At 54.2% G+C, this 57,671-nt stretch carries 45 protein-coding genes, 7 tRNA genes and 1 pseudogene (1 of these 53 running past the window's edge); 35 read left to right on the top strand and 18 right to left on the bottom strand.

Going from position 1 to position 57,671, the window contains the following annotated elements:
* The 7 genes and pseudogenes from D467_RS19035 to nadA form a co-directional block, all read left to right on the top strand.
* Window positions 1–1,641 (top strand): annotated as a pseudogene (locus tag D467_RS19035) (hypothetical protein); the annotation flags it as partial.
* A gap of 1,304 nt (window positions 1,642–2,945) precedes the next feature.
* Window positions 2,946–4,226, top strand: coding sequence for a TolC family outer membrane protein (locus D467_RS0104285; protein WP_244147799.1), 1,281 nt, complete (start codon window positions 2,946–2,948; stop codon window positions 4,224–4,226).
* Entirely contained in the window at window positions 4,223–6,463 is a 2,241-nt protein-coding gene (locus tag D467_RS0104290; protein ID WP_018916279.1) for a type I secretion system permease/ATPase, read from the top strand. The genes D467_RS0104285 and D467_RS0104290 overlap by 4 nt, the downstream gene beginning before the upstream one ends.
* A 70-nt stretch (window positions 6,464–6,533) precedes the next feature.
* Window positions 6,534–7,772 carry an HlyD family type I secretion periplasmic adaptor subunit gene (locus tag D467_RS0104295; RefSeq protein ID WP_018916280.1) on the top strand — a complete coding sequence of 413 codons (1,239 nt, stop codon included), beginning with the start codon at window positions 6,534–6,536 and terminating at the stop codon, window positions 7,770–7,772.
* Between the two features lie 53 nt (window positions 7,773–7,825).
* Window positions 7,826–7,901: transfer RNA gene (locus tag D467_RS0104300), tRNA-Lys, on the top strand.
* A gap of 77 nt (window positions 7,902–7,978) precedes the next feature.
* A tRNA-Lys gene (locus D467_RS0104305) sits at window positions 7,979–8,054 on the top strand.
* Between the two features lie 363 nt (window positions 8,055–8,417).
* The gene (nadA, locus tag D467_RS0104310) at window positions 8,418–9,446 is read left to right on the top strand and encodes a quinolinate synthase NadA (RefSeq protein ID WP_026285605.1); all 1,029 of its coding nucleotides are present in this window, start codon (window positions 8,418–8,420) and stop codon (window positions 9,444–9,446) included.
* A 93-nt stretch (window positions 9,447–9,539) separates the two neighbouring features.
* Here nadA and D467_RS0104315 read toward each other — a convergent pair whose 3' ends face one another.
* Window positions 9,540–11,000: a M48 family metalloprotease gene (locus tag D467_RS0104315; protein ID WP_018916282.1), complete on the bottom strand. Its 1,461-nt coding sequence runs from the start codon at window positions 10,998–11,000 to the stop codon at window positions 9,540–9,542.
* Window positions 11,001–11,154: 154 nt separating this feature from the next.
* Here D467_RS0104315 and D467_RS0104325 point away from each other — a divergent pair, with 154 nt between their 5' ends.
* The gene (locus D467_RS0104325) at window positions 11,155–11,418 is read left to right on the top strand and encodes a sulfurtransferase TusA family protein (RefSeq protein ID WP_018916284.1); all 264 of its coding nucleotides are present in this window, start codon (window positions 11,155–11,157) and stop codon (window positions 11,416–11,418) included.
* Window positions 11,415–12,512, top strand: a complete 1,098-nt coding sequence (locus D467_RS0104330; RefSeq protein ID WP_018916285.1) for an AI-2E family transporter — start codon at window positions 11,415–11,417, stop codon at window positions 12,510–12,512. Before D467_RS0104325 ends, D467_RS0104330 begins: the two co-directional genes overlap by 4 nt.
* A gap of 149 nt (window positions 12,513–12,661) precedes the next feature.
* On the opposite strand, the gene D467_RS0104335 is transcribed toward D467_RS0104330, so the two are convergent.
* Entirely contained in the window at window positions 12,662–13,138 is a 477-nt protein-coding gene (locus D467_RS0104335) for a peroxiredoxin (protein WP_018916286.1), read from the bottom strand.
* Window positions 13,139–13,388: 250 nt separating this feature from the next.
* Here D467_RS0104335 and dapA point away from each other — a divergent pair, with 250 nt between their 5' ends.
* The 3 genes from dapA to purC all read left to right on the top strand — a co-directional run bounded on the left by dapA (window position 13,389) and on the right by purC (window position 16,097).
* Entirely contained in the window at window positions 13,389–14,273 is an 885-nt protein-coding gene (gene dapA / locus D467_RS0104340) for a 4-hydroxy-tetrahydrodipicolinate synthase (RefSeq protein WP_018916287.1), read from the top strand.
* 93 nt (window positions 14,274–14,366) lie between these two features.
* Window positions 14,367–15,350: an NlpB/DapX family lipoprotein gene (locus tag D467_RS0104345; protein WP_018916288.1), complete on the top strand. Its 984-nt coding sequence runs from the start codon at window positions 14,367–14,369 to the stop codon at window positions 15,348–15,350.
* Window positions 15,351–15,380: 30 nt separating this feature from the next.
* The gene (gene purC, locus D467_RS0104350) at window positions 15,381–16,097 is read left to right on the top strand and encodes a phosphoribosylaminoimidazolesuccinocarboxamide synthase (RefSeq protein WP_018916289.1); all 717 of its coding nucleotides are present in this window, start codon (window positions 15,381–15,383) and stop codon (window positions 16,095–16,097) included.
* A gap of 15 nt (window positions 16,098–16,112) precedes the next feature.
* Here the strand turns inward: purC and tsaA are convergent, their stop codons facing one another.
* Window positions 16,113–16,838, bottom strand: coding sequence for a tRNA (N6-threonylcarbamoyladenosine(37)-N6)-methyltransferase TrmO (gene tsaA, locus D467_RS0104355; RefSeq protein WP_018916290.1), 726 nt, complete (start codon window positions 16,836–16,838; stop codon window positions 16,113–16,115).
* Window positions 16,839–16,985: 147 nt separating this feature from the next.
* Between tsaA and D467_RS0104360 the strand changes: the two genes are divergently transcribed.
* Entirely contained in the window at window positions 16,986–17,516 is a 531-nt protein-coding gene (locus D467_RS0104360; RefSeq protein ID WP_018916291.1) for a GNAT family N-acetyltransferase, read from the top strand.
* 6 nt (window positions 17,517–17,522) lie between these two features.
* Here D467_RS0104360 and nadC read toward each other — a convergent pair whose 3' ends face one another.
* Complete coding sequence (nadC, locus tag D467_RS0104365) at window positions 17,523–18,377, bottom strand: carboxylating nicotinate-nucleotide diphosphorylase (RefSeq protein WP_018916292.1); 855 nt, start codon at window positions 18,375–18,377, stop codon at window positions 17,523–17,525.
* Window positions 18,378–18,472: 95 nt separating this feature from the next.
* On the opposite strand from nadC, the gene ampD reads away from it, so the two are divergent.
* The 7 genes from ampD to D467_RS0104400 all read left to right on the top strand — a co-directional run bounded on the left by ampD (window position 18,473) and on the right by D467_RS0104400 (window position 27,865).
* Window positions 18,473–19,057, top strand: coding sequence for a 1,6-anhydro-N-acetylmuramyl-L-alanine amidase AmpD (ampD, locus tag D467_RS0104370; RefSeq protein WP_018916293.1), 585 nt, complete (start codon window positions 18,473–18,475; stop codon window positions 19,055–19,057).
* Between the two features lie 383 nt (window positions 19,058–19,440).
* Window positions 19,441–22,113, top strand: a complete 2,673-nt coding sequence (gene aceE, locus D467_RS0104375; protein ID WP_018916294.1) for a pyruvate dehydrogenase (acetyl-transferring), homodimeric type — start codon at window positions 19,441–19,443, stop codon at window positions 22,111–22,113.
* Between the two features lie 59 nt (window positions 22,114–22,172).
* Complete coding sequence (gene aceF, locus D467_RS0104380; protein WP_018916295.1) at window positions 22,173–24,227, top strand: pyruvate dehydrogenase complex dihydrolipoyllysine-residue acetyltransferase; 2,055 nt, start codon at window positions 22,173–22,175, stop codon at window positions 24,225–24,227.
* Window positions 24,228–24,525: 298 nt separating this feature from the next.
* Window positions 24,526–25,179, top strand: a complete 654-nt coding sequence (gene adk, locus D467_RS0104385) for an adenylate kinase (RefSeq protein ID WP_018916296.1) — start codon at window positions 24,526–24,528, stop codon at window positions 25,177–25,179.
* A 108-nt stretch (window positions 25,180–25,287) separates the two neighbouring features.
* Window positions 25,288–25,986, top strand: a complete 699-nt coding sequence (gene tsaB, locus D467_RS0104390; RefSeq protein ID WP_018916297.1) for a tRNA (adenosine(37)-N6)-threonylcarbamoyltransferase complex dimerization subunit type 1 TsaB — start codon at window positions 25,288–25,290, stop codon at window positions 25,984–25,986.
* Entirely contained in the window at window positions 25,983–26,690 is a 708-nt protein-coding gene (locus tag D467_RS0104395) for a class I SAM-dependent methyltransferase (RefSeq protein WP_018916298.1), read from the top strand. The genes tsaB and D467_RS0104395 overlap by 4 nt, the downstream gene beginning before the upstream one ends.
* A gap of 47 nt (window positions 26,691–26,737) precedes the next feature.
* Window positions 26,738–27,865, top strand: a complete 1,128-nt coding sequence (locus tag D467_RS0104400; protein WP_018916299.1) for a phospholipase D-like domain-containing protein — start codon at window positions 26,738–26,740, stop codon at window positions 27,863–27,865.
* A gap of 23 nt (window positions 27,866–27,888) precedes the next feature.
* On the opposite strand, the gene D467_RS0104405 is transcribed toward D467_RS0104400, so the two are convergent.
* A complete protein-coding gene (locus D467_RS0104405; RefSeq protein WP_018916300.1) occupies window positions 27,889–28,557 on the bottom strand; it encodes a YecA/YgfB family protein in 669 nt (222 codons plus the stop codon).
* Between the two features lie 69 nt (window positions 28,558–28,626).
* Here D467_RS0104405 and D467_RS0104410 point away from each other — a divergent pair, with 69 nt between their 5' ends.
* The 3 genes from D467_RS0104410 to D467_RS0104420 all read left to right on the top strand — a co-directional run bounded on the left by D467_RS0104410 (window position 28,627) and on the right by D467_RS0104420 (window position 32,262).
* Window positions 28,627–29,238, top strand: coding sequence for a SprT family zinc-dependent metalloprotease (locus D467_RS0104410; protein ID WP_018916301.1), 612 nt, complete (start codon window positions 28,627–28,629; stop codon window positions 29,236–29,238).
* Window positions 29,239–29,377: 139 nt separating this feature from the next.
* A complete protein-coding gene (gene acs / locus D467_RS0104415) occupies window positions 29,378–31,327 on the top strand; it encodes an acetate--CoA ligase (protein ID WP_018916302.1) in 1,950 nt (649 codons plus the stop codon).
* Between the two features lie 272 nt (window positions 31,328–31,599).
* The gene (locus D467_RS0104420) at window positions 31,600–32,262 is read left to right on the top strand and encodes a LuxR C-terminal-related transcriptional regulator (protein ID WP_018916303.1); all 663 of its coding nucleotides are present in this window, start codon (window positions 31,600–31,602) and stop codon (window positions 32,260–32,262) included.
* Window positions 32,263–32,339: 77 nt separating this feature from the next.
* Here the strand turns inward: D467_RS0104420 and D467_RS0104425 are convergent, their stop codons facing one another.
* The 4 genes from D467_RS0104425 to D467_RS0104440 all read right to left on the bottom strand — a co-directional run bounded on the left by D467_RS0104425 (window position 32,340) and on the right by D467_RS0104440 (window position 39,044).
* A complete protein-coding gene (locus D467_RS0104425) occupies window positions 32,340–36,281 on the bottom strand; it encodes a hybrid sensor histidine kinase/response regulator (protein WP_018916304.1) in 3,942 nt (1,313 codons plus the stop codon).
* Window positions 36,282–36,370: 89 nt separating this feature from the next.
* A complete protein-coding gene (locus tag D467_RS0104430) occupies window positions 36,371–36,892 on the bottom strand; it encodes a hypothetical protein (RefSeq protein ID WP_018916305.1) in 522 nt (173 codons plus the stop codon).
* A 103-nt stretch (window positions 36,893–36,995) separates the two neighbouring features.
* A complete protein-coding gene (locus D467_RS0104435) occupies window positions 36,996–38,777 on the bottom strand; it encodes a sodium:solute symporter family protein (RefSeq protein ID WP_018916306.1) in 1,782 nt (593 codons plus the stop codon).
* 6 nt (window positions 38,778–38,783) lie between these two features.
* Entirely contained in the window at window positions 38,784–39,044 is a 261-nt protein-coding gene (locus D467_RS0104440) for a DUF4212 domain-containing protein (protein ID WP_018916307.1), read from the bottom strand.
* A gap of 680 nt (window positions 39,045–39,724) precedes the next feature.
* On the opposite strand from D467_RS0104440, the gene D467_RS0104445 reads away from it, so the two are divergent.
* The 3 genes from D467_RS0104445 (at window position 39,725) to ttcA (ending at window position 43,206) form a co-directional block, all read left to right on the top strand.
* Complete coding sequence (locus tag D467_RS0104445) at window positions 39,725–41,536, top strand: DUF294 nucleotidyltransferase-like domain-containing protein (RefSeq protein ID WP_018916308.1); 1,812 nt, start codon at window positions 39,725–39,727, stop codon at window positions 41,534–41,536.
* Window positions 41,533–42,186: a 3'-5' exonuclease family protein gene (locus D467_RS0104450; RefSeq protein ID WP_244147800.1), complete on the top strand. Its 654-nt coding sequence runs from the start codon at window positions 41,533–41,535 to the stop codon at window positions 42,184–42,186. Before D467_RS0104445 ends, D467_RS0104450 begins: the two co-directional genes overlap by 4 nt.
* Before the next feature lie 108 nt (window positions 42,187–42,294).
* Window positions 42,295–43,206 (top strand): tRNA 2-thiocytidine(32) synthetase TtcA, encoded by a 912-nt coding sequence (gene ttcA / locus D467_RS0104455; RefSeq protein WP_018916310.1) that lies wholly within the window; start codon window positions 42,295–42,297, stop codon window positions 43,204–43,206.
* Here the strand turns inward: ttcA and fnr are convergent.
* From fnr to D467_RS19040, 4 genes are all read right to left on the bottom strand, one after another.
* Window positions 43,193–43,945 carry a fumarate/nitrate reduction transcriptional regulator Fnr gene (fnr, locus tag D467_RS0104460; RefSeq protein WP_018916311.1) on the bottom strand — a complete coding sequence of 251 codons (753 nt, stop codon included), beginning with the start codon at window positions 43,943–43,945 and terminating at the stop codon, window positions 43,193–43,195. The genes ttcA and fnr overlap by 14 nt on opposite strands.
* Before the next feature lie 68 nt (window positions 43,946–44,013).
* Window positions 44,014–45,441, bottom strand: a complete 1,428-nt coding sequence (gene hemN / locus D467_RS0104465; protein WP_018916312.1) for an oxygen-independent coproporphyrinogen III oxidase — start codon at window positions 45,439–45,441, stop codon at window positions 44,014–44,016.
* Window positions 45,442–45,661: 220 nt separating this feature from the next.
* On the bottom strand, window positions 45,662–46,417 hold the full coding sequence (locus D467_RS0104470; protein ID WP_018916313.1) for a sulfite exporter TauE/SafE family protein: 756 nt from the start codon (window positions 46,415–46,417) through the stop codon (window positions 45,662–45,664).
* Window positions 46,414–48,216 (bottom strand): heavy metal translocating P-type ATPase metal-binding domain-containing protein, encoded by a 1,803-nt coding sequence (locus tag D467_RS19040; RefSeq protein WP_018916314.1) that lies wholly within the window; start codon window positions 48,214–48,216, stop codon window positions 46,414–46,416. Before D467_RS19040 ends, D467_RS0104470 begins: the two co-directional genes overlap by 4 nt.
* 312 nt (window positions 48,217–48,528) lie before the next feature.
* On the opposite strand from D467_RS19040, the gene D467_RS0104480 reads away from it, so the two are divergent.
* The 6 genes from D467_RS0104480 (at window position 48,529) to D467_RS0104505 (ending at window position 49,905) form a co-directional block, all read left to right on the top strand.
* The gene (locus D467_RS0104480; RefSeq protein ID WP_018916315.1) at window positions 48,529–49,239 is read left to right on the top strand and encodes an alpha/beta family hydrolase; all 711 of its coding nucleotides are present in this window, start codon (window positions 48,529–48,531) and stop codon (window positions 49,237–49,239) included.
* Between the two features lie 88 nt (window positions 49,240–49,327).
* Window positions 49,328–49,403: transfer RNA gene (locus tag D467_RS0104485), tRNA-Val, on the top strand.
* Window positions 49,404–49,463: 60 nt separating this feature from the next.
* Window positions 49,464–49,540: transfer RNA gene (locus D467_RS0104490), tRNA-Asp, on the top strand.
* A 39-nt stretch (window positions 49,541–49,579) separates the two neighbouring features.
* Window positions 49,580–49,656, top strand: a tRNA-Asp gene (locus D467_RS0104495).
* 39 nt (window positions 49,657–49,695) lie between these two features.
* Window positions 49,696–49,771, top strand: a tRNA-Val gene (locus D467_RS0104500).
* A gap of 57 nt (window positions 49,772–49,828) precedes the next feature.
* Window positions 49,829–49,905, top strand: a tRNA-Asp gene (locus D467_RS0104505).
* A 139-nt stretch (window positions 49,906–50,044) separates the two neighbouring features.
* Here the strand turns inward: D467_RS0104505 and D467_RS0104510 are convergent.
* From D467_RS0104510 to glcD, 4 genes are all read right to left on the bottom strand, one after another.
* Complete coding sequence (locus D467_RS0104510) at window positions 50,045–50,446, bottom strand: heme-binding protein (RefSeq protein WP_018916316.1); 402 nt, start codon at window positions 50,444–50,446, stop codon at window positions 50,045–50,047.
* Window positions 50,447–50,511: 65 nt separating this feature from the next.
* Window positions 50,512–51,750 (bottom strand): glycolate oxidase subunit GlcF, encoded by a 1,239-nt coding sequence (glcF, locus tag D467_RS0104515; protein ID WP_018916317.1) that lies wholly within the window; start codon window positions 51,748–51,750, stop codon window positions 50,512–50,514.
* Window positions 51,751–51,764: 14 nt separating this feature from the next.
* A complete protein-coding gene (gene glcE, locus D467_RS0104520; RefSeq protein WP_018916318.1) occupies window positions 51,765–52,865 on the bottom strand; it encodes a glycolate oxidase subunit GlcE in 1,101 nt (366 codons plus the stop codon).
* Between the two features lie 35 nt (window positions 52,866–52,900).
* Window positions 52,901–54,400 carry a glycolate oxidase subunit GlcD gene (glcD, locus tag D467_RS0104525; RefSeq protein WP_026285607.1) on the bottom strand — a complete coding sequence of 500 codons (1,500 nt, stop codon included), beginning with the start codon at window positions 54,398–54,400 and terminating at the stop codon, window positions 52,901–52,903.
* 211 nt (window positions 54,401–54,611) lie between these two features.
* Between glcD and glcC the strand changes: the two genes are divergently transcribed.
* Window positions 54,612–55,388, top strand: a complete 777-nt coding sequence (glcC, locus tag D467_RS0104530; RefSeq protein ID WP_018916320.1) for a transcriptional regulator GlcC — start codon at window positions 54,612–54,614, stop codon at window positions 55,386–55,388.
* 5 nt (window positions 55,389–55,393) lie between these two features.
* Here glcC and D467_RS0104535 read toward each other — a convergent pair whose 3' ends face one another.
* Complete coding sequence (locus D467_RS0104535) at window positions 55,394–56,086, bottom strand: GntR family transcriptional regulator (RefSeq protein ID WP_018916321.1); 693 nt, start codon at window positions 56,084–56,086, stop codon at window positions 55,394–55,396.
* A 242-nt stretch (window positions 56,087–56,328) separates the two neighbouring features.
* On the opposite strand from D467_RS0104535, the gene D467_RS0104540 reads away from it, so the two are divergent.
* Window positions 56,329–56,796, top strand: coding sequence for a GlcG/HbpS family heme-binding protein (locus D467_RS0104540; protein WP_018916322.1), 468 nt, complete (start codon window positions 56,329–56,331; stop codon window positions 56,794–56,796).
* Between the two features lie 302 nt (window positions 56,797–57,098).
* Window positions 57,099–57,671, top strand: the 5' portion of a protein-coding gene (locus tag D467_RS0104545) for a TRAP transporter substrate-binding protein (RefSeq protein WP_018916323.1). The gene runs 405 nt beyond the window's last position; only the first 573 of its 978 coding nucleotides appear in the window; the start codon lies at window positions 57,099–57,101; its stop codon lies off the right edge, out of view.

Below are 57,671 nucleotides of genomic sequence, written 5' to 3' on the forward strand. Positions count from 1 at the left end.
TTGCTGGGTGAAAACGGGCTGGTGGCCGGGCTGCTCGGCGGCCAAGGCTTGGAAGATACCCAGTTACTCGATGGACTGCTGGGTAATGACGGTGTTGTCGCTAACCTGCTCGATACGGTAGTGGGCGAGAATGGCCTGCTGGGCAATCTGACTGAAGGCGACCTGCTGGGTGGTCCTGACGGTTTGCTGGGTGAGCAAGGATTAGTCGGCAGCCTGTTAGATACGGTGGCGGGTCCGAATGGTCTGCTGGGCGGTCTGCTCAGTGATACCCCGATGGACGGCGAACAGGTCACTGGCCTGCTGGAGGGCTTGCTGGGTGAAAACGGGCTTGTGACGGGGCTGCTTGGCGGCCAAGGCCTGGAAGATAGCCAGTTACTCGATGGACTGTTGGGTAATGAAGGTGTTGTCGCTAACCTACTGGAAACCGTTACGGGACCGGGTGGTCTGCTAGGCAGTCTGACCGGCGGTGACCTGCTGGGCGAACAAGGGCTGATCGGGAATCTGCTAAATACTGTGATTGGGCCAAATGGTCTACTAATTGGTCTTTCTATCAGCGTTGAAGCTAGTGCGGAGTTGAGTAATAACCTGCTGAATGGCTTGTTAGGCCAAAATGGCTTGGTAGCTGGTCTGCTGGGCAGCCAAGAACTCTCCGATAGTCAGTTAATTGACGGCCTACTGGGCGAAAGTGGTCTGGTAACTGAAGCGCTCAATACCCTGCTGGGAAGCGATGGCTTGTTGGGTGGCTTAGTGGATGGAGCGGAAGAAAACTGGCTTGGCAATGACGGCTTGCTTGCTGGTGTGCTATCGCCCATCGTTGGGCCCAGCGGACTTTTGGCAAGCATATTGACATCGGTAGAGCTGACGCCCGCGCAAGGTACGGGCTTATTGGAAAATCTGATAGGTCCAGATGGTGTGCTGGAGGCCTTGCTGCAAGAAGGAGGGGCGCTTGAAGGAATGGAGGATCAAGACTTGGTTAATGGCCTATTAGGCGATGATGGGCTAGTCAACGGTATTATCGGTACGCTGCTAGCCGATGGTGGTCTTCTGAACGATGTCCTGAGTGAAGAGGCCGTGGGGGGGCTTCTCGATAATTTGCTGGGAGAAAGTGGTCTTCTCGGTAATCTGCTTACCGATCAAGGGTTACTTGGTCAGGTAGGAGATCTGATAGGTGGGATAGTTGGTGGCATAGGCGACATTATCGGCGATATCGGCAACATTGGCGGTGGTCTCATCGGCGGTATCGGTGGCCTTCTGGGCGGTAGGTCATCTGCTCTCAAAGCAGTAGACGACGATCCTGTATCTGTATCTTTCTTTAGTGTTGATGGTGATGGAAATATCGGTGCCACTGAAATTAGCCTGGAAAACGCGGCAGTTGAACCTGAGGTCACTGAATCGGTGTCGAATACTGTTGATATCGGCGATCTCCTGCAGGAGCAGAACGAGGCCCTTATTAGCGATGCTGACTTTGAGGCTCTTCGGGAGGAGCTTGCGGCAGGAAGTAATGAAGAGATGGCTACTACAGAAAGCAGCGATAGAGATGTCTCTGTTGATTCCATTGAGGAGGTCGCTGGCTACGTCTACGATGGTGGAGAGGTCAGTCAGCTTATTCGGGAGTTGGAACAGCAAAACCAAGCTATTTAAGTAAGCTTTATGTAGCTAGAGAATCTAATAGGGCAACAACGCCGGGCCGAAAGGCCCGGCGTTTTTCTTGGAAGATAGTAATTTATTAGTAGAAAATAGTTTTATAAGTTTTTGGTTTTTTTATATTTTTTAGCTTTTCCAAAAATTTGTGTTTTACAAGAGTATTAGGTTTTACTAGGACGCTGGCTATTCCCATTAGTCATAAAATTATTCAATGCTGATGGTAGGCTCTTATCAGATATAAGATCTTTAGGTTTTCAAAAAGAAAAATAAATGTAACTAAAAAATTGTTGAAAAAATCTTTGATTTGACAATAAAAAAAGAGAAGATGGATGGGAGGATAAGTACGGGGTTGGGCTAGGCATTAAGTTAATATGCTGAATTTTATTTTACCCTGATTAATACTTTAGTTGTATCTAGTGTGCTTAATATAATTTTTTTATTTCCGTGTTAATAAATAAGTAATAAAAATTCATGTTTTGAAATGAATTGGGGAACGCATGAAAAAGAAGAAAATGCTACGTTCATGTATCGCTTCTTTTTTGACAGGGAGTATTGTTTTAGGCGTTCAGTCAACGCGTGTTCTTGCCCATGGAATTGTTGGGCTATCAGATGCTCCGATCACTTCTCAGCATCGCCCTGTAATACAAAGCTCTTCGGTCCCTGGGGATAGTGCTCGCTCCGAAAACCTGCCTATTTCTACTAGCCGTGCTAATCCAATAACGGGGTTGTCAGGCGATAATAAAAGTGTGGAAGGTCAAACTCGCTATCAGCCATCGGTTGTTCAGGCGACTTCTCAGCCTTCATCGTCATCAGATGGTTTAGTTAACATTGTTCGATCGGGGGCTCGCCCGCCAGTCGGTACTGCTGCCAACCTCTCCCCTCAACCAGAAAATGCCAGCCAGAACGGGTATGGCGAAGTTCCGCAAGAGAGCGAAGCGGCGGGCCTGCGGGCGGCGACGAGAACTGCGGTACCCACAAACGTGCCTTTATCCGAACCGCAACAAAACCTAGGCGCTCAGCGATCGGAAAATAGATTAGCGCAGGATACTCAAACAAGCTCTCGCCGGCCATTAGTGCCAGACGCTGATGTTGGGGAGATAAATGCTCCCGTACGGGAGGCCGCAGTCTCAGACATAGCCCCAGAGCCGATAATGCCTGAGTCAGTGACTTCAGAAATGGCTTTGTCAGCGACAAATAGCCAAAATAACAGGCTAGCTGAAGAGGCTCGACCTATCGCAATAGAGTTTCAGCGCAACCCGCCAATGCATAGTGCCTTGGAAGGTGATAATGAGTTGCCTGCTGTGAGTTCGACGGCTTCTGTCATTGCTGCTTCTTCAACGCCATCATCCGCTACCGGTCAAGGGGGAATGAGCATTCTTGAAGCGGTGCAGAGAACGATTGCTTGGCATCCGACTATTGGTGAAGCATTAGGTCGTTTATACCAACAGGGCGAGCAGGTAAGCGTGGCGAGGTCGGGTTACTACCCGCAAGTGAGTGCCGGTGTTACAACCGAGCGTCGCAGCTCTACAGGGCGATCTGAAGATGCGGTGACGGTGTCTGCCTCACAAATGCTGTATGACTTTGGACGTGTTTCTAGTCAGGTGGATGCCGCAAGCTTTGGTGTTAACCGCGATCAAGCCAGGGTCTGGCTCGCAATGGATCAACTGGCAAGAGACGCCGCTCAGGCGGCCATTGAGGTTCAGCGCTACCAGGCACTACTGGATATTGCCCGCGAGCAAATCGCAGGTTTAACGGATATCCAAAAGCTTGCAGCCAGACGTTCAGAGCTTGGGGCAAGTACGCGCTCCGATGAAATTCAGGCTCAGTCGCGCGTAGAGGCAGCGGAAGCGACAGAGCTGCAAATAGAGGCCCAACTACTGACATGGCAAAATACGGTACGAACGCTAGTGGGGGCTAGCGGCCCCGTTACTATTACCCGTGACTTTCCCGAGCCTCTTACCCAGTCATGTGCTCTAGCCTCTGAAGATTTTGATAATGTGCCCGAACTGATGGTGGCAGAAGCCGAGCAGGCGGAGGCTCGCGCTATCATTGCCCAAACTCAGGCCTCTTTTTTCCCAACGGTATCGCTTGACGCTGACCTTAATCAGTTCTTGAACCGGGATGTGGCGGAAGATGATACCGAGGTCATCATGCGGGTGAATTTATCCAGCAACTTATATCAGGGAGGCGCCACGAGCGCACGCCGTCGGGCGGCCGACTATAGTTTGCAAGCCTCTCAGGCGGCTAAAGATGCCGCCTATCTATCGCTTTCACGCAGCTTACGTGAAGCCAAAGAACAAACCGCCAGCTTTGGTCTGCGTCTTGTCACATTAGATGCCCGGGCACGTAGTATCCGTGATACCCAGCAATTATATCGCCAGCAATACTTATCGCTTGGGACACGCTCCCTGCTAGACCTGCTGAATGCCGAGCAAGAGATTCATCAGTCCCGCTTTGACCAGGAAAACACCCGTTACGATTTATACCGTTTACAAATCGACTGTCTCTATAGTTCTGCCGATATTCGTGACGCGTTTGGTTTAGAAGATTCCATGGTACAAGGAGTTAGCGTTTCGCCATGAGTGATGACAAGGATAGCCAGCATAAAAACGAGCTAAATAAACCGGCTTCAAAAGCCTCTGCTTTAGAAGAGGGTAGCACTCATGATGAGATAGCCACCGAGTTTGAGGCTAGCCATCATTACGCGAGCTGGATTGAGGCCATGTTGATGGTGGCCAAACATTATCGGCTGGAGTATTCGGCTGAAAATGTTCGCTTAACGGCCTCATGGCGTCAGGACAAACCGATTGGCGAAGTGCTGAGAAGTATTGCGCGCCAGCTTGGTATGACACTTAAAACCAGCAAGCTTAACGCGAGAGAGTTAACGCCTTGGCGCCTGCCGCTGGTCGTTCAATTTAGTGATGGCCAAATTGCTGTCGTTGAAACGGTCGATAGTGAAGGCAATGTGGGCATTGTATATAGCAGTGACCAGGGAATGAAAAGCTCCTTGAGCCGCGAAGAGCTGGTGCAGCATGTAACCGTCGCGATCATCCTGCGTCCTGCCAAATCTATCCCTGATGCCAGGGTAGACGACTATATCAAGCCCTACGAAAAGAACTGGCTGCGCAAGATTATCTTAAGGGATTTAAAACCTTATGGTCATGTGATGCTGGCCTCGCTCATTGCCAATACGTTGGCGTTAGCAGGCATTATCTTTTCGCGGCAAGTCTATGACCGGGTTATTCCAGCGGAATCAATGCCCACGCTCTACGTGCTATTTAGTGGGGTGCTGCTGGCACTGCTATTCGATTTTATATTGCGCCGATCTCGGGTAAGAATTACGGATCTTCTGGGAAAACGCGCTGATATGCGGGCATCTGATCGTGTTTTTGGTCATGCGCTAAGAATACGAAATACCGCAAGACCCAAGTCAACAGGTACATTTATTTCACAGATCCGTGAGTTGGAGTACGTGCGAGAGTTGCTTACCTCCACAACGGTCACGGCATTTGCGGATATGCCGTTCTTTATCCTTTTCTGTTTTGTATTCTGGTATATCGCAGGTTCGTTGGTATTAGTGCCTATTGGGGCCGTTGTACTGATGATCATTCCTGGGCTGCTGGTGCAGCGTAAGTTACGCAGTCTGGCGAACGACTCCATGCGTGAGTCCTCATTACGCAGCGCCATGCTCGTGGAAACCGTCCAGGGCATGGAAGATATTAAAACACTGCAGGCGGAGCCGCGGTTTCAAAACCAGTGGAACCACTACAATGCCGTAACCGCCGATATGAACCTGCGACTTCGTTACGTTACCAACTCATTGAGCGTCTGGAGTCAGACGGTGCAGACAGGAGTGTTTGCCACCGTGGTCTTCTTTGGGGCGCCGATGGTGATGGCGGGCGATCTCACTACCGGTTCATTGGTAGCAGCGTCGATTCTGGCCTCACGCATGATGGCTCCGATGACACAAATTACTCAGGTGTTGAGTAAGTGGCAGCAGGCAAAAGTGGCGACCAACAGCCTTAATCAGATTATGGAGCGCCCTGTCGATAACCCGGAAGATACCAAGCGTGTTCATCGGGCTTCCATATTGGGAAGTTACCAATTCACCCAGGCAGCATTTAAGTATGCCAGTGAAGATAGAACGCCTTCGTTGCAAGTAAAGAAGCTAAATATTGCTGCTGGTGAACGTATTGCCATTCTGGGGAGAAACGGCGCAGGTAAATCCACGCTACTTCAGGCTTGTTCCGGGCTTTTAGAGCCGCAGGCAGGTGAAGTGCTTTTAGATGGCCTTAGCCTTGCGCATATTGATCCTGCCGATGTGCGTCGTGATGTAAGCTTGCTGAGCCAGAATTCTCGGTTATTTCATGGAACCATTCGCGACAACCTGGCGCTTGGTGCACCGAACGCGACGGATCAGGAGCTGCTGGATGCGCTTGATCTCAGTGGTGCCAATGAGTTTATCCGCAAATTGCCCGATGGCCTTGAGCACGTCATTCTAGAGGGTGGAACCGGTCTTTCGGGCGGGCAGCGCCAATCTCTATTACTGTCACGCCTTATCGTTCGGCAGCCGACCGTGGTGCTATTGGATGAGCCAACGGCCTCCCTGGATGAGACAACTGAGAAACGCTTTCTTCAACAGCTGAATACCTGGCTTCCAGGCAAAACCTTTATCGTCGCAACCCACCGCATGAGTGTTCTTAATTTGGTTGAGCGTATTGTTGTGGTAGATAACGGCCAGGTTGTGATGGATGGCACGAAAAGCGACATCCTTGCCAAGCTATCGAAAAAACCAGCCCAAGCAGCGCGAACCAATTAGCCGCAGCACCATAGCTGAGGGGTAGGTATGATTAAGACAATAGCAATGACCGGCGTGGGGAGCTGTCGTTATGGCCAATAAGACGATAAGTGGTTCAAAAAATGCCTCTAACGATTTGCCTTTGCTGGATTATGAGGAAGATAGCCGTCGCTATAACACTGAGATTGATGATGCGGCTATTGTCCGCTCCACGCGGGTGATCTGGTTTTTCTTTCTGGTGATAGCGGCATTTATTGTCTGGTCCTATTTTGCCAACGTGGTGGAAGTCTCTACCGGCAGCGGACGGGTTATTCCGACCTCGCGTGAACAGGTCGTACAATCGCTAGAAGGGGGGATCTTGGCCGATTTGCGTGTCAGGGAAGGGGATATTGTAGAGCCAGGACAGATATTGGCACAGCTCGACCCAACGCAAACCGAGTCCAATGTCAACGAAAGCGCGGCGCGCTACCGAGCGGCACTGGCCAGTGTTGCAAGGCTTGAGGCCGAAGTTAATGACACGCCGCTACGTTTCCCCGATGCCCTTGAGGATTACCCCGCGTTAACGGCGATGGAGACATTACTCTATCAGACGCGCCGCAGCGGCCTCGAAATGTCGCTAAGTGGTGTTAACGATTCATTGCGCTTGGTACAGCAAGAGCTAAACCTTACCCAATCGCTGCTCGAAGTAGGCGCTGCCAGCAATGTAGAGGTATTGCGGTTACGTCGCCAGGCAACCGAGTTGCAGCTGCAGGCAACGGAAATTCGCTCCGAATATATGATTTTAGCTCGCGAGGAATTATCCAAGGCCCAGGCCGAGGTGGAGGCGCTTTCATCGGTGATCAGGGGGCGTTCAGACACACTGACGCGCCTAACGCTACGCTCGCCGGTCAGAGGTATCGTAAAAGATATTGAGGTCACCACCACCGGCGGGGTTATTCCCCCTAACGGGCGAATCATGGAAATTGTGCCGCTGGACGATCAGTTACGTATTGAGGCCCGGATTTCCCCGAGGGATATTGCGTTCATTCATCCTGGCCAGCCAGCGAGCGTTAAAATAACCGCTTATGATTACACAACCTACGGCGGGCTTGACGGGGAAGTGGTGCTCATCTCACCCGATACCATCCAGGACGAGGTGCAGCCGGAAGTATATTACTACCGCGTATTTATCCTTACCGAAAGTGATGCGCTAGTGAATGATGTGGGAACCAGGTTTCCTATCGTTCCAGGCATGATTGCCACCGTCGATATTCGTACCGGTAATAAAACCATTTTTGATTATCTGATCAAGCCGATCAATCATGCACGTGAAGCACTACGAGAAAGATAAAAAACCCCTTGCTATAAATAAGGCATATCTATAGTATATGCATCCGTTCGAGGGGGTCGTTAGCTCAGTTGGTAGAGCAGTTGACTTTTAATCAATTGGTCGTAGGTTCGAATCCTACACGACCCACCATTCGAATGAATTGACCGCCGTTTTAAGCGGCAATGTTGTAAAAAGAATGCTGTAGAAAGTTAGGTAAGCAAAAATTTGGGTCGTTAGCTCAGTTGGTAGAGCAGTTGACTTTTAATCAATTGGTCGTAGGTTCGAATCCTACACGACCCACCAAATTCTACGCCCCTGGTAGCTTGCTGCCAGGGGCGTTTTGCTATGCATCTATGTTAGCCGCAACGCCATTTCTCAGGCTGCAGCGTAATGCCTGCCTTGGGAGCTCCATTGGTGATCGAAAGTCGTTAAACGATAGGCTATATTTAGAGGCCGCTCTTGTTAGCGGTAGAATTGGTTAGACACAGAAATAATTAGCGACAGTAGTTAAGAGACAGAAATAGATAGAGACAGTAGTTAGTAGCGCAGCAGGCCAACGCGAGAGACGCAGCGGCCTTTTGCAATCGCGAGCGGGATGTGTGGATTGCACATGCCGCGCCTGGTGTTTAACAGGGGGATTCCCTGTTCGTCACAGTGGTAGACACGATGACTATTATGACTTCTCAAGCTGAGCTCGATGCTCCGCTCCCAAGCCCGTATTGCCCCACCCGTATCCCCGCAGAAGACCAAGCGCGCGTTGCTGAAATAAAGCAGTTGCTGCAGGCGCATAATGCGGTGCTTGTCGCGCATTATTATACCGATGACGCTATTCAGCAGTTGGCCGAGGAAACGGGCGGCTGTGTGGCTGACTCCTTGGAAATGGCGCGCTTTGGCGCCCGTCATGATGCCACAACGCTGGTCGTTGCTGGCGTACGCTTCATGGGGGAAACAGCCAAAATTCTTTCGCCTGAAAAACGCGTACTCATGCCCACGCTTGAGGCAACCTGCTCACTGGATATTGGCTGCCCGGTGGATGAGTTCAGCGCCTTTTGCGATGCCAACCCCGACCGAACCGTGGTGGTGTATGCCAACACATCGGCGGCGGTAAAAGCGCGCGCTGACTGGGTGGTGACTTCATCCATTGCGGTTGAGGTCATCGAGCATCTGCAGGCTAAGGGTGAAAAAATCCTTTGGGCGCCTGACAAGCACTTGGGCGGCTATATCCAGAAAAAAACCGGCGCTGATATGCTGATGTGGGACGGCGCCTGCATTGTGCATGAAGAGTTCAAGGCAAAGGGTATCGAGGACTTAAAGCGCCTTTATCCAGATGCAGCCGTGCTGGTCCACCCTGAATCGCCTGACTCGGTCGTTAATATGGCCGATGTTGCCGGGTCGACGTCGCAATTGATTAAGGCCGCGCAAACGTTGCCCAACAATAAGCTTATTGTGGCCACTGATCGGGGCATCTTTTTCAAGATGCAGCAGGCTGTTCCCGACAAGGTGCTGTTCGAGGCGCCCACGGCGGGTAACGGCGCGACTTGCCGAAGCTGCGCGCACTGCCCGTGGATGGCGATGAATGAACTGGACAACCTGGCGGGGGCTTTGCGCCAGGGCAGCGGAGAAATCCATGTTGATGCATCGCTGCGTCAACGTGCGCTTAAGCCATTAGAACGGATGCTCAATTTCAACGCCTGATCTTGCTGACTTAGCATTGCGCTATTCAAAAAAGTGCCCGACGGCCTACGCAGTCGGGTGCTTTTAGCATGAGGGGCTTACGTAGATGTTGTCTTAGAAATCTTCCAACGCTTCGCGATACTCAATGAACGCTTCGCGGCGCTGCTCAATGCGAGCAAGTGCCTGTTGGTTGTTTTCACGTTCGGCAGCGTCGCGAGCAATCGACAGCTGGCGTATGCCTTGATCAACCCGCCCGGTCAGCTGTAGCTGCTCGGCGCGTGCTAAATGCCCCCAGCTACCATGCCCACTCCGTCCTGCTGCCTCGGCAAGCAGGTTAAACCCCTGTGGGTTGTCAGGATGCCGCGCGGTAATGTTGTTGAGTAGCTGGTAAGCCGCTTCAGGGTCACGTTGTAACTGGGCTTCGGCCAGGGTTAATTGAGCGGGGAGGTAGGCGGGCATTATCCTCAATAAGCGCTGGCTGCGCGTAATCGCCTCGTCGTAGCGCTGGGCCTCAAGTGCGATACTCGCGGCAGAGGCGGGTAGCATGGCGTAGTCGGGTAGCTCGGCAATCAGCTGATCAAGCGTTTGCAGGGCGTTATCGGTTTGCCCGTTACGCGCCTTGATCAATGCTTCCAAATAGCGTCTTGCAGGCTCTTCGGCACCTTCCTGGGCAAGCCGGGAGGTCGCCTGTTGTGGCGAGTTACTGTAAATGCTCAGCAGGGCACGTGCGCGCATCATGTCGTAAAGCAGATCGCTGGTATGAGTATTGGCGACGCTCAACTGCGAAGCGCGCGCCTGAGCATCGCTTAAACGGCTATCGGATACGGGATGGGTGAGCAGAAATTCTGGCGGCGTGCCGCCCTGTAAGCGTGCCATTCTTTGCATCGCAGAAAACATGCGCACCATTGCTTCGGGGTCATAACCGGCATCTGCCATCGCCTGTAAGCCAATATGGTCGGCTTCTTGCTCATAGCGGCGGGAGTAGGTGAGCTGATCTTGAATCAGTGCTGCCTGAGAGCCCATGGCGGCCGCCATGCCAGCTTCGCCACCGCCACTTGCCGCCACCAGCATGCCAGCCAGCATAGCGGCCATGGCAGGTAGCTGCGTTTGCTCAGCCCTGGCGCTTCCTCGCGCATAATGGCGTTGCGATAAATGACCTAATTCATGGGCGATCACCGAAACGAAAGCGCCTTCATCTTCGGCAAAGGCAAAAAGCCCTGAATTGATACCGATCACGCCGCCGGGTACCGCAAACGCATTGAGCGATCGGTTATCGACCATCACCGTTGTGGTCTGTAAGCTGCCTAGCTGGCTATACGGCACAAGGCGAGCCACCAGGCTATCCAGATAGTCGTTGACGATGGGGTCTTGCCATTGCGGTGCCTGGGCGCGGAACTGACGCAGCCAGGCCCGTCCCAGGCGAAACTCTTCACTGCTGGCCGATGACGCGACACCGCCAAGTGTTGGCAGGTGATAGTCATTAATTGCGTAGCTTGGCGGGCTCGATACGCTAATGCTGCAAATAACAGCAAGTGCGCAAAGCCAGCGTGGGTAAGCGTTCCGTAGGTGCGGCATGGCATCCTCGTTCATTGTAATAAAGCGCAGCGATTACCGCTGTGACATTGAATGGTGCAGTGAAGTGCCGTTAAATCAAATGTCCAATGATCATCGCAAACTAAACAGTTTATGCAACAATGTCGTGATCATGCAGGCATTTTGAGGAGTTGGTATGTCTGAACCATTAACGCGTTTTCAACCAGACCAGGTGCTTGATGCGTGTGGGCTACATTGCCCGTTACCGTTGCTCAAAACAAAACAGGCGCTAGCCGGAATGATTGCCGGGCAAGTATTGGAAGTTCGCGCTTCTGATGCAGGTTCCTGGCGCGATATGGTTTCCTTTACTGATCAGAGTGGTCATACCATGGAAGCGCAAGAGCAGCACCAGGAAACGTACTTTTTCTGGATACGCAAAGCGGGAGATGCTCGCTCATGACCATGCGTACCATTTTTAAGAGCTGGGTTGAGCGCTATTTTTCCGATGAAGAAGCACTCGTTTTATTATTGATATTGATCGTTGGTTTTGCCGCCATTATTTGGTTTGGGCGTATGCTGGCACCTTTCTTTACCGCGCTGATCGTGGCTTTTCTGCTGCAAGGCGTGGTGAGTGCGTTAACCCGGCGGGGTGTGCCGCATTTATTGGCTGTTATTACCATCTTCCTTGCCTTTGTAAGTGTGTTATTGACGCTCGCCTTTATATTGATGCCGCTCATCTGGAACCAGCTGGTGGGGCTTGTCCAGGAAACGCCGCGAATGTTCGCAAGCGGCCAGGTATGGCTTGATGAAATGCAGGCGCGTTATCCCAACTTGATCACCCCGGATCAAATGCAGAGCTGGATAGGGGTGGCGAGTCGCGAGATCAGTCAATTGGGCCAGCGCGCTTTGACACTTTCGCTGGCTTCATTGGGCAACGTGATGTCGTTAATCATTTATCTGGTGCTGGTGCCTATTCTGGTCTTTTTTATGCTTAAAGACCGCGAGGTGCTAGTGGGGTTTACGCTTTCTCTGTTGCCACAAAAACGCGCCTTGTTAACCCGTATCTGGAGAGAGATGGACCATCAGATCGCGAACTATATTCGCGGAAAATTCATCGAGATAATGATCGTAGGAACGGTGGCGTTTTTTACCTTTACCTTTTTTGGCCTACCCTATACGGCGCTGCTGGCCGTGTTGGTGGGATTTTCGGTACTGGTGCCTTTTATCGGTGCTGCGGTGGCGACCCTACCGGTCGCGGCGGTCGCCGGTTTTTATTTTGGATTAAGCGATCAGTTCGTATACGTATTGATTGCGTACGGCGTCATTCAAGCCTTGGATGGCAACGTTCTATCGCCGGTGCTTTTCTCTGAAACCAATAATATTCATCCCGTTTCGATTATTGTCGCCGTACTTTTCTTTGGCGGTATCTGGGGCTTCTGGGGAGTGTTTTTCGCCATTCCACTGGCGACGCTGTTAAAAGCGCTGATTTATGCCTGGCCGCGGGGTATTCATCAACAGGAAGATGCCGATAGCATTATTCATGTGGACTCTTAAGTACACGCGCGGCTGTTTCTTCGGCTAAAAGCTTTCTTCGGCTAAAAGCTTTCTTCGGTCAAAAAAGACAATGCCGTTTTTCAGCCGCATAAATTGTTTTGAGAATCCGCTTTCGCCCGCCCAGTTATAAAACCGGGTGGGCGTTTTTATTAGCGGCTGGCGTGCAGTGCCTGTGCGGCTGCCAATACCTCAGCGACGTGGCCCGGTACTTTAACGCCACGCCATTCGTTGGCAAGATTGCCGTCTGCGTCAATGAGAAAAGTGCTGCGCTCGATACCTAAATGCTCCTTGCCGTACATTTTTTTCAGTTTGATCACGTCAAACAGGGCGCAGAGTGTTTCGTCTTTGTCGGAAATCAGCGCAAAGTTAAAGTCCTGCTTGGCTTTGAAGTTTTCCTGGGCGCGCAGGCCGTCGCGCGAGACGCCTAGAATAACGGTATTGGCGGCCTCAAACGCATTTTTATTATCCCGGAAGTCGCCGCCCTCAGTCGTGCAGCCCGGGGTGCTGGCTTTCGGATAGAAATAAATAACGACCTGCTTACCGCGTAGTTTCGATAGTGTCACCGTTGTGTCGCCGGTGGCGCTGGCCGAAAAATCGGGAACAGGTTGGCCTAATTCAATGCTCATGCAGACTCCTTATCATTGGTCGCTTATCAGGCTGATTACACGCAACCTGAGCCGGCATGTCAAAGGTAAGAGGGGCATCTCATGCAAACTCACTACGGTTTGCGCTGTACAGGGTCGAGTCGCCTGAGTACCATTTACCCCTGTAGGTCCAAAAGGGCGGTCGTCATGATGCTCAAGACAGCATTCGGCTCTTTGTCTTGTTGTTCATATTGGGCTTGATTTCATAACTTTGCAGGTGAGGAATAAACGGATGATCACAGGCAGCATCGTCGCCCTGGCGACGCCGATGAAAGTCAATGGCGACATCGACTGGGAGGCGCTTCGTCGTCTGGTAAATTTCCACCTTGAAAATGGAACCGACGGCATCGTTGCCGCTGGTACCACAGGCGAACCTACGACGATGTCATTTGCTGAGCACTTTGATGTGATCCGCAGCGTCGTGGAAGAGGTTAATGGGCGTATTCCGGTGATTGCCGGTACAGGCGCCAATGCCACGTCTGAGGCGGTTGAGCTTGCCCGCTATGCCAGCGAAGTAGGGGCTGACTACTGCTTGTCTGTATGCCCTTACTACAATAAGCCGACCCAGGAAGGCTTGTACCAGCACTTCAAGGCCGTGGCCGAAGGCAGCAAACTGCCGGTCATCATGTACAACGTACCGGGCCGTACCTGCTCTGACTTGTACAACGAGACCGTGGTGCGCCTGGCAGCCGTCGACAATATTATTGGCCTGAAGGACGCCACAGGGAACCTTGAGCGTGCGGAAGATCTAATCTCTCGCTTGAAGGGCAGCGACTTTATGCTGTACTCCGGCGACGATGCGACCGCGTGTGATTTTATGCTGATGGGCGGGCATGGCGATATTTCAGTGACGGCAAACGTGGCTCCCAAAGCGATGCATGATTTGTGTGCGGCGGCCGTTGCTGGCGATGCGGATAAAGCTCACCAAATTAATACCCGGTTGATGCCTCTGCATACCAATCTGGGCATTGAGTCGAACCCTATCCCGGTAAAATGGGCGCTCAATCGCATGGGCTATATGGATGCAGGAATTCGTTTGCCGTTGACGTGGCTGTCTGAGAAGTACCACGCCACTGTGAGTGAAGCGATGCAACTGGCGGGCGTGATCGAGGAGTAATGCTCTTTTATCACATCCGGCGCGATACTATGACTACTCGGCGCACCTAGCGGTGCATCGGGTGGTCGCTCTGTTGACTGTTAAGGTGGCTTGATGAGCTCTGTGCTTGAAAACCGTGCGCTTAAATGGATTCCGCTGGCACTCGTAACGGCTGTCACTCTAGCCGGGTGCGCGCGTGATGGTTATTACCACGATCGCAACCTGGACTATACCAAAGCCGCTCCGGCACCCCCCTTGGTGCTGCCAGAGACCCGCAATGCTCAGCGCTATCAGGATGCGCTGCCGGTTCCTCAGGCAGCCATGCAGGGCGCACGCGTTGATGAGGCTGCAGAAATACGTCCACCTCAGTCGCTGACCATTGGCAGTGGCTTGGAGCCTGAATACGTCGAGCGGCGCCAGGCGGGTAACCAAAGCTGGTTGGTAGTGGCTGCTGACACCGGAGCCGTCTGGCCGCAGCTGGAAAGTTTTGCCCGCAGTCGTCAGCTTGGCGTACAGCAAAGCGATGTTTCGCAAGGCGTGATTGTAACGTCCCAGGCGGATCTGCGTTTGCAAAGTGCCATGCGTTCCGGCAGTAGTGAAGTGCGCTGTGAGCGTGGTGGCCAGACCATGACGAGCTGTCTCGATGCGCTGGAAGAGTTCTTAGGTGCGCGCAGTGCGTCGCAAAGTGTGGCCTCCTCGTGGAACGCGCAGCGCTTGAACCACCAGCAAACGTTACAGATTCGCCAGGAAGGCGATGAATGGGAAGTCGCTATTCCTCAGCCGGTGGATCGCGTATGGGCTGAGCTTAACCACTATCTGGCCCTGGACTTCACTCAGGAAGGGCAGCGCAACCTGCTGGCCACCAATCCTGAAAACTATGAGTTCCTGGTCGAGTACATGACGGCTGCCGAGCGCGACCGTAACCCGCTGCAGATCGTTTTCAGTGCCGATGTGCGCCGGATGTCTCAAGAGATACGCCTTGTTCTGCAGCCCGATGGTAACCAAACCATCCTGCGCGCGGTCAATGCCAGCGAGCGCGGGTTTAGTCCTGATGACCAGCGTGAGCTGTTAGAACGTGTTGCTGGCTATTTACGTTAATCTGTTTATTTGATCCCTTTCGGAGCTGTCATGGAAAAGCGCCAAGAACTTTATGCCGGTAAGGCAAAATCTGTATATACCACCGATGATCCGGACCTGCTGGTGCTGCAGTTCCGTGATGACACCAGCGCTTTCGATGGTAAGAAGAAAGAAGCCCTGGCCCGTAAAGGGATGGTCAATAACATCTTCAACGCGTTTATCATGGAGCGCTTGCAAGAGGCCGGTATCCCCACGCATTTTGAAAAACAGCTCTCGCCCAACGAGAGCCTGGTTAAAAAAATGCAGATGATTCCGGTCGAATGTGTCGTCCGCAACATTGCCGCAGGCGGACTGGTAAAACGCCTGGGCATTGAAGAGGGTATCGCGCTGACGCCGCCCACCTTTGAGCTGTTCTTGAAAAATGACGACAAGGGCGACCCGATGATCAACGAGTCGCTGGCCGAAACCTTTGGCTGGGCAACGCCTGAGCAGCTTGGCGAGATGAAAACGCTGACCTTCAAGGTTAACCACGTGTTAAAGCAGCTGTTTGCCGAAGGCGATATGCTGCTGGTGGACTACAAGCTTGAGTTTGGCGTGTTCAAAGGCGAAGTGGTGCTGGGTGATGAGTTCTCTCCGGATGGCTGCCGCCTGTGGGATGCCAATACCCGCGAGAAGCTCGATAAAGACCGTTTCCGCCAAGGTTTGGGCGGTGTGATCGAAGCCTATGAAGAAGTAGGCCGCCGTCTGGGCATCACGTTTCCCGCTTAACGTAGCGCATTAGTCTTAAGCTTCGTCGATAGCCACCACTTCTAACGTGGTGGCTTCGTCGTTTTGAAGAGCACAGAATTTTACATCCACATCGCGCAGGCGCACGCCATACACCCGCTCGCTCTCTTCTTCTCGCTTGTAGGCGGGGCGGGGGTCCTGGCCAAGTACCTGGATGATCAAGGCGTGCAACGTGGCGCTGTCGGCGCGTGCGGCCAGCGTTTCAAGGGCCTGCTGGCTGAAGCTTACCTGCAACTGTCTCGGCGCCTCGGGGGCAAAGCCGGCGCTGGCATCTGGGCGCGCTTCTGCCCAGGGCAGGTAGGGCTTGATATCCACTATCGGCGTGCCGCTTACCAGATCGCAGCCTTCAAGTTTCAAGCGAACGCCCTGGCGTGTGTCGATACCCGCGAGCTTCACGAGTGAAAGCCCAAGCCGGTTAGGCCGGTGGGTGCTACGGCTGGCAAATACCCCCACTTTACGATTCCCCCCCAGCCGGGGTGGCCGCACTAGCGGTGTCCAGCGTTCGGGGCTTTGGTGAAAGATAAATGTCACCCAGAGATGACTAAAATCATCCAGACCACGCACGGTTAACGGGTCGTTATAAGGGGGCACCAGTATCAGATTGGCATCCGCTGCGGGGGCTAAGCCCGGCTGACGAGGAATACCAAACTTATCCGGGTAGTCGCTCTCAACGTAGCCTATAGGAGCCAATGTAAAAGACTCACTTTCGGGGGCATTGTGCATCATACTGCCTTATGCTGAGATAGGCGCCCTAGTATAAAGCAGACTGAACAGAATTCAGCCTGACACCGAGTATTGAACGCTTCCAATTTTTTAATAACAGCTGGTTTTCGAGAACAGCTAGTTTTCGATAGCAGCGAGAGGTGATGCATGCCTAATACCGAGGAGCTTTCTGCGCCTAAAGCACCGACTGCCCGGGTAACCTATCGCGCCGCATTAGCGCGGGACGCCGCGGATCAGGCTGAGGTGTTTTATCATGCGGTCATGCAAGGTGCTGCAAACCATTATGAGCTGAGTCAGCGCCGTGCCTGGGCCAATGCGCTGCCCCGCGAAGCGAGTGCCTGGGCAGCTCGTCAGGCGCTTTACACAACGCTAGTAGCCGTTTGTGATGGGCGCTGCGTCGGCTTTTTAGAGTTTAATGCTCCAAAAGGACGTATCGAAACGCTTTATGTCTGGCCTTCATTAACCGGGCGAGGCATCGGTACCACGCTACTCATTCACGCCGAACGTATGCTGCTCGAACAGGGCATTGATAGGGTCGAAATTGAGGCCAGCGTCATGCTGTTTGACCGACTGCTGCGCCGAGGATGGGAAAACCTGGGCGAGCAGTGGGTCGAGCGAAGCGGCGAGTCGCTCAAGCGCTATCGTCTGGAAAAACGCCTGAGCGCTATTGAGACCTGAGTGCGCCTATACGTTATAGGTATGGGTGATTCGCATGGAAAGGTCGATGGATTTAATATCCTTGGTCAGCGCACCGCTGGAAATACAGTCAACGCCCGTGTCGGCAATGGCTTTGAGCGTTGTAGCATCGACGTTGCCCGAGGCCTCAAGCGTTGCTCGCCCGCCGTTTAGCTCAACCGCGACATGCAAATCTTCAATGGCGAAATTATCCAGCATGATGATATCGGCGCCGGCCGCCAGGGCCTGGTCAAGCTCTTCGAAGGTCTCGACCTCAACTTCAACCGATAGATTAGCGGCCAGCGCTCGTGCCTGAGTCACCGCCGCCTGAATGCCGCCACACGCCGCAATATGGTTCTCCTTGATCAGAAAAGCGTCCCACAGACCGATGCGATGATTGTGGCCGCCACCACAGGTCACGGCATACTTCTGCGCCAAGCGCAGGCCAGGAAGCGTTTTACGGGTATCGAGCAGGCGTACGCCGTTACCCTCGATTAAATCGACATTAGCGCGCGTAGCGGTCGCCGTAGCAGACAGGGTTTGCAGCATATTCAACGCTGCGCGCTCGCCAGTGAGCAGGCTGCGTGCAGGCCCTTCAAGCTCAAGAAAGCATTGTTCTGAATTTAGTGAATCGCTATCGGCTGCCAGCCAGCGCAGTGTGACCCGCTCATCTAATTGGTTGAAAATCTCATCCACCCAGGCCGTGCCACATAATACGCAGGCTTCCCGGGTAATCACCTTCGCGGTAGCCCACTGGTTCTCGGGGATGAGCTGTGCGGTAATATCGCCAGTGCCAACGTCTTCGGCTAGCAGGCGAGCCACACAGGTGCGGATCTCTTCAGCAAGCGCATTCTGATCATTCATAACGGTGAGTTCTCTGGGCAATATCAAGTGTGAGCGGCATTATAGTAAAAGAGCGCAGTGAAAGAGAGCGCCACGTAGAGGAGACCTTGCGAGTGATGGATAACGAGATGAAAGGCGGCTGGTGGGAGCGAGCGCGAAAGGTTGAGTCGCCTAACTGCGATGAACGCCCCGCCAATGAGGTGTCTTTACTGGTACTGCACGCGATTAGTCTGCCGCCAGGGCAGTTTAGTGGCCCAGCGATTGAAGCACTGTTTACCAACCAGCTGGCAGTGGGTGATCATCCTTTTTTCGCTGAAATCGCTCATCTACGCGTCTCAGCGCATATGTTGATTCGCCGGGATGGCGAGTGTGTGCAGTTTGTAAATACGGACCAGCGGGCCTGGCACGCAGGGCGCTCACAGTGGTGGGATAATGGCTTAAAAGAGCAGCGCCGGACGCTCAACGATTTCTCCGTGGGAATCGAACTTGAAGGCGACGATACGACCCCTTTTACCAAGGCCCAGTACCATACCTTGGTGAAGGCAACCGAATGGTTAATGGCCTGTTATCCAACGCTCAATGCTTCGCGTATTACCAGCCATGCTTACGTTGCACCATTGCGTAAAACCGACCCAGGGCCGGCATTTGACTGGGCATATTTTTACCAATTGTTAACCAAAAGAAGGCTTGATGCACTTTAAAGATCCGTGTTAAGTCCTTCACCAATAAGAAAATAAAACGGTAGTTTAGCTACATTTTGGGGTGGTTTGTTACCCTGGGGAAACGCTTGGAAAGCGCTTATGTTGCGGTGCAATAGTTTGTTTTCGATGGGCTTTTACGTTGTTCTGGAATTGGCAGCGTGGCGACTTTGCGGTATCTTCCTATATACAAAAGACTAACTTTTACGACATTTGTGTAGCTTTACTACATTGAGTTCACTGTAGCTCATTGAATATAGAGCGAAAAAGCCTTTAGCGTTACCGCGCCAATGCTATTCTGCGGTGGCCACCAATCATCGCAGCTGCCCCAAGCCCAAGTGGGTTGGCGGGGCTAATGTCATTTATCGTCATTCGGAGAGACCTCTATGAGTCTGGAGACAAGAGAAGATCTCGATCCGATCGAAACCACGGAGTGGCTGGAATCCCTGGAATCGGTACTGGATCGTGAGGGCGAAGATCGCGCCCGTTACCTGATGACCCGCCTGGCGGATCGCTTACGCCGTGACGGGATGAAGGTACCCTTCTCGGTGACAACCCCGCACCGCAATACGATTCCGCTTCATCGTGAAGCGCCGATGCCTGGCGATCTGTTCATGGAGCGTCGTATCCGCTCCTTGATCCGTTATAACGCAATCGCCCAGGTCATTCGTAATAACCGGGCAAACCCCGGGCTTGGCGGCCACATTGCAAGTTTCATGTCCTCAGCGACGCTCTATGATGTGGGCTTTAACCACTTCTTCCGCGCGGCGAAGGACGATTTCGCAGGCGACCTGGTCTACATTCAGGGCCACGTAGCGCCGGGCATTTACGCGCGCTCCTTCCTGGAAGGCCGTCTGTCTGAAGAGCAGATGGACAAGTTCCGCCAGGAAGTGGATGGCGACGGTCTGTCTTCTTATCCGCACCCCTGGCTGATGCCGGATTATTGGCAGTTCCCGACCGTTTCGATGGGTCTTGGCCCGATCCAGGCGATCTATCAGGCCCACGTGATGAAGTATCTGCATCATCGCGAAATGAAGAATATGTACGATCGTAAGATCTGGTGTTTCCTGGGTGATGGTGAGTGCGATGAGCCAGAATCCTTAGGCGCCATCTCACTTGCTGGTCGTGAAAACCTGGATAACCTGATCTTCGTTATCAACTGCAACCTGCAGCGTCTGGATGGTCCTGTACGCGGTAACTCTCGCGTCATGGACGAGTTCGAAGGCGTCTTCCGCGGTGCTGGCTGGAACGTCATCAAGGTGGTCTGGGGCCGTCACTGGGATCCGCTGTTTGAGAAGGACAAGAAAGGCATCCTTCAAAAACGTATGGACGAAGCAGTCGATGGTGAGTACCAGAACTACAAAGCCAACGGCGGCGCGTACACCCGCGAGCACTTCTTCGGTAAATATCCTGAAACCGAAGAAATGGTTAAAGAGCTTTCCGATGAAGATATCTGGAAACTTAATCGCGGCGGCCACGACCCGTTCAAGGTATATGCGGCCTATCACGAAGCCGTCAACTCCTCGAATGGCAAGCCGACGGTAATCCTGGCGCATACCGTTAAGGGTTACGGTATGGGTAGCGGCGATGGCGAAGCAGCCAACGAAGCGCACCAGGTGAAAAGCATGGAGTACGAAGCGCTTAAGAAATTCCGCGACCGCTTCGGCATTCCGCTTTCCGACGAGCAGCTTAAAGAAGTGCCTTATTACAAGCCGGAAGACGACTCTCCCGAGCTTAAGTACATGCACCTTCAGCGCGAGCGCTTGAACGGCTACTTGCCCAGCCGCAAGAGTGATTTCGAAGCGCTGGAAATTCCTTCGCTCGAAGACAAAACCTTTGCTACGCAAATGGCGGGCTCCAAAGGGCGTGAAGTATCCACCACAATGTCGTTTGTGCGGGTACTCAACGGCCTGGTAAAAGATAAGAAGCTTGGCAAGCAGGTAGTCCCCATTATTCCTGATGAAGCACGTACTTTCGGTATGGAAGGTATGTTCCGTCAACTGGGTATCTATACCGCCGAAGGCCAGAAGTACGAGCCGATGGATAAAGCCCAGATCATGTATTACCGCGAGGACCAGAAAGGCCAGGTTCTTGAAGAAGGTATTACTGAGGCGGGCGCCATGTCGGCGTGGATTGCTGCGGCCACTTCCTACAGCAACAACGATGTCACGTTGCTGCCGTTCTACATCTACTACTCCATGTTTGGTTTCCAGCGTATCGGCGATCTGGCATGGGCCGCGGGCGATTTGCAGGCGCGTGGCTTTATGGTGGGCGGCACTGCTGGGCGTACGACGCTTAACGGTGAAGGCTTACAGCACCAGGATGGCCACAGCTTGATCCAGGCGTCGACCATTCCTAACTGCCGTAGCTACGATCCGACTTACGGTCATGAAGTTGCCGTCATCGTTCAGGATGGCTTGAAGCGTATGTTCACTGATAAAGAGAACTGCTTCTACTACCTGACCGTCATGAACGAGAACTACGAGCATCCAGAGCTTGAGAACGTACCAGTCGACGATATCGTCAAGGGTATGTACCTGCTGCGCGAAACCCAAGGTGACAAGGGACGCGTTCAGCTGATGGGCTCCGGTACCATCTTGCGCGAAGTCGAAGCCGCCGCTGAGCTGCTCGAAAAAGACTGGGGTATTGGCGCTGACATCTGGAGCGTCACCAGCTTTAACGAACTGCGTCGTGAGGCGTTGCTGCTTGAGCGTGAGTCCTTCCTGAACCCGGACGCTGAGGCTACCAAGCCCCACGTTACGAAGTGCCTGGAAGGTCGCGATGGCCCGATCATTGCCTCGACTGACTACATGAAGCTCTACGCGGATCAGGTTCGTGCATGGGTGCCAGGCGACTATACTGTCTTGGGTACCGATGGCTTTGGACGTTCGGACACGCGCGAGAAGCTGCGCTACTTCTTCGAAGTAGATCGCTACTTCGTCACCGTTGCCGCTCTGCGTGCGCTGGCTGAACGTGGTGAAATTGAGCGTAAGCACGTTGGCGAAGCCCTGAAGAAATACGGTATCGACGCCAACAAGCCGAACCCGCTGACTAGCTAAACCGCTGCCCGGCGGGTGAAGTACCCGCCGGCTCGATCCGATTTGGAAGGAGCGCGACCTTGAGTAGCGAAATCATCAAAGTGCCCGACATCGGCGGTAGCGAAGGTGTCGAAATCATCGAGATTGCGGTGTCGGAAGGCGACGTCATTGCAGCGGAAGACACCCTGATCACGCTGGAATCCGATAAAGCCAGCATGGACATTCCTGCCCCGAAGGGCGGTAAAGTCATCAAAGTGCTGGTGAAGGAAGGCGATACCGTTTCCGAAGGCGACGATATCGTTGAGCTGGAAGCTGAAGGTGGCGGCGATGCCGAGGAAGAGGACGACAAGCAAGCGTCCGAACCCGAGCAGAAAGAAGCCCCTGCGGCCGAAGAAAAGCCCAAGACCGAACAGAAAAGCGCCAAGAAATCCGGCGGTAAGCAGACCGTGGATATCAAGGTGCCGGACCTGGGCGGCTCTGATAACGTTGAGATCATCGAAGTTGCCGTTAGTGAAGGCGATAGTATCGACGCTGAAGATACGCTGATCACCCTGGAGTCCGATAAAGCCTCCATGGACGTGCCGAGCCCCTATACCGGTAAAATTGTCGCGTTTACGGTAAAAGAAGGCGACACGGTTTCCGAAGGCGATGTTATCGGCCAGATGGAAGTCGAGGGTGAAGGCGACGGTGACGCTGAAGACGCAAGCGAATCTGCTGATGCGCCGCAAAGCGCCGAGGATCCGAAAGTATCCGACGACCTTGAAGCAGCGACCGAAACCGCTGATGAAGAAGGCAACAGCACTGAATCTGAAAGTGCTGAGCCAGAGCGCAAGGAAGTTCGTGTTCCGGATATTTCAGGCTCAACCGACGTACCGATTATCGAGATTGGTGTCGCGGTAGGCGATGAAATCAACGAAGAAGATGCGCTGATTACGCTGGAATCTGACAAAGCCTCCATGGACGTACCCAGCCCCTATAAAGGTAAGCTCGTCGAGCTAACCGTTAAAGAGGGTGACACCGTTTCTGAAGGCGATGTGATTGGCTATATCGAAGTTGCTGGCGCTAAAAAAACCGCTTCCAAGCCTGCGCCAAAAAAATCAGCACCTGAAAAGCCAGCTGAGAAGAGCGCTGCCAAACAGAGCGCCTCAAGCGGATCAGGCACACCGAGTCCTGAAGCGCAGATGGCCGCACACAAGCCGCGTGATGGCAAGCTGGTACACGCAGGCCCAGCCGTGCGTATGCTGGCGCGTGAGCTTGGCGTTGACATTGGGCTGGTCAAGCCCAGTGGGCCTAAAGAGCGCGTGCTGAAAGAGGATGTGCAGGCGTATGTGAAGCAAGTCATTGCTAATCAGGGCAAGGCACAAGCTTCAGGCGGAGCAGCTGCCGCCACGGGTGGCGCGGGTATTCCGCCGATTCCGGAAGTCGATTTCAGCCAGTTCGGTGAAGTCGAAGAGAAGCCGATGGGTCGTCTGCTTAAAATGGGCGCGACCAATTTGCATCGCAGCTGGCTTAACGTGCCTCACGTGACCCAGTTTGACGAAGCGGATATCACCGAGCTTGAGAACTTCCGTAAGTCGATGAAGGCGGAAGCCGAAGCCCAGGGTGCCAAGCTCACGCCACTGCCGTTCCTGGTCAAGGCCTGTGCGTTTGCGCTGCGTAAATTCCCGCAGTTCAATGTCAGCCTAAAAGGCGATGGCGAAACGCTGGTATGGAAGAACTACGTCCATATCGGTATTGCGGTTGATACGCCCGATGGCTTGATGGTGCCGGTACTGCGCGATGCCGACAAAAAATCCTTGATCGAGATTGCCAAGGATATGGCGGAGCTGGGTAAGAAAGCACAAACCAAAAAGCTCAAGCGTGAAGAAATGACCGGTGGCTGTTTCACTATTTCGAGCCTGGGCTCGATTGGTGGTACTGCCTTTACGCCGATCGTGAACGCGCCGGAAGTGGCCATTCTTGGGGTTTCCAAAGCGCAAATGAAGCCTGTGTGGGATGGTAATGCCTTCCAGCCGCGCTTGATGATGCCGCTGTCGCTTTCCTACGACCACCGCGCCATTAACGGGGCTGATGCAGCACGCTTCACAGCGTTCCTGGCGGATGTATTGACCGATATCCGCCGTCTACTCCTGTAATGCGGTAAACGGAGTGAGCGATAACTGATACGGTATACCAAGCGGCGCCCAGCGATGGGCGCCGCTTGCGTTTAGGCTTTGTACGAAAAATTATCGGTACCGGCTGATGTTTCGTACAACCCCTGATGCCTCAATAAGAGTGACCAAAGTAGCAGACAGACACCACTTATCTGTTTTATTTAAAAAAAACTCAGAAAAATGCCCCTCTCAGGCTTTTGGGGAGTTGTGCCGCCTGAGTGGCGCGGTTATTGTCGGTTAATTCATTGTGTCGCATTTTTTACATTCAAGGAGCAGTGCCATGCGTTTAATCCTGTTGGGTGCCCCCGGCGCGGGGAAGGGGACTCAAGCTCAATATATTTGTGAGCAGTTCAAGATTCCCCAGATTTCCACCGGGGATATGCTGCGCGCGGCGATTAAAGACGGCACCGAGCTGGGGCTAAAAGTAAAAGAGATCATGAATACCGGTGGTTTGGTGTCTGACGAGATCATCATTGATCTGGTTAAAGAGCGCATCAGCCAGCCTGATTGTGAAAACGGTTTCCTGTTCGATGGCTTTCCCCGCACCATTCCACAAGCCGATGCGATGAAGGACGGTGGCGTAAAAATCGATCACGTGCTTGAGATCGCCGTGCCGGATGAAGAGATCGTGAACCGCTTGGCAGGGCGTCGCGTTCACCCAGCCTCGGGTCGTGTATATCACGTCGATCACAACCCGCCTAAAGAGCCGGGTAAGGATGATGTGACCGGTGAGCAGCTGATTCAGCGCGAGGACGATCAGGAATCCACAGTCCGCAACCGCCTGTCGGTCTATCACGACCAGACCGCGCCGCTGGTAGATTACTACCAGCAGTGGGCCAGCAGCGATCCGCAGTCGGCTCCTCAATACCACCGCGTTGAAGGTGTGGGTAGCGTTGCTGATATTACCCGTCAGGTAAAAGAAGCGCTTAACTGATTACACCGTGTGTAAGCAGTCACCGATGGCCCGCCTAGCGCGGGCCATCGTCGTATGGGTGCACTAAAGGTATAATGCCTGGATACTTATCACGAGTGCTGAATCGCTATGTCGTTACACCTTCTTGCGCTAGACGCCTCATCAAGCGCCTGCTCGGTAGCGCTGCTACGCCAGAATGGCGAAACTCGCGAGTGCCTGGCGCGCTACGAGATGACGCCACGCGCGCATACCCGGCGGCTCATGCCCATGGTGGATGAGCTGTTGGCAGAAGCGCAGATCACCCCGGCGGCACTTGATGCCATCGCCTTTGGGCAGGGGCCTGGGTCGTTCACCGGCTTAAGAATCGCCACAGGTACGGCGCAGGGGCTGGCCTTTGGCCTGGATCGCCCGTTACTAGGTGTATCTACGCTGAAAGCTCTGGCCTTACAGGCACATCGGCGTTTTCACCTGCGTTACGTCGTTACGGCGCTGGACGCGCGGATGGGAGAAATCTACGCCGCTACTTGGCACTGCCTGAACGACACCGTTGGCCTGCAGCGCGCCGAGGCAGTACTGCCACCTGAAGCCTTTTATCTTCCCGAAGACGAAACCGACTGGGTAGGGGTAGGGTCAGGCTTCACCCTATGGGAGCAATTTGCGGCCACGGTACAAGTACGCATGTCCCAGCACCTTGTTGATCTGGAACCACGGGCTGAAGAAATGGCTTGGCTCGGCGCGGAAGATTTAGCGGCAGGGCTAGGGCAGCCTGCTCATCTGGCCCAGCCGGTGTATCTGCGTAACAACGTTGCCTGGAAAAAGCCGGCATGAGCCTGCCTGAAACGGCCGTACTGCCCGAAGGTCTTAGGTTGGTGTATGACGAGGGGCGCTTGGTGCTGGCGGGGGATGAGAAGCTTTACGGTAAACCGTTGAGCGTTGACTTTGCTGCGGGTAAAGCTGCCCATCGCCGCCAGTTCGGGGGCGGTCGAGGTCAGCTGGTGGCCAAGGCCTGCGGATTAGCGAAAGGCGTGACGCCAAGCGTGGTCGATGCCACCGCAGGGCTTGGCCGGGACGCCTTTGTGTTGGCAAGCCTGGGCGCTTGTGTACTGTTGATCGAGCGAGTCGATGCGATTGCCGCGCTGTTGGAAGACGGCCTGACACGGGCCGCCAAAGAGCCGGCAATCGCTGAGATAGTGGCGCGCATGACGCTGCGACATGGCGATGCCGTAGCGTCGCTCAAAACCCTGGTTGAAGGTGCTGCGTTTGATCCCCAAGTGATTCATCTGGACCCGATGTTTCCGCATCGCGAGAAATCCGCGCTGGTCAAAAAAGACATGCGCCTGTTTCGTGAGCTGGCGGGCGATGACGATGATGCCCCCCGATTGCTAGAAGCCGCACTCGATGTCGCGACGCACCGAGTGGTGGTAAAGCGTCCCCGTAAAGCCCCACCCATCAAGGGGCCTGCGCCGCAGCATGTGCTGGAAGGCAAGACCAGCCGGTACGATTTGTATGTCAAACAGTCGCTTCATCGTTAGGTCGATGTGTATCGCTGATCAAGGACGCTCAAAAGGAGCAAGACACTATGCAGTATCAGCCTCAAACATGGCATAAGGGCAACCGGTTTACCCTGCTGCCAGAGGCTTCGCGTTTCTTGCCTGCCATGTTCGACGCCATCGACAATGCATGCCATTACGTAATGGTAGAGCTTTACTTGATGGAGTCGGGAGAGCTTGCCGACCAGCTTATAGCCGCGCTTGGTAAAGCCGCCCAGCGCGGTGTCAGTGTTTATTTGCTGCTCGATGGCTTTGGTGCCATGGGACTTGCTAAAAGTGATCGCGAGCGGCTTTTGCACGCTGGGGTCGCGCTGCGCTTCTTCAACCCGCTGGGATTGCACTCACTGGCTCGCAATCTGAGCCGAGACCACCGCAAGATTGTAGTCATTGATGGTGACGTTGCCTTTACAGGTGGTTTTGGCGCGGTGGATGAGTTTTTAAAGGCGTGGTACGAAATTGCCGTGCGTATTGAAGGCCCGGTGGTTGCCGATTGGGAGACGCTTTTTCGGAGGCTATGGCGTTCGCGTTTAACGCGCGCAGATGACAAGCGTTTGCCGGAACTGCTTCCCAAACAGCGCAAAGCGGTGGAGTTTGAGGATGGCGCACCAGGGCGTGCGATGCAGGGTAGAGGCTATCGGTATCAAGCTATTCGTCACTCGCTTTATCGACAGGTGGGCCACACCCAGAATCGCCTTTGGCTATGTACGCCTTACTTTGTGCCTACTTTTACATTACGTCGCCGTTTGGCCCGTGCAGCTAAGCGCGGGGTTGATGTACGCCTCTTGCTGCCCGGCTCCAAGCATGACCATCCCGGCGTACGTTATGCCGGGCAGCGTTTCTATCAGGCTATGCTTAAAGCAGGCGTGCGGATTTATGAATTCCAGCCGACGTTTATCCACGCCAAGTTCATACTGGCTGATGAGTGGGTAAGTATCGGCTCGTGTAATTTTGACCACTGGAATCTGCACTGGAACCTGGAAGCTAATCAGGAAGCGATGGACGAAGATCTTGCGCTTGATGTGCAGGCAATGTTCGAGCGTAATTTTTCGGCCAGCAAAGAAGTGCTGGCCGAAGAGTGGGCTGCGCGCCCCTGGATACAGCGTGTTTTTGAGTGGGTATTTGGCACACTGGACTCAGTGATTACCCGGCTTAAATAAAGGGCCGCATAACGCGGCCTTACCTAGCGGCGCTTTTGGCCCTTGGCGGGCGTCTTTTTGCGCGGTTTGGGCTTAGGCGTTTCCGGCGGAACGCGGTAGTGCAAGTACAGATCAAGCACCAGTTCTGGCAATTGCTCTACCAGCGTCTCCTGGCGTGCGCTATCGCTTGCCATCTCAGCCATGTCGGGCTCGTCATCAAATAGCCCGGAAAGCAGCATGAAGGGTAAAAGCAGCGTTGCCGCGGCTTCTTCATCGTCCTGGAACCAAGCGCTTTCGTCGCTGAAGACGCCTTCCATAAAGCCCGCGCACCAGTCGCCAATCGGGGTTTCTTCAGAAGGCAGGCCGTCCAGGGTTAACTCAAAGGGCAGTTCGGGAAGTCCGCCTTGCTCGAGTACCGCCATCGCGTTATCGCGCAGTAGCGTCAGCAGGTTAATGATTTCATCGCGCTCGCTATCATCGGCATAGCGCGGTTCGCCTTGAAACAATTCAGCGAGCCACTGTGCTGGCGATACTTCGCTGGGCGCGACCGCTAGCGCCACTAAAAAACCGTGGGCCGAGATCAGATCCAGCGCGTCCTCATCTACCTGTTCGGAGTCGAGGAAGTCATCCAGCCTGTCGAGCTGCTCATCGGTAAGCAGTGGCTGGGGAGGGGCGGTCTCTGGCGCATTTGAATCGTCGGGGCGCTCTGCCATAGCAAGCCTCATGAGTTGAGTCGTTTAAAAAATGATACTAATGGGTAACGATCTTTCAGGCATTCATTAATGACAAGTTTATCACTAATAGGCGCATCGCTAACGGGGGCATCGCCGCTGCCGCCCTGGCCGAACGATGAGTTGGGAGCTTTGTGTTTAGAAGCCCTGCAGCAAGCCGCTGTTGAGCGTGCTGAACAGGCGTGGGAGCGTTGCCTTGAGGTTTACCCACAGCTGCCACGCCCAGGCATCTGGTTTGATTTAAAAGGCGCGTCGGCAGGGCAGGCGCACCTGGGGCGGGGCGGCTTACGCTTCAACCTCATCTTGCTCAGTGAAAATCGCAGCGCTTTTTTTGATGAGGTCATTCCCCATGAGATGGCTCACTGGCTGGTCTTTCATCTGCGCGATGGGCAACGCTTAAAGCCGCACGGGCGCGAATGGCAAAGCGTGATGCGCAATCTGTTTGGTCTGGTGCCCGAGGTTACCCATCGCTTTAATACGCAAAAGGCCCAGCCTGCGCCTTATCGTTACCAGTGCGGCTGTCGTACCCACCAGTTAACGGCCAGGCGCCATGGTCTGGTCAAAAAAGGCCGCGGCTATCGTTGTCGCCATTGTCAGCAGATGTTGGTCTATACTGCATGTTCAAAGCCGCAGGGTGCTTCTAGGTTGCTGTTTTTTAATTAAAAATTGCTAATACCAATGTCTAAGAGGAAGGCGCCTAAGGGAGGTTTATGCTAGGGGAACATTTAGTGGTGTCGGGGCAACCAATAATAATACCGACTACATTCCTATTGAGAGTGCGTTTCCACGGACAGAGGCAACTATGAGCGAACATCAAAACGTCTATCCGGTGCGCGATGCTATCGCCGCCAATGCCTGGGCCGATAAAGATAAATTCACGGCCATGTACCAGCAGTCCAAGGATGACCCTGAAGGTTTCTGGGCGGAACAGGCCAAGCGCCTTGACTGGATAAAAGCGCCAACCAAGATCAAGAACACCTCTTTCAAACGCGATAACGTGGATATCCGCTGGTTCGAGGATGGCGTGCTCAACGTAAGCGCGAACTGCCTTGATCGGCATCTGGAAAAGCGTGGCGACCAGACCGCGATCATTTGGGAAGGCGATAACCCTGACGAATCCAAGCATATCAGCTACCGCGAGCTGTACGAGCGCACCTGCCAGCTGGCTAATGCCCTGAAATCACTGGGTATCGAGAAAGGCGATACGGTGACGCTGTACATGCCAATGATTCCGGAAGCGGCCATGGCGATGCTTGCCTGCGCACGGATTGGCGCGGTTCACTCGGTAGTATTTGGCGGCTTCTCGCCGGACGCGGTGGCTCAGCGGATTATTGGTGCCGATTCCAAGTTGATCATTACCGCCGACGAGTCCGTGCGCGGCGGCAAGCAGGTACCGCTCAAGGAGAACGTCGACTCAGCACTGACCCGCGATGGCACCGATGTCTGCAAGAACGTGCTGGTGGTAAAACGCACCGGCGGTGATATCGACTGGGTTGAGGGGCGCGATCTATGGTTCGATGAGCTGGTTGATCGACAGCTACCCGAGTGCGCCGCCGAGCCGATGGGCGCCGAAGACCCACTGTTCATTCTGTATACCTCAGGTTCCACCGGCGCGCCCAAAGGCCTCAAGCACACCACCGGTGGCTACTTGACGTATGCTGCCATGACCCACCAGTACGTGTTCGACTATCAGGATGGCGAGGTCTACTGGTGCAGCGCGGATGTCGGCTGGGTCACCGGACACAGCTATATCGTTTACGGGCCGCTTGCCAATGGCGCGACCACGCTGATGTTTGAAGGCGTGCCCAGCTATCCGACCCATGGTCGCCTGGGTGAAATCGTCGATAAGCACAAGGTCAACATTCTGTATACCGCGCCCACCGCCGTGCGTGCCCTGATGGCCCATGGCGATAACGTCATGGATACCAGCTCGCGCGATAGCCTGCGCCTGCTCGGCTCGGTCGGTGAGCCGATCAACCCGGAAGCCTGGGAGTGGTTTTACCGCGTGATCGGTAATAGCCAATGCCCGATTGTGGATACCTGGTGGCAAACCGAAACCGGCGGCATCATGATTACTCCGCTGCCTGGCGCAACCGACCTAAAACCTGGTTCAGCCACGCTGCCTTTCTTTGGCGTACAGCCTGCGCTAGTGGATAACGAAGGGCATCTATTGGAAGGTGCCACTGAAGGCAATCTGGTGATTCTGGATTCCTGGCCGGGTCAGGCACGCTCAATCTGGGGTGATCATGAGCGCTTCGTGCAGACCTATTTTGCGACCTATGACGGCATGTACTTCACCGGTGACGGCTGCCGCCGCGATGAAGACGGCTACTACTGGATCACTGGCCGCGTGGATGACGTGCTTAACGTGTCAGGTCACCGTATGGGCACCGCTGAAATTGAGTCGTCGCTGGTCGCGCATTCAGCCGTTGCCGAAGCCGCGGTCGTAGGCTTCCCTCATGATATCAAGGGCCAGGGCATTTATATCTATGTGACCTTGAATGACGGTATCGACCCCACCGATGAACTCAAGAAAGAGCTGTCGCTTTGGGTGCGTAAAGACATCGGGCCAATTGCGTCCCCCGATGTGATTCAGTGGGCGCCAGGGTTACCCAAAACGCGCTCGGGCAAAATCATGCGGCGTATTCTGCGCAAAATTGCTGCCAACGAATGTGATGGTCTGGGTGACACCAGTACCCTGGCAGACCCGTCGGTGGTTGACGAATTGATTGAGCATAGAGCCAATCAATAGTAGCTTACTACTCAGTGGTTTAAGCTCACTGAGCGCTACCCGATTTGATAAGCGTCAGCCAACAAGAGCGTCGATAGCAGCATACTGCGCTTAAGCGTTGGAGTGCCGGCCACAGAGCCGGCACTGTTGCGTTTAAATGGGTGACATAATGATGACAAAAAATGCATGTATACTTGGGCATCAAGAAGCCCTGGGGTACCATGCGTTGACCGTATGAGCCTAGCGTCGTAGCGGCAAGTAATTCCGCTGCACGAGGAACCGGAGGAATATCCATGGCAGTAGCCCATAAGTTTATCGTTGCAGACGACCACCCGCTGTTTCGTGCAGCGCTCACTCAGGCCTTGCGCCAATTAGCCCCCCAGGCTGAGATTGTCGAAGCCGACACCATGGAAGCCACAACGGAAGTGGTTAATCGTCATCCCGATGCCGACTTAATTCTTTTAGACTTACATATGCCGGGCGCACATGGCTTCTCTGGGCTGATTCAGCTACGGGGCCAGATGCCGGATATTCCGGTAGCCGTGGTATCGGGCAGCGATGAGCCTTACGTTGTCCGCCGGGCGATCGATTACGGTGCCTCGGGGTTTATTCCTAAATCATCTTCGCTTCAGCTAATTGCCGAGGCGGTAGGCGAAATTCTGCAGGGCGAAGTCTGGCTGCCGGAAGCGCTGGCCAACGTGCTGGAAGAAACCAGCGAGGAAGAGTCACGGTTTGCTGAAGCGATTGCCTCGTTAACCCCACAGCAGTTCCGCGTTTTGAACATGTTGACCGAAGGCTTACTCAATAAGCAGATTGCCTACGAGCTTAATGTTTCCGAAGCGACCATCAAGGCCCACGTAACGGCCATTTTGCGCAAGCTTGGCGTGCATTCACGCACCCAGGCCGTTATTGCCGCTCAGAAGCTGGAAGTCGAGCCGCCTAAAGTCGTGTCATAAGCGCCTGCGCTTATGAAAAAACCTCGCTTATGTTGACCGTAAGCGAGGTTTTTTCTTTATACACAGCCCTTTACTGCTTAGCTATTTGCCCGGCTGGCTTGCAGTGTGCGGGTCAAGAGCGCCCGCAAGGCGGCCGGTTTTACCGGTTTCAAGAGCAGCTGATATCCATCGCGTTTGATCTCTTCGGCCACGGCTTCCGTTCGGTCGGCGGTAATCACAATGCCGGGCACCGCGCCGGATAGGCGTTCACTAAGCGCTTCGAGAGCCATCAAGCCGGTGACTTCGTTATCCAGATGGTAATCGGCCAGAATCGCGTCGGGGTCGCCGTCCATATTGCGCAGTATCGACTTAGCGCCTCCAATACTGGTTGCGGTAAACACCTCGCATCCCCAGCCGCTCAGCATGGCTGTCATGCCTTCCAAAATGAGCGTTTCGTTATCGATACACACGATTCGGGTACCGGCAAGCTTATTACCGCTGCGCCTGCTTGATGGCTCCTGTTCGTCCGGGCTGATTTCCCTGGCGGCCACGATGGGAACGCTGACCGAGAATACGGTGCCACGGCCTTCCCAGGAACGCACCTTGATAGGGTGATCGAGCACTCGGCTCATCCGGTCGGCAATCGAAAGGCCCAGGCCCAGACCCTTTTCACTCTCTTTATGCCGCGATACCTGATCCAGGCGACGAAACTCCTGGAATATTTCCGTCAGCTTGGATTCCGGAATACCCGGGCCGCTGTCCCATACTTCAATCACCAGCCGGCCACTTTGACGGCGGCAGCCTAGCAGCACGCGGCCATCCTGGGTGTAGCGGATGGCGTTGGATAAAAAGTTCTGCACAATCCGGCGAAGCATCTGCGGGTCAGAGTCGACCCACTGGTGGGTAGGCACTACCTCCAGGTCAAGGCCGCGATTGTCAGCCATCACTTCAAACTCAGCGCGCAGCGGCCGGAAAATATCCGCCAGGGCAAAGTGGTTACGGCGAGGTGTCAGCGCGCCGGCATCCAGCTTGGAGATATCCAGCAGCGTCCCGAGCAGCTCTTCAGCGGCCTGTAGCGAATTATCGATATGTCCGATGGTGCGCTGGGTATCGGGGGCCGTCACGTTTTGCATTAAAGCCGAGGTAAACAGTCGCGCGGCGTTTAGCGGCTGTAGCAAATCGTGGCTCGCGGCGGCCAAAAAGCGGGTTTTGGAGGCGTTGGCGTCTTCGGCTAGCTGTTTGGCTTGGCGCAAGGCTTGCTCAGCCTCAGCCCGCACGCGGTTCTCCTGACGCAGCGCGGCGTTGGCTTCTGAAAGCGCTTGGGTACGCTCACGAACGCGCTCTTCAAGCGTTTCGTTGGTTTCTTTAAGAGCAATTTCCGCCCGGCGCCGCTCAGTAATATCCTGATACAGCGCAAAAAAGCCGAGAATCGATTGGCTATCGCCAAAGTGCGGCGTGTAAGTCACCAGCATATAGCGCATGGCATCATTGACGCGCATGGCGACCTCAAAGCTCACCCGCTCCCCGGCTAGCGCGCGTTCGACCCAAGGGCTGCGTTCTTCCGCCTGTTTTAGCGAGAGCACGTCTTCAAAGCGTCGGCCAATGACCGCATTACGGTCAATGCTAAACGCCTGCTCATAGGCGCGGTTGGTAAATAGATAGCGGCACTCTTTATCGAAATAGGCGATCAGCGCAGGGACGTTATCGGTGTAAATACGGATATTGTTTTCCGAGCGAATCAGCGCTTCTTCAATGCGTTTTTGCTGGGTAATGTCCTGATAAGTGTAAACAAACCCACCGCCGGGCATGGGATTACCCTGTACCTCCAGTACGCTGCCATCCTGGCGGTAGCGAACATAGCGATGGGGATGGCCATCGCGAATGTTGTCCAGCAGCAGCTGAACATGCTCTTCCGGGTCGCCGGGGCCATACTCGCCGTTATGCGCGTTGTAGCGGAAGATACGATCAATCGGCGCCCCCACGCGGATAAGGTGATCGGGAAAGCGAAACAGCTCAAGGTAGCGCTGGTTCCAGACCACCAGGCGCAAGTTTTGATCGACAACGCTGATGCCCTGGTTGATGTTCTCTATCGTGGCCTGCAGCAGGGCACGGTTAAATTCCAGCACCTGGGAGGCTTCATCGACAATCGAGATAACATCGGAAATGCCGATACCGCGCCCCTGGAGTGCAGAGTTGACCACAATACGCGCCGAGGAGGCGCCAAGCACCGAGGCAAGGAAACGCTCGGTAAACTGAATAATATCAATGGAGGCCCGTGTGCTGTTGTCCAGAGGCTTGCCGGCCCGGCGGGCGTAATCCCCAAATGCCCGATCGACTTGCCCGGCGCCCAGAAAGCGTTCACACAATACTTTAAGATCGCCCACCGTTGTGGCACCGGTCCAGGGGCGGTTAACCGAGGTTTGGCGGGTTTCAACGCTGTCGACAAATAGCGAGGCCTGAATGCGCTCGACTACACGCTGCGAGGTCACCTGGGAAATAAAGATATAGCAGAACAGGTTAATGCCCAGCGATAGCATTACGCCGTGGGTAAAGCTGTCGCCCAGGTTCAGGCCAAAAAGCCCCGTAGGAGAGAGCCAGTGAATACCTGTCGGCCCGCCAGCTAGCCACTCTTGAGGCAGTACGCCAGCATTGATCATTGCGGGCATCAACAGGCTATAGGCCCAAATGGCAAAGCCCGCGTTCATGCCCACAATAACGCCTAGACGGTTACCGCGTTTCCAGTAAAGGCCGCCAATAACCGCGGGTGCAAACTGAGCGGCGGCAGCAAACGAAAGCATGCCGATGGAGGCAAGCGAGGTGAACTCGGCAATCAGCCGGTAGAAGCCGTAGGCCATCGCCAAGACGACGGCAATCGTGATGCGGCGCGTGCGCAGTACCAAGCGTCCATAGTCGCGTGCTTTGGTATCAAACCAGCGCAACCTGAACAGCGCGGGAATCACGATTTCATTGGAGATCATGATGGATACGGCGACCGCCGCCACGATCACCATACCGGTCGCGGCCGAAAATCCACCAATAAAGGTCAGCAGGGTTAGCCATTGATGGCCGGACTGCATGGAAAGCGCCAATACGTAGGTATCGGGTTCTACGCTTGTTTCTGAAAAGAGTAACAGCCCGGCTGCGGCCAGTGGCACGACGAAAAAGGCGATGGCAAACAGATAAAGCGGGAACAGCCAGCGGGCTTTGGTGGCATCGTCAGGGTGAATGTTCTCAACCACGGCCACATGAAACTGTCGGGGGAGACATAAAATGGCCAGCATGGCGAGCAGTGTCTGTGCCCAGAAGCTTTGCCCAAAATCCTGGTTCGCCAGCTGGCGCTGAAGTTCAAGCTGGCTGTCGGCATGGCTCATCAGCTCGCCCAAACCGCCGAACATGCCCCAGGTAACGTAAGCCCCTAACACCAGAAAGGCTAACAGCTTGACGATCGATTCAAACGCGACGGCATGAATCAGGCCTTCGTGGTGTTCGGTCGCATCGGTGTGACGGGTACCAAATAAAATCGCAAAAACCACCATCACGATGGCAACGTAAAACGCTGTGTCGCCAAACAGCGGCGCACCGACGGTATCATTGGTTTCGGTCAGTACACTAAACGTAGTCGATACGGCTTTAAGCTGAAGCGCGATGTAGGGAAGGGTACCGACGAGCGCTACTAAGCTTGCGAACGCCGCAAGCGACTGGGTTTTGCCGTAGCGTGAGGCTATAAAATCGGCAATGGAAGTGACGTTTTGGTGCTTGGCGACGCGGATCATTTTGGCCAGCACTGGCCAGAAGAGTAAAAATGTCAGGATAGGGCCAACAAAAATACTCGCAAAAGACCAGCCGGCTGTAGCTGCCTGGCCCACCGCCCCGTAAAACGTCCAGGAGGTACAGTAAATTGCCAGCGCCAGGCTATAGATCAGGGGGCGCCGACGGCTGGCACCGTGGGTACGTGCACGGCGGTCACCGTACCAGGCAATACCGAATAGAATCGCAATATAAAGCAGTGATACTGCGACCAGTAGCCCACCGTGAAACATGCCTATTCCCCCACCAACGTTTATCTCGCCCAGCGAGCGGCGCGTACAAAGAGCCTCATTCTAGGCGAAGACGAACACTTACGTCTCGCTTAGGCGCTAGCGAGTCCGCACACGGTGGTTAATAGCGGCGATGTTTCGCGCAGTCGGCGAAGCTCGCTCAGCTGTGCTTCTCCGGTGGTGTTATTTAGTGGTATCAGCTCGCGGCTGTCGCAGTTTAGAACGTAGGGTTGGGTGATGAGGATATCGGTATGGTGGCGCTCAAACTGATACAGAATAAATTCCACCACCGGTGTGCCATCAATCTCACGGGCAACGATATTGTCGCTATCGACAACGCTAAACTTGGTGGTCATGGGAAAAGCAAACGTCCAGGGACGCCATACGGCGCTTGAAGTATCGCTTGAAATTACAATGGCGGTGTCAGGCAGCTGTGCCTGCTTGTGTTCAAACCATGAATACTCCACCTGGATTTGATAGCCAAGCATGCCTAGTCCACCGCATACCGGCACAATCCATTTGGGTAGCCGTTTGCGGCTAAGGGTTCTAAGGATCAGCCCAATGCCGGCGGCGGCAAGCCCGGCAAATACTGCGGCGATCAAGTGCCATATCATAAAATATCCTTTCTGAAAGTCATCGGGCCTCCCTTAGGAGGCCCGATGGTCACTTTTGATTCCAAAGCAGTCTGTTGCGACAAGCCGAGGAAATGATTATGGCTTAATGATCGACCGCTGCACCAGCACCTTTTGGATAGCGAACGCTTTCCACCAGCTCCTGAATTTCCCGCGGCGGTGCGGCTGTCACGCTGGAGACTGCAAAGGCAACTGCAAAGTTGATCATCGCACCTACCGCACCGAAGGAGAGTGGCGAGATCCCCAGAATCCAGTTATCCGGAGTATTGGCCAACGTGTTGGTGCCTGGGATAAAGAACCAGCCCAGATAGGTGAAGATATACAGCAGCGTACAGATCAGGCCTGCCAGCATACCGGCAATCGCGCCCATGTTGTTCATGCGGGTCGAGAAAATACCCATCATCAACGCCGGGAACAGCGAGGCACCGGCAATGCCGAAGGCCAACGCTACCGTTTGAGCTGCGAAACCGGGTGGGTTCAAGCCCAGGTAAGTGGCCAGCAGTATGGCGCCACCCATGGAGATCCGGGCTGCGAGCATCTCACCTTTTTCGGAAATCTTCGGATTGATCATTGTCTTGATCAAGTCGTGACTGATTGCCGAGGAGATCGCGAGCAGAAGACCAGCCGCCGTTGAAAGGGCCGCAGCAATACCGCCAGCCGCGATTAAACCGATGACCCAGCCTGGCAGATTAGCGATTTCCGGGTTAGCAAGTACCAGAATATCGTTGTTAACCGTCAGCTCGTTGCCTTCCCAGCCACGATCAGTGTAATCAGTTGCATCGTTATAGAACTGAATACGACCATCGTTGTTGACATCATTGAAGGTGATTAGCCCAGTATCTTCCCAGGTACGGAACCACTCAGGACGCTCTTCGTAGAGAATGGGGTTTTGTGCGGCTTCGTCATAGTTTTCAACCTGACCAGCCATTTCAGGGTAAACCGTGGTCATCAGGTTAAGGCGTGCCATGGAGCCCACCGCCGGTGCCGTCAGGTAGAGCAGGGCGATAAATACCAGCGCCCAGCCTGCTGACCAGCGTGCATCAGCTACCTTGGGTACGGTGAAGAAGCGGATAATAACGTGAGGAAGACCTGCGGTACCTACCATCAGTGAAAGCGTGAACAGCACCATATTCAGTTTGTTGTCTACATCGGCGGTGTAGTCCTGAAAGCCTAGTGCGCTTACCACATCATCGAGCTTCTGCAGCAGGGGAATACCCGATTCGGTATGCGTGCTGAACATGCCGAACATGGGGATTGGGTTGCCGGTAAGCTGGAAGGCAATAAACACCGCAGGAATGGTATAGGCAACAATCAGTACGATGTACTGGGCTACCTGGGTATAGGTGATCCCTTTCATGCCGCCGAAAACGGCATACAGGAAAACGATCAGCGCAGCGAGCCAGATACCCCAAGTGTTGCTGACTTCCAAAAAGCGGGAGAAAGCAACGCCTGCACCGGTCATTTGACCAATAACGTAAGTCACTGACGCTATAATCAAGCACACAATCGCGACGAAGCGGGCGGTATTGCTGTAGAAGCGATCGCCAATAAAGTCAGGAACGGTGAACTTGCCAAATTTACGCAGGTAAGGGGCCAGCAACATGGCCAGGATGACATAGCCGCCGGTCCAGCCCATCAGGAACGTGGAGTTAGCATAGCCACCGGAGGCCAGAAGACCCGCCATGGAAATAAACGAGGCTGCCGACATCCAGTCAGCGGCTGTCGCCATGCCGTTGGTAATCGGGTGAACGCCGCCACCGGCAACGTAGAAGTCTTTCGTGGATCCTGCACGCGCCCAAATCGCGATACCGATATACAGGGCGAAGGAGGCGCCAACGAACAGTAAGTTAATTGCAAACTGGCTCATACTGGCTTACTCCTCAAGGCCATATTTTTTATCGAGCTTATTCATTCTCCAGGCATAGAAGAAGATAAGCACAATGAAGGTAAGAATGGAGCCTTGCTGAGCAAACCAGAAGCCCAGGTCTGTCCCCCCGACTGGAATGCCCGCCAACAAAGGACGAAACAGAATTGCACATCCATAAGAAACGAATGCCCAAACAATCAGGCACCCGAAGATTAAGCGGACGTTGGCTTTCCAGTATTCAGCAGCATTAGATTTGTCGTCTGCCATTGTGTTGCTCTCCACTTGTTTTTTAAGGGTTGGAAAGTTCACTAGGAATAGCGTTTGGCGTATCAGGGTAATGGCACACCAAAGTCACTTGCTTCTTAGTTGTCATTTTTAGTCTGTTGCTATTTAAGCTAGTTGATCTTTTAGAGCTTGGGTAAGTTTTAATTAGCCATATGCAATTACCCTGCATGATACATGGTTAATACTGGACAATAATCGCTAAAAAATAAATCCCAGACTTTGGTATCACTACTGCTTTTAAAGTCGTTTTCTTGTTTTTAAGTTAATGAAAATAAAAATTTTTGTGATGCTTTGGCGGTAAGCTACTCTGTCCTTGAACAATGGTCTAGTGTTTGGCTAAAAGATAATGTTTGCTACTTTGAATAGATGGTTTGATATTGATAGTAGTATGCTTAAAAAAGCACTACTTTAGTCGTTAGAACCAACGTCGAGTCGACGTTGGAATAATAGCTAAAGGTATATAGAGACTGAATGGTTTTAACTACTAAATAGCATTTTCAAAAAGCTGTTTGCTGAATACGGTATTTATATTCACCGTCTAATAATAACAAGCGACATACGGGTTTTTGAGGGTTGCCTACTGCAATGGCTATCTCAATGCCATCGTTGGTGTGCTTCTGCCAGCTTGCTGTATGAGCTTTTGTTGTGTGAGGTCAGGCCCGATGGTTGATGTTGAGCTGTCCCAACTGCCGTTTACGCTACTTGATGATGAAGGGCGTGACTTCGTTCGTCGAGGTATGGACCTTGCCTATTTCGATCGTGATGAAATTATTTTAGAAATGGGCGCCACGGGCGAGTACGTATTTCTGATTCATAGAGGTGACGTCGCTGAGATTGATCCCACGTTACCCGCTGCCAGCGCCGTTATCGGGCACTACACGGCAGGCGATCTATTCGGTGCCATCAGTATTTTGAATGGAAAAAGCCGCTATCGCTTCCAGGCCGAGCAGGAGTGCTTGTGTTATCTCATGCCCAGCGCCCTGTTTGCGCAGCTGTGTCGGCAGCACCCTCCTTTTGAGCAGTTCTTTAGGCAGTCGCTTGCCCATAAAGCACGCTTATTAACCGAAAAGCGCGCCGATGGGGGCGTGACCATGGCGGGCTTCATGCTGGCCAAGGTCGGTGAGTGTATGCGTGAGCCCCTATTGATGGATGCCTCAACCGATATCGCCGGGGCGGTAAAAAAACTCAATGACAGCCATGCCGACAGCCTGCTGGTCGAAACCCAGGGCAAGCTGGGCATGATCACGAAAACTGATCTGCTCAATGCATTGGTAATAAAAGGCTGCACTCAGGCAACGTCATTGGATCAGATCGCCCACTTTTCATTGGTGACGGTGACCCCTGAGCAGTATCTCTTTGAAGCATTGGTATTAATGACCCGGCATAAAGTTACTCGTGTTGTCGTGATGGAGCAGTCAGTACTCAAGGGCGTGGTTGAAATCACCGATGTCCTGAGCTTTTTCTCCAGCCGAAGCTACGTGGTGAGTCTACAGGTGGAGCAGGCCAGCGATTTGGCGTCGTTGTCGGTGGCCAGCCAGCGCACCCCAGAGCTTGTTCGGGCGCTAATGGCGCAAGGCGTGAAACTACGTTTTGCCATGGATCTTCTGGCAGCGCTTAATGGCCGGATCATGAGCAAAGCCTGGGGGTTTATCATCAATGAGCAACACCATCATGACAGTTGCCTGATGGTGATGGGCAGTGAAGGGCGTGGGGAGCAAATCCTTAAAACGGATCAGGATAACGGACTGATTTTAGATGACGATGCTCAGTGGCCCGGTGTGGCAGATGATATGCAGCGCCTTACCGATACCCTGATAACGTTGGGCTACCCGCCTTGCCCCGGCAATATTATGGTATCTAATCCGCAGTGGGTTGCCAGCGTCTCACAATGGAAAAAACGCATCGCCAAATGGGCCCGCGAGCGCGATGGCGATAGCCTGATGAAGCTTGCCATTATGCTGGACGCCCATTCAGTCGCGGGCAATCCACGCTTGCTGGAAAGCGTGCGCGAGGCTTTGTTTGAACGCTGTGCGGGGGATGAGATTCTGCTTTCCTACTTTGCGCGCCCGGCGCTGCGCTTTGCAACGCCGCTGACCCTGTTTGGCTCGCTTAAAAAGCCTCAGCACGGCATCGATATCAAGAAAGGCGGCATCTTTCCGATTGTACATGGCGTTCGCACCATGGCGCTGGAGCGGCGCATTAACGTAACGTCGACTCAGGGACGGTTGGAGGCGCTGGCTGATGATGGCCGCCTTGAGCACCGGGTTGCCGATGATCTGGGGGAGGCACTGGCGCTATTTACCGAGCTGCGTCTCAAGCAGCAGCTTAGTGAGCAGAAGGTTAGCGGGCACTCCAATCGCGTTGTGGTGCAGGAGCTATCATCGCTGGAGCGGGATGTGCTGCGTGAATCGCTGCATATCGTTAAAGACTTCAAACAGCGCCTCTCTCACCGTTACCACTTAGAGTACTCATGAGTCGCGCTATGCAGGGAAACGATAATTACCTCACGCTGCTGGGTCGCTCGCTGCGGGCGTTATTCAAGCGTGAAAGCGAGCGTCGCCGCTATGCCAACTCTCCCTACGCCTGGCTGTTTCGACCCTATATGGGCGAAGAACTGGTGGCGCTGGCCTGTCAGGTAACGCCAGGGGATGAGCCCGTATTAAGCTTTGCTGCGGTGGTATTGAATCAGCAGCAAATTCATACCAGTGGTGCATGGGTGGCAACGCTTGCCGACCCGCAGGCCGCTGACAAGGCGGCGTTGCGCCGGCATCAAAAGCTTTATAATACTGAGACGGCGTTATCGCCAAGCACCGATACGCTGCGCGCGCTAGCCGAATTTATTGGCAATCGGCCACTCATTGGCTGGCAGTTGGATCAGCAGCTGGCCGCTCTTAACAGCGCTTTTAGAGCCCACCTGGGGTTTGGGCTGCCCAATGCTCAGATTGATGTGGCCAAACTGCATCAGCGTCAGCTGCGCCGCCTGCATCCGCTGGTCGAGTCGCCCAGCCAGTTTTCCGAGGCATTGGCATGCTGGCAAGTCCCCGCTATCTCGACAAACGGTTTATTGGGCAAAGCCACCGCCAGCGCCCTACTGTATATGCGCTTACAGCGTGATATGACGTAATCAGGTCAGCTTCTAGTATGCAGATGACGTGATTTTGCCAGTTGGGTGAACGACGGGAGTCTTGTTAGAATAGCCGCTGCTCCTTCTACCATTGGCAGTGCTTATATCATGCAACACCTCGATCATTTTGACCCCGCCACGGCGACCGTTGCGCAAGCTTGCGACCTATCGGGCCAGCCCGAGCCTGATGACGCCAAACAAAAGCGTGAATTCAATAAGTTGCAAAAGCGGCTGCGGCGCGAGGTGGGTAATGCCATCATCGATTACCAAATGATTAATGAGGGCGACCGCGTAATGGTCTGCCTGTCAGGTGGTAAAGACAGCTACACCATGCTGGAAATTCTGCGCAGCCTGCAGCGCAATGCCCCGGTGAATTTTTCGCTGGTGGCGGTCAATATGGACCAAAAGCAGCCCGGTTTTCCTGAGCATGTGTTGCCGCGCTACCTAGATAAGCTCGGCGTGGAATACCACATATTGGAGCGCGACACGTACTCGGTGGTGAAGGAGAAAACCCCCGAAGGCAAGACGACCTGTGCGCTGTGTTCACGCTTGCGGCGCGGATCGCTTTACGGGTTTGCCGAAGAGATCGGGGCGAATAAAATTGCGCTGGGCCATCATCGCGAAGATATTCTGGAAACGTTATTTCTGAATATGTTTTTTGGCGGCACCTTGAAGTCGATGCCGCCCAAGCTGCTTTCCGATGACGGCAAAAATATCGTGATCCGTCCGCTGGCCTATTGCAAAGAAGCCGATATCGCAGAGTTTTCCCGACTGATGGAATTTCCCATCATCCCCTGCAACCTGTGTGGTTCGCAGCCCAACATGCAGCGTCAGGTCGTCAAGGAAATGCTTGCCGAGTGGGACAAGAAGCACCCCGGTCGCCTGGAAAGCATGTTCAAGGCGGTCACCAACGTTGCCCCTTCACAGCTGGCCGACCGTGAGCTATTTGATTTCGAAGGGCTTGAAGCCAAGCAGGAAGCGTTAATGGCTAGCCGCATTCAAACGCTTAGTGTGAATTGATCGTTTGATCATCCTCTTCGGTAAGCGTAATCAAGCGCTGCATGTCGAGGATATTGACCTCCCGCCCAGAGACGGCCACCACTTTATGCTGCTGAAAGCGGCTTAAAATACGGCTGACCGTCTCGACGGCCAATCCCAGATAGTTGCCTATGTCGGCTCGCGCCATGGAGAGTCGGAAGCTGTAAGGCGAGTAGCCCCGACGTCGAAAGCGTTCCGACAGCGTCAGTAAGAAACTTGCCAGCCGCTGATCGGCGGTCTTGCGCGATAAAAGCCGCATCATGCGCCGGTCATCGCGAAGCTCCTTGCTCATACTGCGATACAGCTGGCCGCGCAGCTCGGGGAGCTCTTCAGAAAGCGAGTCCAGACGATCAAACGGGATCTCGCAAATAGTCGTGGTTTCCAGTGCAATGACGCTGCCGGGATAATGCTCTTCGTCGATGCCGTCCAGACCCACCAGCTCGCTGGGCAGAAAGAAATTGGTAAGCTGGTCGTTACCGTTTCCTTCGCTGGTCACCTGCTTCAAGCTGCCCGAGCGTACCGCGTAAACACTGGTAAAGCGGTCGCCCTGGCGAAAAAGCGGCTCGCCTTTTTTAAGCGGAGCCCGGCGCCGGATGATGGCATCAAACTGCCCCATATTTTCAAGCTCAAGTGCGAGCGGCAGACACAGCGAGCTTAAGCTGCAGGTCTGGCAACGTGCCTCTTGCAGAGGCGCGCGTCGTTGGCTTGCAGGTGGTGGCATGACTTTCTCCCAGATTCCGTCTTTTTTGCTCACAAAAGGGTATTTGCTGCATGCGCTCATTTGGCCCGCTAAACCATTTTTGAATAGCGTTGGCCTGACTGTTCGGGCCAATAGGCATCAAACGCCATGGCCAATTGGCGAATCAGTAAACGACCCATCGGCGTTGCGCTAAGCGTATCACCCAGGCGGGTGATTAGCCCATCCTGCTCAGCGGTATGCAGCTTTTCTAACGCATGTGAAAAATAATCGGCAGCGTCAATCTGCCAGCGCTGGCTGATGGCGGCTAAATCCAGGCGCATATCGCACATCAAACGTTCGATAACGTCGGCCCTGATAAGATCATTCTTGGTTAATCGCAGGCCTTTCACGGTGGCCAGTCGGCCTTGATCCAAAGCGTTTTCATAGCCCGCCAAGTCGGTCGGGTTTTGCGCGTAGCTATCGCCTACGTGTGAAATAGCCGATACCCCAAGCCCGATCAAGTCGCACTTCGCGTGGCTGGAATAGCCTTGGAAATTACGCTGCAGCGTGCCGTTAGCCTGGGCCATCGCCAAGCTGTCTTCAGGCTTGGCAAAATGGTCCATGCCGATATGCACGTAACCAGCGGCCGTTAGCATCTCGATGGTGGTACGCAGGATCGAAAGCTTTTCATCAGCGCCCGGCAGGTCGTCGACATTGATGCGCCGCTGGGGCTTAAACCGCGCGGGCAGGTGAGCATAGTTAAACACCGACAGGCGCGCCGGACTCAGCTCAATCACTTGCGTCAGCGTCTCGGCAAAACTCTTTTCGGTCTGAAAGGGCAGGCCGTAGATTAAGTCGAGATTGAGCGAACGAAACCCCAGACGGTGCGCTTCATCCATCAGCGTTTCGGTAAGTACGCGCGGCTGGTGACGATTGATCGCTTTTTGAACGCGCGGATCCAAATCCTGTACACCCAGGCTCAGTCGGTTAAAGCCCAATGACTGCAAGTGACGCAGGGTAAATACATCGGCCTCACGCGGGTCGATTTCAATTGCGTAATCACGGTCTGGCGCGCTTGAAAGCCCGAACCGAGCATCCAGACGGTCGATAAGATCGCCCATCTGCGCCAGTGAAAGAAACGTCGGCGTTCCGCCACCCCAATGAAGCTGTTTGACGGGCCGGGAGGTATCCAGGTGACGAGCGGTGAGGACCATTTCGCGATCCAGTCGCGAAAGGTAAGGCTCTGCCAGCGAGGTGTTTTTGGTAGCGATTTTATTACACGCGCAGTAAAAGCAGATTTTGCGACAAAACGGCACGTGAACGTACAACGAAAGCGGGCGCTGACTGGCATTGCTCTGCTCAAGCGCTTGAGCCAGGTTAACCGCCGTAAAGCCTTCATGAAAAGCCAGTGCGGTTGGGTAGGACGTATACCGCGGGCCGCTTTTATCATAGCGGCGCAGCAACGCTTCATCCCAGTGAGCGCTAGGCAATCCCTCAGGTGTAACGGGCAGGGAGGCCGCAGTGGCATGAACAGACATGAAAACGCCTCCGGTAGCTTAGGCTTTGTACGAAAACTGCTTGCGCTCGACCATACGGCGTTAAAAATCAGCTCAAAATACTCATTTACGCATGTAAACTCCGTTTTTTCGCTGATTTTTGCCTTGTCTGGTCTTCGCTCAGTGACTTTTCGCACAAACCCTAGAAATGAAAACCTACCCATAGCCTACCGCCGTTACGGCCAGAAAGTGTTGAGCTACGTCAATGATTGGTGTGCGAGTGGGAATGATGTTGGGAGTCGGAGTGTAAGGGCGCGTGGTCGTGATCACCTAGATGAGCATTGAGCGTCCATAGCTGCCATAAGGCAAAGGTAATAATGGTTAGCGCTGCCAGGGTTCGGGTCGCCGGGTGGCGGATAAGGCGGCTAAGTTTGTGAGCCGCTAGCCCGGTGGCCAGTAGCGCGGGCAGGGTGCCTAGACCAAATGCCCCCATCAACAGCGCACCTTGAAGTGGCTGGGCGATTGCCAGGCTCCACGCTAGCATTGAGTAAACTAACCCACATGGCAGCCAGCCCCATATGGCGCCTAGCGCAAACGCTTGGGGAAAATGAACTACCGGCATCAGGCGGCGCCCAACGGGTTCAAGGTAGCGCCATAAGTGCTTTCCTACGGCTTCAACACGCAAAAGCCCCTTCCACCAGTTGGCGATGTAGAGCGCCATTAAAATCAGCATTAGCGCCGCCAGCCCTTGCAGTATCTGGCGGGCTAAGGGAGAAAGCGAAATCAGCGTGCCGAGAGCGGCAACTAAGGCGCCTGCAGCCATATAGCTTGTAATGCGGCCCAGGTTGTAGCTCAACAGCAGGCCGCCCATACGTGCTGGGCGGCGCATGCTGGGCGGTACGGCAAACGTCAATGCGCTCATGATTCCCCCGCACATGCCAATGCAGTGTGCGCCGCCCATCAAACCAAACACAAACGCGGCGATAAGCGGTGGAAGATCAAGCCCGGTCGGGTTCATAACATGCCTTTTGCGGCTGAAAGAGAAAGGCTGCGCGAAAAACGTAGCGTATTGACGACGACGGCGAGAACGCTAATCAAGGCACCTACGACGGCTCCCAGCGGAGACAAAAAGCCCGGCGCCGCCAGAATAAATAATATCAGGCTTATGCCTACGGCTAAGCCGCTGGTTTGGCGTATGCAACGCTGCATGGCGCGGGCGATAGTAAGAGTCTCGGCGGCACAGGCCTTGCGAGGGCTAAAAATGACCACGTCAGGGTGGGAAGCTAAAGACTCACAAGCATGCGCTGTTAGCGCCAATGTCATCAGAGCGGAAGGCTTCTGTATTACCACGCCGCGCTTGCGCAACTGCTGGTAGCTGGCTACTAAGATCGCAGGATGCACCATCGCCAACGCACAGAAGCTACTCACCACCAGCATTGAGAGCATGGTATCCAGTACCTCGGCTTTCCCAAGCCACCCGCCAATAGCCGTAACGCTTAAGCTCGCTATGAGTAAACTACTCACCCAGCGGTGCATGTTTTGCGCGTTGATCGCCGCCAGGGATTGCTCGCCCCAGGCAGCTTTAACCTGGGCGCTAATATGCGCGGTGCGAGTATCAGCGCCTACCAGGATTGCTTTGATGACCAGCGAATTTTCCAGGTTTCGACAGCCAGCCAGCACGTGATCGCCTACTTGGCGCGTTATGGGAAGCTGCTCGCCGCTCAATTCCGATTCATCCAGGCTCGACGTTCCTTGCTCAATCGTGCCGTCAACGGGAAGTCGCTGGCCCGGTTTAACTATAACGTGGTCGCCTGGCGCGAGTTCCCCTATTGGCAGGATTTTCTCGCAGGCATCGTGGTAAAGCCGAGTGGCCGACGCAGGAAGGGCGTCTTTGAGCGTATTTTGAACATGCCCCAGGCCTAGGGATGATTTAACGTAGCCGCCCAGCAGCAAGAGCGTTGTCAGCAGGGCAATAAAACCTGCGTAGTGCTCCCCAATATGCAGCAGCGTTGCGTAGCCGCTGGCCAGGTAAGCGATGCTCAAGGCTAAACTGATAGGCACAGCCGGGCCGAGCAGGCCGCGCCGTATATCGACAAGCGCACGCCTGAAAAAAGGCGGTGTGGCGAATAGCATCACGGCGGTGGCTAGACCAAGGGGCAGCCAGTGAAACAGCATATAAACATGCGGGTTAACGTTTTCTAATGCTGCACCGTTTAAAAAAAACGCTAGCAGAGTGATGCCGATAAGGTTTGCCCCCGAGATTCCCAGCCGCCAAGCATTTACACGCTTTTTATGCCGCAGGTGCTCTTGGGTGGGGTCGGGCTCAAACGGCAGAGCGCTGTAGCCGATAGTGGCAAGCTCGGCCAGTAGTTGAGAGAGTTTAAGCTGGTTGGCGTGCCAGCTAACGCGCAGGCGATGATGGGATAAATCCACCGCGCTTGCGGTGATACCCTCAAGGGCATTTAGGCGATGCTCGATAAGCCAGGCACAGGCGTTGCAGGTGATGCCTTCGACGGCGAGGGTCGCGCTTAGCTGCTCGGTATCACTTTCTGACGTTACAAACGTTGCCTGACGTTCAGGGCTATCAAAGTGCGCCCAGGCATCGCTGTTAAGCGTCCCATTAACGGGTTTGCCGGGCAGGTCGGTACGCTGGCGGTAATAGCTTTCCAGGCCGCCCTGTAAAATGGCATGAGCTACGGCTTCGCAGCCTGGACAGCACAAAGGGTGCACCGTTTCATCCAGCACAATTTGCCAAGGCGCATTGGCTGGTACGTGGCTGCCGCAATGGTAGCAAGAGGGGGCCGCAGGCGCTGTCATGACTTGGCTGACGGCTCTTGAGCTAAGCGCATCGTTAACGCGTTATCCAGCAATTATGTTTCCTTACAATGAGCGCTGCTTAACCGATGGGCAATCTATCCACAGGCCCTAATAGCTAACGTGTGAAAAGGTTAGCAGCATTGATGGGAAGGGCGCGAGTTTCGTCGTCATACCTGCTATCACTTGCTGACGTTTTCTACCAACCCTAATGCGCAGGAGAGAGCGGTTGTGCCAAACGTTTACGCAGATTATGTCCCTATTCAACCCGGCCAGTTGCCCGCAGCACTGGCGCGAGGGGAGGCGTCTTGTTTTATGGTTGAGGGGTTTGGGGCACTTTCGGTCACCGGGAAGGCGCACATTGGACGGCTTTTATGGGCGCATGGTGCTGGCGCTGGGCATCAATCGGTATTTATGCAGCATATGATCAGTGCGCTTGCCGCCCAAGGCATTCAGGTCTTTGCGATTGATTTTCCGTATATGCAGCAAATGATGGAACAGGGGAAGCGTCGCCCGCCGCCGCCTGTGGCGAAAACGCTTGAGCATTTTGCAGCCTGGCACGGTTTGCTTGAACCCTTGGCCGACCTGCCGCTTTGGGCGGGCGGGAAGTCGATGGGCGGACGTATTGCGACGATGTTTGCAAGTACCGCGTTTGCAAGTACGGCGTTTGCAAGTTCAGGGTCTACAAGTACGGAGTCCGCAAGCCAGCAGGTTTGCCCTGGTGTGATTGTCGCGGGTTACCCGTTTCATCCGCCTAAAGTGCCTGACAAGCTGCGTTTGAGCCACTGGCCGGATATTCACTGTCCGCTGCTTGTTTTGCAGGGCGAGCGTGATCCTTTTGGCACTCGCGAGGAGGTCTCAGGCTACTTGTTAACGGCGCAAACTCGGCTTGAATGGCTTACCGATGGCGATCATGATTTCAAACCGCGCCGTGCATCTGGATTAAAACATGAGTTTTTGATTGACGAAGCGGCCACACTTGCGGCATCCTTCGTCCGCGCTCATGGAACGCCTTCGGGAATGTGAGCAACGCGCTGGTTTAAATCACAAAGTTTAAACATAACGTGTTGACATTCAGGCAGACTTCTGTAGAATGCAGCGCCACGTGACCAGCGGGTGGTTAGCTCAGTTGGGAGAGCACCAGCCTTACAAGCTGGGGGTCACTGGTTCGAACCCAGTACCACCCACCATCGAAAGATGGCCTGGAAACGTAAAGCAGTACCAAAGTAACATCAGCATGATGCAACAGCGGACCGGTAGTTCAGTTGGTTAGAATGCCGGCCTGTCACGCCGGAGGTCGCGAGTTCGAGTCTCGTCCGGTCCGCCATCATCATACTTTTTTGCTTTGTAGCAGTTATCGCTATTCGGACCGGTAGTTCAGTTGGTTAGAATGCCGGCCTGTCACGCCGGAGGTCGCGAGTTCGAGTCTCGTCCGGTCCGCCACGATAACTTGCAGATTGGTTGATTTAACATCAACACCCTGGGTGGTTAGCTCAGTTGGGAGAGCACCAGCCTTACAAGCTGGGGGTCACTGGTTCGAACCCAGTACCACCCACCATTTAAAGTCCTTTTAAATGGTTGTAGTTGTAATATCGTTAGAAAGTGCCTTATTTGTGGACCGGTAGTTCAGTTGGTTAGAATGCCGGCCTGTCACGCCGGAGGTCGCGAGTTCGAGTCTCGTCCGGTCCGCCATTAAGCACTAGCGTTTATTTTACGCACTGAAATTTTAAGTATATTGGTATAAGTAATTTCGGTTTTATGCCGACGAATTCTAAAAACCCTGGATCTTTGATCCGGGGTTTTTTCGTATGTGCGCTAGTTTTTAAGCCAGTCAAGCAACCGCGCTAACGCCTGCTTTGGCGATCTGCACGTCCTGTTCGGGTTTCACGCCAGAAATGCCCACTGCGCCGATTACCTGACCGTCAACGATGATGGGTACGCCACCGGATAGCAGGCCAGGGAAGGGAGCAGACACAAATGCTGTACGGCCGCCGTTAATCATCTCTTCAAACACTTGGGTTTCTTTACGGCCCAGGGCGGCATTGCGTGCCTTGTGCGTGGCGATTTCGGCGCTAAAGGGTGCCGCGCCGTCCAGACGGCTAAGGGCGAGCAGATGGCCGCCGTCGTCGGTGATTGCAATTGTGACCGGCCAGCTGTTGTTGTTAGCTTCTTTCTGGGCGGCCTCAAGAATTTTCGTGATATCCGCTTGAACAAGTACGGCTTTAGTTTGCATATCAGGTCCTTTTTTTATCAACAGGATGGTAATTGCTGCGCCGGTTGGTGGGCGCAGCAGGAAGATCAGTGAGTCATCAGTGCCGCGTCCACGACCTCAACCCAGTGGCGCACTGGCGTACGACTCGCCCCCGCTAAGTGCGTTTGGCAGCCAATATTAGCGGTTACTATAAGCTCTGGATTGCCCGCTTCCAACGCCGCCAGCTTATTATCGCGCAGTTGGGTGGCAAGCTCTGGCTGGGTGATGGAGTAAGTACCCGCGGACCCGCAGCAAAGGTGCGCATCCTGAACTGGTGTCAGCGAAAACCCCAGCTTGATCAATACGCCTTCTACTGCACCGTTAAGCTTCTGGGCGTGCTGCAGCGTGCATGGGCAATGGAAGGCCAAGCGTTGGGTCTCTTTAACCTGTAGTGCTTCTAAGGGCTCCTCACGCAGAATCTCGACGATATCTTTCGCCAGCGCGCTGATCTTCTTAGCCTTTTCAGCGTAGTGCGGGTCATCTTTGAGCATGTAGCCATACTCTTTGATAAACGCCCCGCAGCCGCTAGCGGTTTGAACAATCGCCTCGGCGCCCTGTTCGATATGCGGCCACCAGGCATCAATATTGGCGCGCATGCGGGCGCGACCGTCATCTTGAGCGTTAAGGTGGAAATCAATTGCCCCACAGCAGCCGGCTTCTGCCACTGGTGTCAGGCTAATATGTAGACGATCCAGCAGCCGAGCGGTAGCGGCATTGGTATTGGGCGACAGCCCAGGCTGTACACAGCCTTCTAAAATCAGCATTTTGCGAGTATGCAGCTTACTATCAGGCCGCTTGCCCGCATCGACCGGCGCTGCGGGCATTTTGTTGCGCAGCTTGCTCGGCACCAGTGGTTTGAACGTGAGGCCCAGTTTTAACAGCGCCTGAAAACGCTTGGGTTCCACCATCATTTTGCGCAACGCATAGCGCTGGGCGCGGTCGGCTGGTGGGCGCGGTACACGGCGCTCTATTTCCGCGCGGCCGATATTCAAAAGCTTGTGATACTCGACCCCTGATGGGCAGGTGGTTTCACAGTTCTGGCAGGTTAGGCAGCGATCCAGGTGCAGCCGGGTTTCTGCAGTGACCTGGTCATCGTCGTCGCGGCTTTCCAGCAGCTCCTTCATCAGGTAGATGCGCCCGCGAGGGCCGTCACGCTCGTCGCCCAGCAGCTGATAGGTAGGGCAGGTGGCGTTACAGAAGCCGCAGTGGACGCAGGTGCGCAAAATGCGCTCAGCTTCCTGAATATGCGGCTTTTGACGATCTGCATCGGTAAAATGCGTTTGCATATCAGCTCTCCTGATTAAAACGCCGCGTAAAGACGACCGGGGTTGAAAATGCCGTGAACATCCAGCTCCGCTTTTAAATTGCGATGATATTTTTCAACCACGCTGTTTAACGGGGTAAACGGCTCTGCCGCTCCACCCTGCGTTTGCGGCGTATAGCAGGTGGCGTGCCCGCCTGCGGCCTGGCACGCATTGCGCAGCGTCGTTGCATCAAGCGTGGTTTTTACCCAGCGCTGGCTGCCGCCCCAGTCGTAAAAGATATCGGCTTCGGGAATATCCAGCGCAAGCGGCGCGGTATGCGGGGGGAGCGACAGACGCCAAAGCGCCTTGCCATCCTCAAGATGAAAAAATCCATGGGTTTGATTGGCAAGTGAACGCCAGAAGCTGGCTTCCAATGGTTCACCGCCCAGGCGCTCCTGGGTCGCTTTTACCGAACTGTTGCCGCCTTCCAGGCGAATATAAAGCTCGCCTGCATGCCAGGCGGCTGCAGTGATAGGTAATGGCAAACGACCCAGTTCCGCCAGTTTATTCAAAGCATCTTCAAGGCTCATGGGTAGGCGCAAACAGTGGTTTGCTGTCGGTATCGGCAACACTTTAAATGAGATATCCGCAAGCACGCCGAGCGTGCCCTGGGCGCCAGCCATTAGTCGGGAAAGATCGTAGCCCGCCACGTTTTTCATGACTTCGCCGCCAAAGCGCAGCAGCTTGCCTTCCTGAGTAATGACTCGCGTGCCAAGCACAAAGTCACGTGCCGCACCCGCCCAGGGGCGGCGAGGGCCGGAAAGGCCGGTCGCCACCGCGCCGCCAATGGTGCTGTTTTCACCAAAACTCGGCGGTTCAAAGGCAAGCATCTGATGGTGTTCGGCCAGGGCTTTCTGCAGCGCGCTTAATCGCGTACCGGCGCGTACCGTCACCACAAGCTCAACCGGGTCGTAAGACACAATGCCGCTGTGTTCTGCTATGCAAAGCGGCTGGCCTTCTACCGGGCGGCCATAAAATGCACGGGTATCGCCGCCCACAATGCGTAGCGGCGTGCGTGTTTCATAAGCCGTACGCACCTGCTCACACAGGCGCTCAGAAATATCGCGGTCGGCGGCGTGAATCGCTAAATCAGTCATGGTCTTTCCTGGTGTTTGCCTTGTTCGATTTATCATCAAAAGCGCGGTAGCTCTGGATGCGGCAATTCATTGTTATGGACATGCATGGCGCCAAATTCAGCACAGCGGGCCAGTGTCGGGATATTTTTTCCTGGGTTAAGCAGTCGCTTGGGGTCAAACGCGGCTTTTAGTGCATGGAAAACGCTGATTTCATCCGCCTGGAACTGGCTGCACATCTGGTTGATCTTTTCGCGCCCTACGCCATGTTCGCCGGTAATCGAACCACCAGCGGCCACGCACAGCTCCAGAATCTTGCCGCCTACCTCTTCGGCCAGTGCCAGCTCACCCTCTTTATTGGCATCGAACAAAATCAGGGGGTGCATATTGCCATCACCGGCGTGAAAGACGTTGGCCACCGCCAGGCCGCTCTGTTCAGAAAGCGCTGCTATGCCCTTGAGCACGCGGGGAAGTTCGCAGCGGGGAATCGTACCGTCCATGCAGTAGTAATCAGGCGACATGCGACCAACCGCCGGAAAGGCATTTTTGCGCCCGGCCCAGAACTTGGCGCGCTCCAGCTCATCACGGGCCTGCTGAATCTGCGTGGCACCGGCTTTTTCGAGCACCCGGCGTACCGTCTCGCAGTCGTCATCCACGTCCGCTTCGACGCCATCAAGCTCGCACAGTAAAATCGCCTCGGCGTCCAGCGGGTAGCCCGCTTTGACAAAATCTTCAGCGGCCTTGATGGCAAGTTTATCCATCATTTCCAGACCGCCTGGGATAATGCCCGCCGCAATAATATCGCCCACTGCGCGGCCGGCTTTTTCAACGTCGTCAAAGCTTGCCATCAAGACTTTGGCGGTCTCCGGTTTGGGCAGCAGCTTGACGGTAATTTCGGTGACCACACCCAGCATGCCTTCTGAACCGTTCATCAGAGCGAGCAGATCAAAACCCGGCGCATCCAGCGATTCAGCGCCCAGCGTCATGCGCTCACCTTCAATGGTCAGCACATCAACGCGCAGTACGTTGTGTACGGTCAGACCGTATTTAAGGCAGTGTACGCCGCCGGCGTTTTCCGCCACGTTGCCGCCAATCGAGCAGGCAATTTGGGATGACGGGTCGGGGGCGTAGTAAAGCCCGTAAGGCGCGGCCGCCTCGGAAATGGCCAGATTACGCACCCCAGGCTGCACGCGTGCCATGCGCGCATCAGGGTCAACACTCAGTATCTTGTTAAACCGCGACATCACAAGCAGTACGCCCTGCTCAAGCGGCAGCGCGCCGCCGGAAAGGCCGGTTCCCGCGCCTCGCGTCACCACTGGTACGTCTAATGCGTGGCAGCGTTTTAACAGGGCTTCGACCTGTTCAAGGTTTTCGGGCAGCGCTACCAGCATGGGCAATACCCGGTAAGCGGCCAGGCCATCGCACTCGAAGGGGCGCAAATCTTCTTCCCGGTGGAGCAGGGTCAGGGTCGGCACTGCCTGCTGTATGTCGGTTAAAACCTCGGTTTTATCACGGCGTGCAAGCTCGCCATCAAGACGCTCATCAAAGAGGATATTCATCACAACATCCCAGGTTTTTTTATCGTTTAAGGTAACCGCACGGTCAATCAAGCATGGGTCAATCTGAGCTGTTTTTGTATGCCTGTCCAGAGTGTGGTGCAATGGTCAGACCAGTAATTGGTCGATAATCATGCAATGTTGAGCTTTATAGTTACGGTGCGATGAGGCTTATCTTATGGATCATCCAGGCGGGCTTTTAAAAGGAAAGAACATGAGCTTTTCCAGTGAAGACATGTCCATGGGCAGGCGTACGCCTGAAAACGTAGCGGCCCGGCTGGAGCGCTTGATTCTGGATGGTGTTTTTCGCCCTGGGCAGCTGTTGCCGTCTGAAAGACGACTGTGCGAGCGGCTCAAGGTGTCCCGCGCCTCGCTGCGTGAAGGCCTAAGGATTTTGCGCAGTAGAGGGATGATCGAAACGCGCCAGGGCCACGGCTCAACCGTGGCGTCGCTTCTGCCCATGCATGATAAAAGCCCGCTGATGCACCTGTTCCATGACCATCCGCGCACGCTGTTTGATTTACTCGAAGTACGCGCTCTGCTGGAAGGCGAGTCGGCGTTTTTGGCCGCCAGGCGAGGCACGTCCATGGATCGCGTGCTGATTACTAGACGCTACCGGGAAATGGCGGATTATGCCGAGCATTCAAACCCCATCGATGTGGAGCGTCTGGCGCGGCTTGACCACGCGTTTCATTTGGCAGTTTCCCAGGCGTCCCACAACCCTGTGCTGGTGCATACGCTACAAAGCCTGACCGATCTGCTGCTGAGCTCGGTGTTCGCTTCCGTCAAGCACCTTTATCATCGCGAGGGCCCGCGTGAGATGATCAACCGCCAGCATGCAAAGCTTCACGATGCCGTGATATCCGGCGATGCCGAGCAGGCACGCCAGGTCGCGCTTGAGCATCTCACCAGCATTACCGAGCTTTTGCGTGAGCTGGAGGCAGAAAGCGAGCGCCTGGAGCGCTCCGCTATGCGTATGGAACCCTGGTAGCACGTTTATGCGTTAACAACGCTATGCCCTTCATCAGGCGCTTCATCTTCGATCACTCCAGCTAACGTCGCCACTTCAAGCTTATTGCACAAGTGGTCGCGCAGAATCTGGCCGAGCAGCTGGCTATCGCGCTTTTCCAGTGCGTTGATCATGTTTTCATGATCCTTGACCGCCTGATCCCAAAACGCCTGGGTCATCTTTTTCGAGTAGCGCACGCGTTTTACGCGCTGGCTAAGATTGCTGTACATCTCCTGAAGCACTTCGTTTTGAGAGGCGGCCAGAATGCCTTCATGGATTTGCCGATTAAGTTCAAAATAGGCTTTTAAATCATGCTGATGGTAGTGATCCAGCATGCTGTTGTGGAGTTTGCGAATGACAGCAATTTCCTTGTCGGTGATATGTTGGCAGGCCAGCTCGCCAGATAAACCTTCCAGCGCCGCCATAAGATCGTAAGTGTCCTTGACCTTCTTGAAGGTTAAGCGAACTACCCGGGCGCCGCGGTTGGGCAGCAGTTCAATCAGGCCTTCGGTCGCCAGCACCTTGAGTGCTTCTCTTAGGGGAGTGCGCGAAACGCCAAATTTTTCACACAGCTGCTTTTCTGAGATCCGCTCACCAGGCGACAGCTCGCCGTGCTCGATAAGATCACCGATACGGTCGGCGACCTCGCGGTACAAGTTGCGCTGAAGTATCTTCGTCATTGTTCTCTTCCTTCTCGGTCATCCACCTGGCGATCCTACCAAGCTTTACGTAGTACTTTTGCACAGTACTAATAAAATTTAGCCGACTTCCCGCTTGGTATAGTGGCGAGTCTACGTATGATCTGCAAAAGTAATTATGAATTCAATATTAACGAGCGTATAAAAAATGTTGGTAAAGCGTATTCGACCTCTCCTGATATTAGGAGAACTTAGCAGTTAACAAGGATAACAAGGAGCAATCAATGGCAGGTAACGTATATCTCGCAAGCGTGCAGCTGACCCGAGCCCAGGCCCGAGCAATGGTGGAAGGGGCAATTACCCAAGCCCGGGAAGCTGACCTTACGCCCTTAACCATCGTGGTGCTGGATGGTGGCGGCCACGTCGTGGTGGCTGAGCGGGAAGATGGATGCGCGCCGTTGCGCTACCCCGTAGCGCAAGGCAAAGCCTATGCCGCGCTAGGTATTGGCGTTGCCAGCGGCGTAACAGGGGAGCGCAATCAAGAGCGGCCTGCCTTTCTAGCTAGCGTAGCGGCCGCCTCTCAAGGTCGGTTTACCCCTGTGGCTGGTGGTGTGCTCATTCTTGATGAACAGGACTGCGTGATTGGCGCCGTAGGCATCAGTGGTGCATCGTCAAGCGAAGATCAGCAGGCTGCCATGGCGGGTATTGAGGCCGCAGGGTTCAAGTGGGGCCTTGAGCCTACGCTTGATTAACGCTTCCCTTGTCGAATTATCAACAAAAGCGCCTCAACGAAGGCGCTTTTTTTATGGCTGAAAATTTTTACGCTTATCGCCTGCGACCGATTGCTTGTAAATCAAACAGCTGTGAACCAAGTCTTTCTATCAATACGAAAGTTTAATACCTAATTTTGAATTTTGAATTCAAATTGAATGAGTGCACAGGAGCGGTGTACGCGTCGCAGGGAAGCGACAACTGAATGAGCGTGCAAGGTTCATCGGGCCACATGCCCCGGTGGCGACGATCCAACAACAATAAGTTTCTCTTGGAGTGCTCTATGAAATTTTTCAAAACAACACTTTTGACCGTTGCCGTGGCGATTGGCTTACAGGCCTCTACGGCGAATGCCAATACGGAAGTGCGGCTGGGCCATGTAGGCGGCCCAGGCTCGCTGTTTGAAATTACCGCCAATCGCTTTGCCGAGCTTGCCAATGAGCGCCTGGAAGGTGTGGCTGAAGTGAATGTGTACGGCAACAGCCAGTTGGGCGGCGATGAATCAATGATGCGGCGCTTACGTTTGGGGTCATTGGATCTCTCCATCCCCTCGACGGTAATGAGCTCTGAGTCTGATCAGTTTGCTCTGTTTGAAATGCCCTACCTGATTGAAGATCGTGAGCACATGAAGCGGGTTCGTGATGAAGTCGTTCGTGGGCCACTTTATGAAGCAGCCGAGGCGCGCGGTTTTAAAATTATCGGCGTATGGGAAAACGGTTTCCGTCAAATCACCAATAACGTTCGTCCCATTGTTAAACCCGAAGATTTAAGCGGTATCAAGCTGCGCACACCTAGTGGCGTATGGCGCATTGAAATGTTCCGAAGCTACGGTGCCGCCCCTTCACCGATGTCGCTT

The sequence above is a fragment of the Vreelandella zhanjiangensis DSM 21076 genome, assembly GCF_000377665.1.
In the GTDB taxonomy this organism is placed as follows: Bacteria; Pseudomonadota; Gammaproteobacteria; order Pseudomonadales; family Halomonadaceae; genus Vreelandella; species Vreelandella zhanjiangensis.

What these genes read in the sequence shown, in the direction of transcription:
- adk (WP_018916296.1), top strand. Translation starts at nt 24,526, where the DNA reads ATGCGTTTAATCCTGTTGGGTGCCCCCGGCGCGGGGAAGGGGACTCAA.
- fnr (WP_018916311.1), bottom strand. Translation starts at nt 43,945, where the DNA reads ATGCCACCACCTGCAAGCCAACGACGCGCGCCTCTGCAAGAGGCACGT.
- ttcA (WP_018916310.1), top strand. Translation starts at nt 42,295, where the DNA reads ATGCAACACCTCGATCATTTTGACCCCGCCACGGCGACCGTTGCGCAA.
- D467_RS0104510 (WP_018916316.1), bottom strand. Translation starts at nt 50,446, where the DNA reads ATGCAAACTAAAGCCGTACTTGTTCAAGCGGATATCACGAAAATTCTT.
- D467_RS0104535 (WP_018916321.1), bottom strand. Translation starts at nt 56,086, where the DNA reads ATGACGAAGATACTTCAGCGCAACTTGTACCGCGAGGTCGCCGACCGT.
- D467_RS0104410 (WP_018916301.1), top strand. Translation starts at nt 28,627, where the DNA reads ATGACAAGTTTATCACTAATAGGCGCATCGCTAACGGGGGCATCGCCG.
- hemN (WP_018916312.1), bottom strand. Translation starts at nt 45,441, where the DNA reads ATGTCTGTTCATGCCACTGCGGCCTCCCTGCCCGTTACACCTGAGGGA.
- D467_RS0104290 (WP_018916279.1), top strand. Translation starts at nt 4,223, where the DNA reads ATGAGTGATGACAAGGATAGCCAGCATAAAAACGAGCTAAATAAACCG.
- D467_RS0104450 (WP_244147800.1), top strand. Translation starts at nt 41,533, where the DNA reads ATGAGTCGCGCTATGCAGGGAAACGATAATTACCTCACGCTGCTGGGT.
- D467_RS0104335 (WP_018916286.1), bottom strand. Translation starts at nt 13,138, where the DNA reads ATGAGCATTGAATTAGGCCAACCTGTTCCCGATTTTTCGGCCAGCGCC.
- D467_RS0104400 (WP_018916299.1), top strand. Translation starts at nt 26,738, where the DNA reads ATGCAGTATCAGCCTCAAACATGGCATAAGGGCAACCGGTTTACCCTG.
- D467_RS0104445 (WP_018916308.1), top strand. Translation starts at nt 39,725, where the DNA reads ATGGTTGATGTTGAGCTGTCCCAACTGCCGTTTACGCTACTTGATGAT.
- D467_RS19040 (WP_018916314.1), bottom strand. Translation starts at nt 48,216, where the DNA reads ATGACAGCGCCTGCGGCCCCCTCTTGCTACCATTGCGGCAGCCACGTA.
- D467_RS0104420 (WP_018916303.1), top strand. Translation starts at nt 31,600, where the DNA reads ATGGCAGTAGCCCATAAGTTTATCGTTGCAGACGACCACCCGCTGTTT.
- nadA (WP_026285605.1), top strand. Translation starts at nt 8,418, where the DNA reads ATGACTATTATGACTTCTCAAGCTGAGCTCGATGCTCCGCTCCCAAGC.
- D467_RS0104435 (WP_018916306.1), bottom strand. Translation starts at nt 38,777, where the DNA reads ATGAGCCAGTTTGCAATTAACTTACTGTTCGTTGGCGCCTCCTTCGCC.
- D467_RS0104345 (WP_018916288.1), top strand. Translation starts at nt 14,367, where the DNA reads ATGAGCTCTGTGCTTGAAAACCGTGCGCTTAAATGGATTCCGCTGGCA.
- glcE (WP_018916318.1), bottom strand. Translation starts at nt 52,865, where the DNA reads ATGACTGATTTAGCGATTCACGCCGCCGACCGCGATATTTCTGAGCGC.
- D467_RS0104425 (WP_018916304.1), bottom strand. Translation starts at nt 36,281, where the DNA reads ATGTTTCACGGTGGGCTACTGGTCGCAGTATCACTGCTTTATATTGCG.
- D467_RS0104330 (WP_018916285.1), top strand. Translation starts at nt 11,415, where the DNA reads ATGACCATGCGTACCATTTTTAAGAGCTGGGTTGAGCGCTATTTTTCC.
- nadC (WP_018916292.1), bottom strand. Translation starts at nt 18,377, where the DNA reads ATGAATGATCAGAATGCGCTTGCTGAAGAGATCCGCACCTGTGTGGCT.
- D467_RS0104405 (WP_018916300.1), bottom strand. Translation starts at nt 28,557, where the DNA reads ATGGCAGAGCGCCCCGACGATTCAAATGCGCCAGAGACCGCCCCTCCC.
- tsaB (WP_018916297.1), top strand. Translation starts at nt 25,288, where the DNA reads ATGTCGTTACACCTTCTTGCGCTAGACGCCTCATCAAGCGCCTGCTCG.
- glcC (WP_018916320.1), top strand. Translation starts at nt 54,612, where the DNA reads ATGAGCTTTTCCAGTGAAGACATGTCCATGGGCAGGCGTACGCCTGAA.
- D467_RS0104395 (WP_018916298.1), top strand. Translation starts at nt 25,983, where the DNA reads ATGAGCCTGCCTGAAACGGCCGTACTGCCCGAAGGTCTTAGGTTGGTG.
- tsaA (WP_018916290.1), bottom strand. Translation starts at nt 16,838, where the DNA reads ATGCACAATGCCCCCGAAAGTGAGTCTTTTACATTGGCTCCTATAGGC.
- glcD (WP_026285607.1), bottom strand. Translation starts at nt 54,400, where the DNA reads ATGAATATCCTCTTTGATGAGCGTCTTGATGGCGAGCTTGCACGCCGT.
- purC (WP_018916289.1), top strand. Translation starts at nt 15,381, where the DNA reads ATGGAAAAGCGCCAAGAACTTTATGCCGGTAAGGCAAAATCTGTATAT.
- D467_RS0104295 (WP_018916280.1), top strand. Translation starts at nt 6,534, where the DNA reads ATGGCCAATAAGACGATAAGTGGTTCAAAAAATGCCTCTAACGATTTG.
- D467_RS0104480 (WP_018916315.1), top strand. Translation starts at nt 48,529, where the DNA reads ATGGTTGAGGGGTTTGGGGCACTTTCGGTCACCGGGAAGGCGCACATT.
- D467_RS0104360 (WP_018916291.1), top strand. Translation starts at nt 16,986, where the DNA reads ATGCCTAATACCGAGGAGCTTTCTGCGCCTAAAGCACCGACTGCCCGG.
- D467_RS0104470 (WP_018916313.1), bottom strand. Translation starts at nt 46,417, where the DNA reads ATGAACCCGACCGGGCTTGATCTTCCACCGCTTATCGCCGCGTTTGTG.
- D467_RS0104325 (WP_018916284.1), top strand. Translation starts at nt 11,155, where the DNA reads ATGTCTGAACCATTAACGCGTTTTCAACCAGACCAGGTGCTTGATGCG.
- aceE (WP_018916294.1), top strand. Translation starts at nt 19,441, where the DNA reads ATGAGTCTGGAGACAAGAGAAGATCTCGATCCGATCGAAACCACGGAG.
- ampD (WP_018916293.1), top strand. Translation starts at nt 18,473, where the DNA reads ATGGATAACGAGATGAAAGGCGGCTGGTGGGAGCGAGCGCGAAAGGTT.
- glcF (WP_018916317.1), bottom strand. Translation starts at nt 51,750, where the DNA reads ATGCAAACGCATTTTACCGATGCAGATCGTCAAAAGCCGCATATTCAG.
- D467_RS0104315 (WP_018916282.1), bottom strand. Translation starts at nt 11,000, where the DNA reads ATGCCGCACCTACGGAACGCTTACCCACGCTGGCTTTGCGCACTTGCT.
- dapA (WP_018916287.1), top strand. Translation starts at nt 13,389, where the DNA reads ATGATCACAGGCAGCATCGTCGCCCTGGCGACGCCGATGAAAGTCAAT.
- D467_RS0104440 (WP_018916307.1), bottom strand. Translation starts at nt 39,044, where the DNA reads ATGGCAGACGACAAATCTAATGCTGCTGAATACTGGAAAGCCAACGTC.
- D467_RS0104540 (WP_018916322.1), top strand. Translation starts at nt 56,329, where the DNA reads ATGGCAGGTAACGTATATCTCGCAAGCGTGCAGCTGACCCGAGCCCAG.
- D467_RS0104430 (WP_018916305.1), bottom strand. Translation starts at nt 36,892, where the DNA reads ATGATATGGCACTTGATCGCCGCAGTATTTGCCGGGCTTGCCGCCGCC.
- acs (WP_018916302.1), top strand. Translation starts at nt 29,378, where the DNA reads ATGAGCGAACATCAAAACGTCTATCCGGTGCGCGATGCTATCGCCGCC.